Here is a 43,854-nt window from a genome sequence, read left to right as displayed (position 1 = left end):
GGGTGTGTCGAACTGCCCACTCGACGTGGGGGGCGTATGCCGGGTGGGTCAGTCGGCCTTGACGGCGAGCACCGGGCAGGCGGCGTCGAGCAGCAGGCGCTGCGCCGTCGAGCCGAGGAGGAGCTTGCCGACGGCGCTGCGGTGCCGGATCCCGATGACGAGCATGCGCGGGTGCTCCCGGTCGATGACCTCGAGGATCTGGTCGGCCGGGTCGGTGCCGTGCTCGATGCGGCGCACCTCGTGCGCCACCCCGGACTCGGCGAGGTCGGCATCGAGCCGGTCGAGGTCGGAGCTCTCGGCGCGGTGCGCGTCGACGAGCTTGTCGTCGCGCGACATGTTGATGACGAGCACCGAGTCGTCGTGCGCCCCGGCCTCGGCGATCGCCGCGGCCAGCGCGGCCTCGCCCTGCGGGGTGGGGATGTAGCCGACGAGGATCGTCACGCCGTCACCTCCGCCGCGGTCGGGGAGGCCGCCGGGGTGCCCGAACCGGGACCGCCGGCGTCGTCGCCGCCACGCCCGCGCAGCCTCGCGACGAGCGGCCACAGGAGCACGGCCGCGATGATCGCGAAGCAGACCCACGCGACCGGACCGCCGACGAGACCGCTCAGCTCGCCGCCCGAGAGCTGGAGCGACCGGCGGCCCTGCAGCTCGGCCAGCGGCCCGAGGATGACGCCGATGATGAGGGGCAGCACGGGCAGCCCGAACCGGCGCAGCGCAAAGCCGATGAGACCCAGCCCGAGCAGCAGGAAGAGGTCGAACGGCTGGGCGTTGACGGCATACGCCCCCATGGAGGCGAAGAAGAGGATGCCGGCGTAGAGGTAGGGCCGCGGGATCTGGAGCAGCTTGGCCCACGCGGGCGCGAGCGGCAGGTTGAGCAGCAGCAGCATCGTGTTGCCGATGAAGAGGCTCGCGATGAGGGTCCAGACGAGGAGGGGCTGCTTCTCCATGAGGAGCGGTCCCGGCTCGAGGCCCCAGCCCTGCAGGGCGGCAAGCATGATCGCCGCGGTGGCGTTGGTCGGCAGGCCCAGGGCGAGCATCGGCACGAGAGTGCCCGCGGCCGAGGCGTTGTTGGCGGCCTCGGGGCCCGCGACGCCCTCGATGGCGCCCTTGCCGAACTCCTCGGGACGCTTCGAGAGCCGGCGCTCGGTCATGTACGACAGGAAGGTCGGGATCTCGGCGCCACCGGCCGGCAGGGCGCCGAACGGGAAGCCGAAGGCGGTGCCGCGCAGCCACGGCTTCCACGACCGGCCCCAGTCGTCGCGCCCCATCCACGGGCGACCGACGGGGATGACCCCGGCAGCCTTGCGCCGCAGGTGCGCCGCGACCCAGAGCGCCTCGCCGACGGCGAAGATGCCGACCGCGACGACGACGACGTCGATGCCGTCGGCGAGCTGGGCGACGCCGAACGTCATGCGCTGCTGCCCGGTCACCTTGTCGATGCCGATGACGCCGATCGCGAGTCCGATGAGCAGCGCCGCGAAGCCGCGGATGCGGGAGCTGCCGAGCACGGCGCTGGCGCCGACGAAGGCGAGCAGCATGATCGCGAAGTACTCCGGCGCCCCGAGGCTGACCGCGAACTTCACGACCTGAGGCATGAGCAGGGCGAGCAGCAGCGTGCCGATGGTTCCGGCGATGAAGGAGCCGATGGCGGCGGTGGCGAGGGCCTGCGCGGCACGGCCGGCCTTGGCCATCTTGTTGCCCTCGATGGCCGTGACCACCGAGGAGGACTCGCCGGGGGTGTTGAGCAGGATCGAGGTGGTCGACCCGCCGTACATGCCGCCGTAGAAGATCCCGGCGAACATGATGAGTGCCTGGGTCGGCTCGAGGCCGTACGTGACGGGGAGCAGCAGCGCGACCGTCATGGCCGGGCCGATGCCCGGCAGCACGCCGACGGCGGTGCCGATCGTGACGCCGATGAGGGCGAAGAGCAGGTTCATCGGGGTCAGGACGTGGCCGAACCCGTCGATGAGGTTGGCGAAGTTGTCCATCAGAGGATCCCTTGCAGCACGCCGGCGGGCAGGTTGACGTCGAGCCCGATGGCGAAGGCGTAGAAGGTGGAGAGCGCGAGCGCGAGGCCGAAGAGCAGGCCGCGCACGTGGTGGCGGTTGCCGAGGGCGAAGGCCGAGCCGGCGAAGAGGATGGTGCCGCTGATGACCCAGCCGAGCGGCTCGATGAGCACGGCGTTGAGCACGAAGAAGCCGGCGAGCAGGCCGAGCGTCTTCCAGTCGGCGCCGGTCGAGAGGTCGACGTCCTCACCCTCCTCGGCACTGCCGACGCCGCCGCGGAAGACGTCGACGGCATACAGCGCGGCGGTGACGAGCAGGAGGATGCCGAGGATGACCGGCACGGGACGGGGGCCGACGGGGTCGTTGCTGCTCGTCGCGTGCCCGATGCGGGCGGCGTCGGCGAGCAGGAGGGCGCCGAGGACGGCGAGGCCCGCGCACAGGCCGTACTGTGCGCGGTCCCCACCGGTCGTCGACGTGACTCCGTCGCGGGTGGCGTCGGGGGGTGAGTCGGACGTCGTCTGGGACATCGTCAGCTCGCGAGCCCGAGGGTGGTGAGGATCTCGGCGACCGAGGCGTCCTGCGCCTTGAGGAAGGTGCCGAACTCGGCGCCGGTGACGAAGGCGTCGGTCCAGCCGCGCTTCTTCATCTCGTCCTGCCAGCCCTGCGAGGCGTGCATCTTCGTCAGCGCGTCGATCCACGTGGCCTTGTCGGCGTCGGAGATGCCGGGAGGGGCCACGATGCCGCGCCAGTTGGTGAAGACGAGGTCGATGCCGGACTCCTTGAGGGTCGGCACGTCGGGCAGGGCGTCGATGCGCTTGTCGCTCGTCACGGCGAGGACCTTGACCTGGCCGGCCTTGACCTGGTCGAGGAACTCACCGAAACCGCTGGCACCGAAGGAGATCTTGTCGCCGATGAGGGCGGGGAGCAGCTCGCCGCCGCCGTCGAAGCCGATGTAGCTGACGGTCTTGGGGTCGATGCCGACGGCCTTGGCCAGCTGCATGGGCAGGAGGTGGTCGGGGCCGCCGGGGGACGAGCCGCCGCCGACGTTGACCTTCTTGGGGTCGGCCTTCCACGCCGCGACGAGGGCGTTGACGTCCTGGTAGGGCGAGTCCTTCGGCACGACGATCGCGCCGGCCTCCTCGATGAGCTTGGCGATCGGGGTGGTGTCGTTGAGGGTCGCCTTGCTCTTCTGCGTGTAGGCGGCTCCGACGACGCCGAGCCCCATCTGCATGGCGAGCTTGCCGTTGCCCTTCTCGTTGACCGTGCGCTGCAGGCCGACGGTGCCGCCGGCGCCCGGCAGGTTGAAGACCTGGATCGAGCTCGTGATCTTGGCGGTCTCCATCATCTTCGCCGCGGTGCGGGCGGTCGTGTCGTAGCCACCGCCCGGGGCGTTGGGGACCATGATCTGCAGGTTGCTGGCGGGGGAGCCGCCGGCGGCTCCGGTCCCTCCGGCGGCCGAGTCGCCCTTCTTCGCGGTCGCGCCGCAGGCCGAGAGGGCGAGGGCGGCGACGCCGACGGTGACGCCGAGCAGGACGGACCTGCGGGCGGGGGTGCGAGTGCTCATCGTTGAGGTCTCTTTCGCGTTCTGTGGCTGGAACGGCATGATCGTGGCCTGCGTCACGACGCCGTGTCGCCCTTGTGTCAGCAATGAAGGTTGAGTTCGTTTTGGTCACGCAGAGACCGGGCCGCTTCGGTCGCCTCTCCCTCGCCGGGCAGCTGCTCGTCGTGCAGATGGTCATCCTCCTCGGTGTCCTCGTGACGGTCGCGCTCGTCTCGCTGGCGCAGTCGGACGCCACCTTCACGCGCACCGAGGGGCGCCGCGTGTCGGCGATCGCCGAGCAGCTCGCCAGCACCCCGATCGTGCGCTCGGAGATGAGCCCGGGTGGCGTCGTCAACGTGCTCCCGGCCGTCGTCCAGTCGGTCGTGACGCAGTACGGCGTGACCTCCGTGACGATCGCCGACGCGGACGAGGTCGCGCGGGTCTCGTCGGACCCGACGATCGACCGGACCCGCATCCCGCTCGGTGCCCCCGCCGTCGGCGAGGGCGCGAGCTGGACGGGGGTCATGGACGTGCGGGGAGAGCGCATGCTCGTCGCGCAGAGCCCGCTGCTCTACACGCCGACGAGCTCGTCGGAGTCGGCGCCGCTGCCCGTAGGCGCCCAGCTCGGCACCGTCATGGTCGCCGTGCGTATGCCGTCTGCCTGGGACCGCCTGCAGGGCAACAGCTCGTACCTCCCGACCTATCTCGGCATCGCCCTGGTGCTCGGCGGCGTCGGCTCCTGGCTGCTCGCGCGCCGGATCAAGCGGCAGACGCTCGGGCTCGAGCCGGCGGAGATCACCGGGCTCGCCGAGAGCCGCGAGGCGATGCTCTTCGGGCTGGCCGAGGGCGTCGTGGCGCTCGACACGAATGAGCGGATCACGTTGGTCAACAACGTCGCCCAGCGTCTGCTCGACCTCCCCGAGCACGTCGTGGGGATGCGTCTGGACGACCTGCCCATCGGTCCGCGGCTGCGCGACGTGCTGCGCGGCGTCACCGACGACGTCACCGACGAGGGGAGCGGCGATGGGAGCGACGAGGGGACCAGCGAGCGGATCGACGGGGTCCAGCGCGACCAGGTGGTGCTGCGACGCGGGAAGGTGCTCGTCATGAACCGTATGGAGGTCAGCAAGGACGGGCGCCCGCTCGGCTCGGTGACGACCCTGCGCGACCGGACCGAGCTCGCCGACCTCGAGCGGGAGATCGGCTCGTTCCGCAGCACGACCGAGCTGCTGCGGGCCCAGGCGCACGAGTTCGCCAACCAGCTGCACACGATCTCGGGCCTCATCCAGCTCGGGGAGTACGACGAGGTCGTGGGCTATGTCGACTCGGTGAGCGAGCACCGCGCACAGCTCGACCTCACGGTGTCCCGGCGCATCCGCGACACCGCCGTGACGGCGCTCGTCATGGCCAAGGCGGCGCAGGCGACCGAGCGCCGCGTCGAGCTGCGGGTCTCGGACGACACGTCGCTGGGGCGCATCGGACCGCGCGACTCCGCCGACGTGGCAGCGGTCGTCGGCAACCTCGTCGACAACGCCATCGACGCGGCGGCCTCGTCCGACGGGGACGACACGTGGGTGGAGCTGACGATCCGGCAGGACGCGAGCTCGCTCGAGGTGAGCGTCGCCGACTCGGGGCCCGGCATCGCGCCCGAGGTCGTCACCGAGGTCTTCACCCACGGCTACACCACCAAGGCGGCCCGGGCGGGGGAGCGCGGCATCGGGCTGGCGCTGACGCGGCTCATCTGCCAGCGTCGGGGCGGCGAGGTCGAGGTGGAGAGCACCCCGACGGGTGCGAAGTTCGTGGCCCGCCTCACCGTCGAGGCCGCCGAACCCGTTGCGGCAGTGGAGGAGGAGCGATGACCACGGTCCTCGTCGTCGACGACGACTTCATGGTGGCCCGCATCCACCGCGGCTTCGTCGAGCGGGTCGACGGCTTCGAGGTGGTCGGGACCGCCCGCACTGGCGCCGAGGCGCTCGCACTCGTCGGTTCGCTGCGGCCCGACCTCGTGCTGCTCGACCTCTACCTGCCCGACGCGTTCGGGCTCGACGTGGTGACACGGCTGCGAGCCGCCGGCGAGACGTGCGACGTGCTCGTCATCACCGCCGCCAAGGAGGCCGACGCCGTGCGCGGGGCGGTGCGCCAGGGCGTCGTCGGCTACCTCCTCAAGCCGTTCTCCTTCGCCGATCTCGAGCAGCGCCTGCTGACGTATGCCGCCGAGCGGGCGCGCGACCTCGGCGACGACCTGACGCAGGCCGAGATCGACGCCGCCTTCACGTCGGCGCAGCCCGTCGGGCGGGCGCCCGTCGTGGTGCTGCCGAAGGGCCTGAGCGCCGAGACGGCCGAGTCCGTGGAGGGCGCGCTGCGCGACAGCCACGAGACGCTCTCGGCCACGGAATGCGCTGAGGTCGTGGGGATCTCGCGCGTCAGCGCTCGGCGTTACCTCGAGCACTTCGTGTCGGTCGGTCAGGCCGAGGTGACGCTCCGCTACGGCTCCACCGGGCGACCCGAGCGCCGCTACCGCCGCGTCTGAGACCCGGCCACGCGGGACCCGCCCGGCCGGCGTCGGGAGGGGGACACGGCATACGGCAGAGGGTGTGTGGGCAAAGGTGCGGCCCGCCGACCACAGGGGAGGATCGGCGGGCCGCGGCGGTCTGCCGACCCAGGGGAAAGTCGACGAACCGCGTTCGGGGAGGGCTGGTTCAGCCCAGGTGGGCGGCGTCGAGCGCCGACTGGAGGCTCTGCTGGTAGGCGTCGCTCGTGTAGGTGGCACCGCTGACGGTGTCGATCTTGGCCGACTGCGCGGCCAGCGCCTCCTGACGGAGGATCGGCGCGGCGCCGGCGCTGATCGAGACCGACGTGCCGGAGCTGTCGGTCAGCTTGAGGGCGTGGACGTTGGTGATCTTCTTGCCCGTGAAGCTGACCCGCACCTGGACCGACCCGTACTGCGTGCCGACGACGGCGCCGTCGACGGTGCCCGACTGGGGCGCTGCGGGAGCCTTGGACGCCGAGGACGCCGAGCTGGACTTCGAACCGGACGACTTCGAGCTGCTGGAGCTGCCCGAGGGCTTCGGCGGCGCGGCCACGACGGGGGTGCCGGCCTTCGCGCCGGCCAGGACGTGGACGCCGCTGACGGCAGCGTGCTTCGGGGACAGCCCGGTGGCCCAGGACGCGCTGATCGTGACGATGCCGGCCAGGCCGACGAGAACGGTCGTTGCCTTCCTCACCAGGAGAACCTTTCGTCGTGGATGTGGGACTTGGGGATGCCGCCCTCGAGGAGGCTGCGGTGGACGAGGCTCATCCAGCCGCCGGGGCCACAGAGGTAGGCCTCGTGGCGGCGCAGCTCGGGGACGAGCTCGGCGAGCCGCTCGGCGTCGGGGGCGGGCGTGCCACCGGAGTCGTCCGGCGGCAACCACGATCCGTCGACCGGGGGACCGACGAGCAGGAGCAGCTGGTGGCCACCGACGGCGGTCAGGTGCTCTAGCTCGTCGCGGAGCGCGAGCTGCGAGGCGTCGTTGGCGCGGTAGACGACCGTGACGTCGCCGGGCCCGGCGTGGCCGTGGCGCACGAGCTCCTCGAGGATCGAGCGGACCGGCGTGACGCCGATGCCGGCGGCGAGGAGCAGGACGCGGCGGCGGACGCGCTGACGCGAGGTGAAGGCGCCGTAGGGGCCTTCGAAGAGGACCCGGGTGCCGGGACGCAGGTGGGCCAGGCGGCTGGAGTGGTCGCCGAGCTCGCGCACCGTGATGCGCAGGTGGCGGCCGTCCGGGGCGCTGGAGATCGACCACGGGTGGGCCGTCGCGAGCAGGCGCGGGCTCATGAAGCGCCAGTTGAGGTACTGGCCGGCGCGGACCGGGAGACGGTCGAGGTCACGACCCTTCATCCAGACCGACCACACACCGGGGGCCTCCTCGACGACGTCGGTGACGCGCAGCTGGTGACGCAGGCTGCGGGCGACGGGGACGAGCACGCGCCACCACACGACGCTGGCCGCGACGATGACGAAGAGGGTCCACCAGTAGGTCGAGACCCACTGCGAGGCGGTGAAGTCCGAGCCCATCGAGAGCTCGTGGGGCACGGCGAGGACGACGGCGGCATACGCGGTCAGGTGCACGAGGTGCCACCACTCGTAGGAGAGGCGCCGGCGGGCGATGCTGACCGACGTCACGGCGATGACGACGAGCAGGGCCGTCGCGACGAACGCGAAGAGCAGGTCGCTGCCGCCGGTCAGGAGACGGAAGCTCTCGACGACCGGGCCGAACGGGCCGTGCAGGGCGTCGCGGCCGGCGTAGCCGAAGACGATGGCGCCGACGTGCACGAGCACGAGCGGCACGGTGATGCGTCCGAGGATGCGGTGCGCCTTGAGGGCGCGGTCCATGCCGTAGACGCGGTCGATCCACGGCACGCGGGCCGCGAGGAGCAGCTGGATGAGCAGCAGGTCCATGGCGACGAGGCCGGTGAGGCGCCCGACGGCGATGAGCATCGTGCTGCCGGTGCCCGCGACGAGGTCGTGGCTGCCACCGCCGAGGAGGAACTGCGCCACGACGGCGAGCAGGCTCGCGATGGCGAGGGTCTCGAGAAGGTCGCCGGTGCGTGCCTGCCAGCGGCGGAAGTCGCGGCCGGCACGCAGGGCTCGACGGACCCGGTTCGGGGTCCCGCGGTGTGGTGCGATGGTGGTGCTCACATAGACGATGGTGGGCAGCCGATCTCAGAAAGTTATGAGACGCCGCAGAAAGGGTGAAAATTCATGACCGTGCCGGCGCTGCGCCCGCGGCTGCTGCTCGTCGAGGACGATCCGGACCTCTCCCAGATGCTCGCCGAGCTGCTCGACGAGGAGGGGTATGCCGTGACGGCCGTTCGTGACGGGCAGGCCGGGTTGCACCGTGGTCTCGTCGACGACTGGGACGTGCTCGTCGTCGACCGGGGGCTGCCGGGCATCGAGGGCGTCGACCTCGTGACGCGGCTGCGCTCGCGCGGGCTGACGGCACCGGTGCTCTTCCTCACCGCACGAGGGACCGTGGCCGACCGGGTCGAGGGCCTCGACGCCGGGGCGCAGGACTACGTCGTCAAGCCGTTCGACGTCGAGGAGGTGCTGGCGCGCCTGCGAGCCCTGCTGCGGCCGATGGGTGGGGCTGCCGGGGAGCTCACGGTCGGGTCGCGGCGGCTCGTCGTCGGCGAGCAGCGCCTCGTCGGCGGCGACGGGGAGGTCATGCTGTCGGGTCGCGAGGCGCGGCTGCTCGAGACGCTGGCGCGCCGGCCCACGCGGGTCTTCACCCGTGACGAGCTGCTCAGCGCGGCGTTCGACAACGCCGACACGCTCGGGGCCGTCGACACCTACGTCTACTACCTGCGGCGCAAGCTCGGGAAATCGGTCATCGACACGGTGCACGGTGTCGGCTACCGCCTGGGCGCCTCGTGAGGTGGCGACGACGGCGGCGGTCCCCGGCGGGTGACGACCCGCTGCGCAAGGCGTCGCTCTCCGTGGCGCTGCGCGTCGGGGCGACGACGGCGCTCGTCGTGCTGCTCGCCATCATCAGCACCGCGGTGATCTTCGACCGTCAGCAGGTCGCCGAGATCCGCTCGCGCACCGAGACCGCGGCGCGCACGGCTGACGACGTCGTCGACGCCCCGCCCGGCATGTGGCTCGTCAAGCTGACCGACTCGGGCCACGAGGCGACACGCACCATGCCGTCGGACCTCGTCGAGCAGGTCGTCGCCTACGGCCAGGACATGTCGGGCCAGACGAGCTTCATGGCCGACGGACACCCCTGGCCGGCGTGGGTCGACCAGCGCGAGGGTGCCAGCTACGTCGCCGTCTACGACATGCGGCTGCACACCGGCGAGGAGCAGCGGCTGCTCATGTCGACGATCGCCGCCGGCATCGTCGGGGTGCTGCTCGCGGCGCTGACCGGGCTGCTCGCCGGGCGCCGGGCCGTGCGGCCCCTGGGTGAGGCCATGGAGCTGCAGCGCCAGTTCGTCGCCGACGCCTCGCACGAGCTGCGCACCCCGCTCGCTGTCATCAGCACGCGGGCCCAGATGTTGCGCCGCCACGTCGCGGGCGACGCCGCCGGTGGCGGGGACGAGGCGGCGGCGCGCCGCCTCGCCGAGGTGGACCAGCTCGTCCACGACACCCAGGCGATGGCCGACGTCGTCTCGGACCTGCTGCTCTCGGCCCAGCTCGAGCACGTCGACGAGGTCGCCGACCGGGTCGACCTCGCGGCGCTCGCCTCCGAGGTGGTGACCTCGCTGATGCCGTATGCCGCCGAACGCGGGGTCACGCTCGTCGACGAGGGTGCGGCGGGTGCGGCGGGTGCGGTGGGCGCGGTGGGTGGTGGGACCTGCGTCGTGGAGGGGGTGGGCCCCAGCCTCAGACGCTCGGTGCTGGCCCTCGTCGACAACGCGACCGCCCACTCCGACAAGGGTTCTCGGATCGAGGTGCGCTCGTCGGCCTTCGGCGGTCAGGTGCGGGTCGACGTCGTCGACCACGGCGACGGCGTCGAGGTGGCTGACATCCAACGGCTGACCCGGCGCTTCTCCCGAGGCGACGGCGCGTCCGGTGGGCGGCGGGTCGGCCTGGGGCTCGCGCTCGTCACCCAGATCGTCCGGTCGCACGGCGGCCGGCTCGACGTCTCCGAAACCCCCGGCGGGGGAGCGACGTTCACGATCCTGATCCCGGCCGCCGCCGACGACTGAGCCCACACCCTCCTAGAGCTGGGCAAGGACCTGCTCGCCGAGGTGGTGCATGCCACGCAGGACGGCCCAGACCGTGAGGTGGTCGAGGGTGGTTCCGGGGGAGGGCTCCCAGTTGGCGATGGCGGCCCATGTCACCGTCCGACCTTCGCGCGTCACTGCGCCGACGTCGGCCCGGACTCCCGCATCGGTCCCGGTCTTGTTCCAGAAGGTCGTCGGCAGGTCGAGCGACGAGTGGTGGGCGATCGGGTCCAGGCCCCCTTGCTCGACGAGGGCCGAGCCGACCATCGACTGGTCGACGTTCGCCGAGAGCCATTGGCGCACCAGCCGATCCGCATCCGGCCCGGCGGCGGTGTCATCGGCCAACCGGCTCATGAGCTGGCTCAGCTCGGCGGCCGTTCCGGTCGAGAGGGTCGGAGGGTGCTCGACGCCGCGGACGTCGCGCACCCGGTCGTGCAGGGCGGTGGCACGCAGCCCGAGCGCCGTGGCCCGTGCGGCAACCTCGGCGAGTCCCACCCGCTGGAGCAGGACGTTGGTGGCGAGGTTGTCGGAGACCGCGCCCACGAGAGCGGCCACGTCGATGAGCGGGAGCGTCTCGACGGAGAGCGTGTGCCACAGTCCGGAGTCACCGACCCACAGGTCGACGGACCGCGTCAGCGGCTCGTCGGGGGAGAGCTCACCGGCGGCGATGAGCCGGGCCGTCTCGACGAGGAGCAGCACCTTGCCGACCGATGCCGTGCGCAAGGGAACGTCTGCACCCGCCGCGGCGAGCGGCATACCTGATCCGTCCCGGACGCAGACCGACCACGTGACCCCGCCCGCGTCCGGGAGGTCGAGCTCCATGTCAGGCAAGGGATCCGAGCCACTGGAGGAGCGCGGCGTTCACCTGGTCCGGGGCCTCCTCGGTGAGGAAGTGCCCGGCGCCGGGGACCTTGACCTGGCGGTAGTCGCCGGGGACGAAGGCGCCCGAGCCGTGGTTGACGGCAGCGATGACGCAGCCGTCGTCGCTGCCCTGCAGCTGCAGGACGGGAACGCGGATGGCGCGACGGATGCGGCGCATGAAGAGCGGCCCGTCCGGGCGCACCGATGAGCGGCCCAACCAGCGGTAGTGCTCCGCGGCGGAGTGGGCCACGAAGGGGATCATCATGGCGTCGCCGTAGCGAGAGACGTCCTCGGCCGCCGGGAAGGTCCCGAACGGCGAGGCCCACGAGCGGAGGAGCTCCCCGACGTAGTCGTGCGACCTCGCCATCTCCCGCTCCGGGGCGAAGGGCTTCTGCAACCCGGCGATCCAGGCGGACGCCCGGCGCTGCTTGGGGTTGGACCATGTCGAATGCCGCATGATCCGCGGGTGGGGCATCGACAGGGACGCGACCGCACGGGTCACGTCGGGCCGGAAGGTCGGCATGCACCACGCGATCCAGCCGCCGAGGCCCTGCCCCATGACGACGGCGTCCTTCTCACCGAGCGCGCGGATGACGCTCGCGGCATCGAGGGTCGACATGTACGTGTCGTAGCCCCGCGGGGGCTTGTCGCTGCCGCCGTAGCCGCGGAGGTCCATCGCCGCGACGTGGTAGCCGGCCTCGGCCAGGGCGACCATCTGGTGGCGCCACGCGTACCAGAACTGCGGGAAGCCGTGGAGCATGAGGACGAGCGGCCCCTCGCCCATCTCGGCGACGTGGAAGCGGGCGCCGTTGGCCGAGACGTAGCGGTGCTCCCAGGGCCCGTCGATGTTGACGAACGCAGCGTCGACGGACATGGGTGAGGGGTGTCGTCAGGTCAGGCGTCGCGAGACGGGTTCGGCGTGCTCGCGGCCGTGCCGGCGCTCGAGGATGCGGCGACGGTCGACGACGCCGGGAGGTCCTTGCGGTCCCACTCGGGGCGCGGCGCCGGGACGGTCGCGCCCGGGTGCTCGGTCGCGGACTTGAGTGCTGCGACCGTCGTCTGGGCCTCGGTGATCGCCTTCTCTGGCGTGGGCTTGACGGTCTTCATCTTCCGGATGCCGAGCAGGGCGAGGACGCCCGCGACGAGGAGCATGAAGACGGTGACGATGAGGAAACTGAGCCAGCGCGGGAGGCCGAGCGCCTGGATGCCCTCGGCGATCGTCGTGAAGATGAAGTAGACGGAGTAGAAGCCGATGACGGCCGCGCCGGCGAGCAGTCCTCCGCCGACGCCTGCCTTCTTGACCTGCACCGAGACCTCGGCCTTGGCCAGGGCGATCTCGCTGCGAACCAGCGTCGAGAGGTCCTGGGTCGCAGACGCGACCAGCTGGCCCAGTGTCCGCTCCTGCCGGGGATCCGTGCTCATCGGCTCACTTCCTCGGTGCTTGATGGTGACTACGCGGTCGCGCCTACCAGGTGCAACCCTACTGCGCAGTCCCTACCCGAACGTGCAGGGCAGTCACCATCACGCCGGATCGAGTCGCGCGTCGTCTGCGTACACGTCCGGGACGCCGTCCTGGTCCTCGTCCGCTGTCTCACGGGCCTCGACGAGCCGGTAGTGGCGGTTGCGGACCCTGAGCACCACGGTCGCGAGGAGCGCCGCGATGAGACTGCCGCACAGGACGGCGAGCTTGACGTGGTCGTCGCGCTCCGAGCCCGTGCCGAAGGCGAGCTCGCCGACCAGCAGGCTGACCGTGAAGCCCACGCCGGCCAGCACCGAGAGCCCGAGGACATCGGTCCAGGCCAGGTCCTCGTCGAGCTCGGCCCGGGTGAAGCGGGCGACCGCCCACGTGCCGCCGAGGATGCCGACGGCCTTGCCCACGACGAGGCCGACGACGACGCCGATGGCGGCCGGGTCGCGCAGGGCAGCATCGAACCCTCCGCCGACCACGGTGACGCCGGCGGCGAAGAAGGCGAAGACCGGCACGGCGAACCCGGCGGAGAAGGGACGGATCCGGTGCTCGATGCGCTCGGCGAGGGAGTGTCGCTCCGGGTCGTCCTCGACCTCGCGGTTGACGGGCACGAGCAGCCCGAGCAGCACTCCGGCGACCGTGGCGTGGACACCGCTCGAGTGGACGAAGGCCCACGCGAGGAGGGCTGGCACCGCGAGGACGATCGGGTTGGTGATCTTCCGCTTGAGCAGCAGGCGCCACGCCGCGAGGGGGACGACGGCCGCGAGCAGCCACAGCAGGTTGACGGTGTCGGTGTAGAAGACGGCGATGATCGTGATCGCGATGAGGTCGTCGACCACGGCTAGGGTCAGCAGGAACGAGCGCAGGGCGCTCGGCAGGTGGGTGCCGATGACGGCGAGGACCGCCAGGGCGAAGGCGATGTCGGTGGCCGTCGGGATGGCCCAGCCACGGAGTATGCCGGCCACCTCGCTCGCGCTGTCGCCCCGGCTCATCAGCGTGGCCGTGACGACGAACAGGATCGCGGGGAGGGCGACACCGCAGACGGCGGCAGCGATGGGCAGGGCCGCCTTGCGACGGTCGGAGAGGTCACCCGCGACGAACTCGCGCTTGAGCTCGATGCCGGCGACGAGGAAGAAGACCGCGAGGAGGCCGTCGGCCGCCCAGGTCCCGAGCGACAGGTCGAGGTGCAGGGCATGCGGGCCGATGACGGTGTCGCGCAGGGCCGCGTAGCCGTCACGCCACGGCGTGTTGGCCCAGACGAGGGCCGCCACGGCGGCGGCGAGGAGGATGGCGCCGCCCACGGTCTCGGCGCGCAGGAGGTCGGCGACGTAGCGGGCCTCGCGCCAGGTGCCGCGTCCGAGCAGCCTGTTCCCGGCGCCGTCCCTGGCGGAGGTCGGCGGGGTCGTGGCCGGCTGGGGGTCGCTCACGTTCGGGGTCCCTTCGGGGATGGGTCATGGGCCGCCGACCAGACTTCCCGGCACACCATGGCCACTCGCGTCGTCGCCGTGAGCCGGGTCCGAGTCTACCGATCGGTCGGCCCCGGCCTCGACGCGTTCCGGGAGCCGGACGAGTGAGCTGGGCATGCGACATCGCCTCGGCCGCGATGGGGGGTTGGGGATGGGTGGAATCGACTGAGCCATCGTCAAATCGGACTAATTAGACATCGGTGGAATGCGGGAGTTGCCGGACGTAGATTGAGTCTCGGGAGGGGGGCTCCCACAACGGGTGAGTGGATTCGGGGGTCTGACGATGAGCGACAAGCCAGCGGGTTGGTACTACGTCGGCGACGGGACGCTTCGCTACCGCGACGACTACGGGTGGACCGACTACTACATGGACACCAAGGACCCGCGAGCCCGGGACTGGCCGCCTCCGAAGCCCAAGACCCTGCTCCAGCAGCTGCGCGAGGCCGAGGCGGCCCGGTCGCTGGCTGCCGCACACCGGGGCTCCCGCGTGGCGATGCTCTTCGGCAGACGGCGTGCGCGCCACTGATTCCCTTGACGCTCTGTCAGCGCGGTCCATTGGATCGGGCGGCGTTCCGGTAGACATCGGCCGCGGCTCCCTCCGTGCTCGAGGGTGCAGTACTGCCGGATTCCCTCGAGCTCGGAATTCTCGGTGCGCATTGATCGGTCAGGCGAACAGCCACGAGATCGTCGTTCACCCCGAAGGTCGTACGACGCGACGATGGCCGCCCACGATCCGTGCCGCACCGGTCTCAGGGCCGACTCGGTGGGCGCGGCCGCATGGCGGGTCTCGAGGCGGGCCACCGTGGGCGACGAAGAGCCCGTTCCACCCGTTGACTCGTCCCTGTCCAGAGCACGGTCGATGACCGGGCCGGGGGCGTGGTAGCAGGTGGGCTGCGAGAGCAGAGGGCCAGATGCGGCACGGTCACCCAACGCGCGAGGATTCAGCGTCAGCCCGACGCCGGCGAACACGACGATGCTCCAGGGCGAGTGATGCTGAGGCGCCTCAACAGAGGATCAGGCACCACCACAGGCGCAGGACCGGGGAGAGTCTCTGGGAGGAGCCGGCCGCATGCCGAAGTGCCGACGTCAGGCAGGCGACATCTCGGGCCGGATGCGGTGGCGGGCTCTGGAATTGCCCGATGGAGGCATCGGGCAATTCACCCGTTTTGCGGACACAGTGCACTCCACGGGGCATTCTTTTGTGAGGAGGCGGGGCGCAGCCGGTGTCACGCGATAGGGGGCCATGACAGTGACGGCGGACGCTGACTCGGTAGTCGGCCATGGTGCAATATCGCACCAGTGGGCGTTGTCGTGAGCGTGTGGGACGCGGCCGATTCTCCCTTCGAGGAAGGCGGCACCGGCGTGAAACCGGCTGAGTGGAGGCCGACCGTGTCCGTCGTCGTGCCCACGTACAACAGTGCGGCCTTCGTGGACGCGACGGTGTCATCCATCCTCGGGCAGACCTTTCGCGACTTCGAGCTGATCATCAGTGATCACTCGAGCACCGACGGGACGTGGGAGATCCTCCAGCCATACGTCGCCGACCCGCGCGTCACTCTTCTCAGACTCGAGCGCAGCAACAGGCCGGAGGACAACTGGCAGCACGCCACGGACGCCGCCTCGGGGACCTATCTGAAGCTCGTCTGCGGCGACGACATCCTCGCGTTGACCTGTCTGGAGCGTCAGGTGCAGGCGATCCGGGCGAACGCAGGTGCCGTCATGGTGGCGTCACGTCGGGACGTCGTGACCGCGTCGGGGGAGGTGGTCCTGAGTTCTTGGGGGCTACCGAACCTCGTGGGCAGGCTTGACGGCCGCCACGCCATCCGCGAAGCCATCCGTTCCGGGACCAATCCCTTCGGTGAGCCTGCGTGTGTGCTGCTCGACAGGGAGAGCGTGACCAGGGCTGGAGGCTGGGACGGTACCTTCTCCTACGTGCTCGACCAGCACACCTACGCCCGGGTCCTCCTGCAGGGCGACTTCATCGGGTTGTCCGATCCGCTGGCCACGTTCCGGCTGAGCGACACCCAGTGGAGCCACGCGCTGGCACGCAGCCAGTACCGGCAGGTCGTGGACTTCCACGAGTCGTTGGCCCGAGAACACCCCAACCTGCTGAGTGGGAGTGACCTGCGCCGTGGCCGGATACGGGCGAAGCTGCTGGCCTACGCCCGCCGCTTCGCCTACTTCTCGATGGCGCGCCGGCTCAAGACTCCGGTGTCGCCGATCGAGGGCGATGTCGTCCGTTCGATGACTCTCCAGCCGGCGTCGTCGTCCTTGGGCTGACGCGGCCAGCTCGACCGCGTGGCGTCAGGGGACCTGCACGAGCTGCGGGGAGACCGTCATGCAGTAGCGGATGTACCACCACTGCGCCGCGAGGCCGAGCACGCCGACCAGTGCGTAGATGGCAATGCGCTGAGACGGGCTCCGCTCACCGGCGGAGGGCCTGAGCAGCGGCCAGAGGACCGGGAGCGCCAGCAGGTAGTAGCGGACGTTGCTCCAGTTCCAGTCGGTCACAGCAAGCAGGTAGGCGACATACATGCCGCTCCAGATCGCCAGGAGCGGTTCCTTCTGCCCCTTGGTGAGGAACCAGATCAGGAAGGTGGCCCAGACGGCGACGATGACTGCTGCGCCGGCCGTCCCACCCACCACGTCGCTGTTGCGGTCGATGAAGCGGATGACCGGGACCACCGTGAGCTCGGGATTCCAAGCCTTCTGTGTGGCCACGTAGGCATCGGGCCGACCAGTGACGAGTGCGGCGATCCCGACCCAAGCGAAGGTCAGGCAGGCTGCCACGGCGGACAGGCTGAGAAGGCCGATCGCGTCGCGTCTCGCGAGGAGGCCCCGCCTCCAGAGGTAGGCGCCGTAGAGCAAGAAGGTTGGTACAAGGGGCGCAGCAACGCCGCGGGTGAGAGCGAGGAGCAGCAGCAGGGCGGCCGCTACGGCATACCGCTTCGTCAGGGTGGCCAGGAGCGCGCCGAGAAGGAGGGCGAGCGCCAGACCCTCGGCGTAGGCGATCTGGAACACGGGAGAGCAGATGAAGGTGCTCAGTCCGACGACGCCGAGGATGCCGCCGACGTGGCCGTAGCGTCGGTGCGCGATGCGGTAGGCCAGGAGCATGGCGATCGCCCCGCAGGCCAGTGACACCCCGACTGCCGCGATCGGGAAGTCGAGCCGAGTGACGAACATGACCCCGCGGACCAGGTAGGGATAGAGCGGGAAGAAGGCCCACGCGTTCTGCTGGACGTGTCCAGACCCGTCGGTCGGCAGCTCGAACGGATAACCGTGGGCTGCGATCTCCCAGTACCACTGTCCGTCCCAGCTGGTGGCCGTCGTGAGGTAGCCGGGGCGCGCCGTGCCGGCGTCGGTGCCGAAGTGGCGACCGCCCAGGCTGACGAACTTCTCCAGCGTGATGGCCGAGCTGCTGGCGACGACCATCATCACTGCGTCGAGGGCGCGACTGACCAGGTAGATCGCGAGAGGCCAGACCCACCAACGCCTTGCCATCGGCTCACGGGCCTGTTCGTCGTGGGTGTCCCACCGCGTGGGCAGCCGAACACCATCGGCAACCTCAGGTCGAGCCATGAAGGGTTCCCCGTCCCTGATCTGGGTTCGGAGTGTCCTGCAGGCACTCCAGCGGTCACGCTATCGCGACAAATGGGACAGCCCGCGATAACGAGAGAAGTGTGCCCACCTCGTCGACGGACGTCTCGCCCGAGGCACCCCGTCAACGCGCCAGCTCTTCGGAGGCCCTCCGGAACCACGAGCGGTGCCCCGACCCTCAGGGTGGGCCACGCGAGGGGTCCACGGTCGCCCCTACGAGCGGAGACACGGATGTGGCACCGGTGGCGCGGCTGCGCCGGACCCGCCTGACCTGCGCTCGCGGAGGAACCCTCCCGTCGCCCCCCTCAGGCCATGGGGCGCCCGCGCGCACCCGGCGCCGAGCCTGGGTCGAGGGATGTGCCGCACGCTCTGGATCATCCGCCGGTCACCGGGCCCTCCGGTCGAGCCGTTCGTGCGCAGCTAACCCCGACGAAGCAGCACGTAGGAGCCTACCTCCTGCCGCACGGTGAACCCGCGGGCCAGTGCCGCGCGTGCCTGGGGTGAGCCGGGCACTGCCACGACGACGTCTGCTTGGCCGAAGGCGCGTGAACCTCCGGTCGCGTCGCCGGCCATGAAGGCGAGGTATGCCGTCTGGTCGGCGTGATCGAACGCGTCGAGCGGGTTGCTCAGCCACACGGTCGCTCCCGCAGCCGCCATCGACTCGGCCAGCGGTTCCGCCACGAGCACGATGTGCCCACGGGTCGCCTCGACGAGACGCGACGCGTTCGCGTCGACGGACTGAAACGTCGGAGCGCGCAGCGCGAGAAGCGCGACGACGACCCCTGCGCAGGCGGCCGATGTCGCTGCACGCGGGAGACGGGACGTCGGCGCCGGTGCCGCCGGAACGTCGTGCGTGCGCGTCATGGCCAGAGCCGCCGGGACACACACGAACAGCAGCAGCCAGATGCCGTTGCGGGCGGCGAGCATGGTCGCGCCACCCAGGCCGAGCGCGGCGGCATACTCCCACACAGGCTGTCGGCGGCGAAAGGCCATGAAGGCCAGGCAGATTGCGGCTACGAGGAGCAGGAGGTCCAGCGGGTTGGTGAGCGTGAGGTGGCTCCACATCCCGGATTCGTCGCTCGTGGCAGCGCCGCCGAAGACGCCGAGGTAGTAGCGAGGGGCCAGCGCGAGTCCCGGGTTGAGGCACGTTGCCACGAGGGAGGCGATCCCCACCCCGAGGGACGTCCATGGGTCGATGCGAAGGCGGGAGAGCGCCAGGTAGCAGCCGAGGACGGCGACGCCCACCAGCACTGCCCCGTGGAGGTTGCCCCAAACGGCGATGAGTGGGATGACTGCCCAGATCAGCCTCGACGGTCGGTCGTGCTCGCGCCGTAGCAGCACCAGCAGTGCCGCATACGGCACCAGGGACAACAGCTGAGCCCGCGCGATGAACAGCGGGGCGACGCCGCCGGCGAGGATGAGGAGAAGCGCGGACACCAGACCGATGGGCTGTGCGCCGCGCCGGTGCCCTGAAACCATGAGCAGCCACAGCGCCCATGTGACGGCGACGACGTGGGCGGCGACGACGCCCACGCTGCCGCCTAGGTGGAGGGCGGAGAAGACGACCTGTCCGAGTGCCGTCGTGTTGACCCAGTCTCCGGAGGGAGCGGCCGCGAACGGCACCCCGGCAGGGATCCGGCGAGCGGCACTGATCGCGTCGCCGAGGGCGCTCAGCCACAGCGCGTCGGATCCGAGGACCGAGGTCGCGGCCACCACTCCTGCCACGGCGCCCAGAGCGACGATGACGAGTACCGGTACAGCTGCGTAACGGACTGTGCTCGTGGGCCGTTCGACCAGTTCGGTCCTGTTCATGCGCTGCCCTGGGCTCGGGCCGGCCGACGGTCCACCATCGCCTTGGCGACGGACGTCAGGAGAAGGATGGCGGCTACCGAGAGGTAGCAGTAGGCGAGGATGACCTGCGCGGGGCTCAGCGGACCGGACTCCGGCACTGACCACATGGGAGCGAGGTAGAAGACCAGCGCCACGACCGCGGCGGCGACAAGCTGCCGTCGGTGAACGAGTGCGACGAGCATCGGCACGACCCACACCCAGTGATGTGTCCACGAGATCGGCGACAGCAGGAGGGTCGCTCCGGCCAGGCTCAGTGCCACCCAGGCCCACTGACCCCGCCGCGCGCGAAGGAGAGCGGCCGAGAGGGACAGGGCAGCTGTGACGAAGATCGCGACCCACAACAGCCAGTCCGGGCCGTTCGCCGCGACGCGCGCTACGAAGGACCGCATGGACTGGTTCACGGGCGAGAAGGCCAGTTCACCGAAGCGATCGAACTTGTCGAAGCCCCCGAACCAGTACGCACGCGAAGGGTCGGGCGCGGCGAGCCAACCGATGCCGATCGTGGCTGTCCCGGTGACTGCCGCGATCGCGGCGGCACGCCAGTCGCGGCGCAGGACGAAGTAGAGGGCGAAGGCTGCTGGCGTCAGCTTGATACCGGCCGCGAGACCGATCAGGACCCCACGGAAGCGAGCCGGAACGAGGAAGAGGTCCGCGAGGACGAGGCCCATGAGGATGATGCCGATCTGACCGAGGACCAAGGTGCGAACCACAGGCTCGAGTGACAAGCCGGCGGTGCCCAGCAGGACGACGATCGACCAACGCGCGTCGAGTGCCCTTCTGATGGCGACGAGGCTCACCAGGTAGGCGCTGATCGTCGTCGCCGTGAAGACCACCTTGGACGCTGACAGGCCGATGATGCCGAGAGGGGCGAAGGTGACGGCTGCGAAGGGTGGGTAGTTGAAGGCCAGGACCCCGGGTCGTGGCGCGTAGATGTCGACACGGTCGAGGACGGACAACCCACCGTGATAGAAGTCTGTCAGATCGACGAAATTCCATGGGGGAGAAACGATCCAGCGCAGACAGAGGGCGGCGATCGCGACCATCCAGCCGGTCGTGATCCCGATGCCGGGACGTGTCCTCCGGTCCTGTACTGCTGCAGTCAGCGCGCCATGAGCCGCCACCGGTGCTCCGATCCTGGTCGTGTCCTGGTCCGTCTCGAGAGTGTCGTGAACGGTGTCTCGAGGGTCCGATACGCCGACGCGCGGACCGTTCCTACCGTGCCATCTTGGGGTGTCCGAAAGGCGAAGAATGGGAAGGTGGTGCGAAGTTCAAGGATTTTCGAGACACGGCGTGGCGCGCCACCTAATCTTCCATCCAGCGGGGGGCACATCGGGTGGCCCTGCATCACTGGGAGGAACCCATCACCATGACCAAGATTGCTGCCAAGGTCCAGACGCTGCTCAACAAGGAGCGCGGCGCGACCGCCGTCGAGTACGGCCTCATGGTCGCCCTGATCGCTGTCGTGATCATCGCTGCCGTCTCCCTGCTCGGCAACAACCTTTCGACGACGTTCAACAACGTCGCCGCCAAGGTCTGAGCACTCGACCGTGGGCGCGATGCTGAGGAAACGGTGTCGCGCCCACGTCCCGCTCGTGGTGGGGGCCCCACGAGCTCGTACGGAGTAACTGAGTTCTCGGGCCCGTCATCAGGGAGGGAAAGAAGATGACCAAGCTTGCTGCCATGGTCCGGTCGATGCTCGATGAGGAGGGCGGCGCGACTGCCGTCGAGTACGGCCTGATGGTTGCCCTGATCGCTGTCGTGATCATCGGCGCTGTCTCACTGCTCGGCAACAACCTGTCGACGACGTTCAACAACATCGCCGCTCAGGTCTGACATCCAGCTCGACGTCCGGACCGGGGGGCACCGGACGGTGCGACACAACTTTGGGGAGGACGATCTGGCATGGCCAGGAGTGAGCGCGGCGCATCCGCCGTTGAGTTCGCGATTCTCCTCGACGACTGTGTCGAGGGGACCCAGTCATCGAGGAGAATCGCGAACAACGTCGGTCCCGCCTGTCGCAAGGCGAACGGTCAGTACTACCCCGGTGGGTTCGGGTGGCTCACCGAGACCAACTGCGTGACCAACATCGCCGCGGACGCGACCGCCGTCGGAGACACCGATGCCTCCGTTCCCAACGGCTGCAAGACCCCCGCGAACCTCGACCAGTACCTGGGCAGCGAGGTCTTCATCCCGGTCAGCGAGTCCGTCACGGGCAACGGCAGTTCGGGCACGTACACGATGTCCGGTGTCGCCTCGTTCTTCTTGGCTGGGTACTCGTCGCTGCCGGCGGCTGGCTCCAACGCTGTCTACAACGACGAGCTCAACGTGTGCAGCTCCAAGTGCATCTGGGGCTGGTTCACCAGTGGCCTCCTACCGTCCGGGTCATCCATCGGCTCCGGTCCGTCCAAGGGCGGCAAGGTTATCGGCCCGGCAGGCTGACACCAGGCGAATCACCATGAACATCATCTCTGGGGGGACCTCCGCATGAACCGTCGTATCCTTGCCATCGTCGTGGCGTTGGCCCTCGCCATCGGGGGCGGCTTGCTGGTGGTCACCTACGCACACAACGCCGACGCGCGAGCCATCGCAGCCGAGTCGCCCGCGCCCGTCTGGGTGGCCCAGCAGCCGATCCCGGCAGGCACAACGCTGAAGGACGCTCAGCGCACCGGATTGATCGTGCAGACATCGGTCTCGGCCAAGGCCGTCCCGGCCGGCGCGCTCCAAGAGATCAACGCCGACAACAACGAGTTGCTCGCCACGTCCGACATCCAGGCCGGGGAGTACCTCTTGGCCGCACGGTTCGGCAACACACCAGCGGGCACGAAGGCGATCGAGGTCCCCAGCGGAATGCTGGCCGTTTCCGTCTCCCTGTCGGACCCTGCCCGTGTCGGCAAGTTCGTCACGCCCGGCTCCCACATCGCGCTCTACCAGTCCTACAAGATCAAGGACCTCCGCAACACGCCCGAGGCCAAGATCTTGAACGACAACGACATCCATGGCACGAGCCTGCTGTTGCCAGACGTCCTCGTCATCGGCATGGGCGACGCGCCCCTGTCCGGGCAGGCTCCACAGCCGACCGGCGACGCGCAACCCGCCACGGCTGCCGGTGCCAGCGGCAACTACCTCGTCACGGTGGCCGTCAAGCCGGCCGATGCTCCGGTGCTGATCCATGGCATCAACAACAGGGTGCTGTACGGGGCACTGCGAGGTTCCGACGTCAAGATGGACACCGGCCTGGAGGTCACCGACCTCCAGCTCCGTAGTGGGGTGACCGGTCAATGACCATCCTCTGGGACTTCGACCCCGCAGCCATCGAGACGTACCGGTTCGCTCTCGGCGGCGACGCCCTGCAGCTCAACTCCGCGCCGCGCGTCAGCCGAGCTCTCGAGGAGGACCGCGACCAGTCGCTCGTCGTCATCGGACCGGACATCGATCTGGACTCGGCGTGCGATCTCGCGGAACGCGAGCGCATCGACCGCCCCGAGCTCGGTGTCATCCTGCTTCGTCACCGACTGGACGTGACAGCGCTGGCCCAGGCCCTGCGCAGCGGTGTCCGGGAGGTCGTCCAGGCTGACGACCAGACGGCGCTCGCGGACGCGGTCCGGCGTTCGGTCGCTCTGACGCAGCAGCTCAGCGGCCACGGCACAACGGTTGGTGGCCGTGATGGAAAGATCATCACGGTCTTCAGCGCCAAGGGTGGTGTCGGCAAGACCACGATGTCGACCAACGTCGCCGTCTACCTGGCCTCGATCGGCGCCAAGACGCTCCTCGTCGACCTCGATCTCATGTTCGGAGACGTCGCGATCAGCCTGCAGCTCATGCCGCACAGCTCGGTACGCGACGTCGTCGCCATGAGCGGACACCTCGACGACCAGGGCGTGCAGTCCGTCGTCACGCGACACGAGGAGAGCGGCCTCGACGTGATCGCCGCGCCCGCGGACCCCGCTGACGCCGACCGGGTGCCGTCCCACGTCATCATCGAGCTGCTCCGCGTGGCCCGGGGCCAGTACGACTACGTCATCGTCGACACGCCCCCGTCGTTCACGGAGCACGTCCTGGCGGCCTTCGATGTCAGTGACCTCACCGTCCTGATCGCGACGCTCGACATCCCCGCGGTAAAGAACCTGCGTATCGCCATCAACACGCTGGACACGCTCGGAGCCTCCAAGGAGTCGCGGACCATCGTGCTCAACCGTGCGGACGCCAAGGTGGGGCTCAAGCCGGACGATGTCGAGGCAGCGCTCAAGGCGCCCATCTCGGCGAACGTCCCCAACAGCCTCACGGTGCCCGCATCTGTCAACCGTGGGGTCGCAATCGTCCTCGACGACCCGCGCAACCCGGTGTCCCTGGCCATCCGCGAGCTGGCTGACCACGAGATCCGTCGCCGGTTCGGCGAGGACCTCCAGAACGGCGCCAAGCGCAGCTTCAGCCTGTTCGGAGGCAAGAAATGAGCAACCTCGCCGAACGCCTCGAGCGGGCACGTCAGTCGAGCCAGATCAACGAGCCATCGGCGGGCAAGGGTGGCCAGGTCCGTATCACCAACGGAGCAGCACCGGTGCGTCGCCGGGGCGCAGACCCGTTCGCAGGAGTGAAGGAGCGCGTGCACCAGGCGCTCGTCGCCTCCTTGGGTCCTCGCCTCTACGACCCCAACCTCAGCGAGAGCGAGCTCGCGTCGCAGGTTCGGACGACCCTGCAGGAGGTCATCGACTCCGAGCAGACGCCACTCTCGCACGCGGACCGCACGCGCATCGCCCAAGACGTCTCCGACGACATCCTCGGACACGGGCCGCTCGAGCCCTATCTGCGCGACGCAGAGGTTTCCGAGATCATGGTCAACGGCGCCGAGGACATCTACATCGAGCGCGCGGGCAAGATCTTCCCCGTCGATGCACGATTCTCCGACGAGACCCACCTGCGCCGGACCATCGACAAGATCGTGGGTCGCGTGGGACGGCGCGTCGACGAGTCGAGCCCGATGGTGGACGCTCGCCTGCCCGACGGCTCACGTGTCAACGCCGTCGTGCCACCGATCGCTCTCGACGGCTCGATGCTCACGATCCGAAAGTTCTCGGCTGACCCGTTCACCGACCGGGACCTCATCTCGTTCGGCACGATGACCGAGAACGTGCGCGACTTCCTCGACGCCTGCGTCAAGGGGCGCCGCAACATCATCATCAGCGGCGGTACCGGCTCGGGGAAGACGACGACACTCAACGTCATCAGCTCGTTCCTTCCCCACGACGAGCGCATCGTCACCATCGAGGACGCCGCCGAGCTCCAGCTGCAGCAGCAGCACGTGCTCCGTCTCGAGGCCCGCCCGGCCAACATCGAGGGCCGCGGGCTCGTCTCCATCCGTGAGCTCGTGAAGAACTGCCTGCGCATGCGCCCCGACCGCATCATCGTCGGTGAGATCCGTGACGGCGCAGCGCTCGACATGCTCCAGGCCATGAACACCGGTCACGACGGCTCCATCACGACGGTCCACGCCAACACGCCTCGCGACAGCCTCGCGCGTCTCGAGACGATGGTCCTCATGGCCGGTGTCGACCTCCCGGTCCGCGCCATCCGCGAGCAGGTGGCCGGCGCCGTCGACCTCATCGTGCAGCAGTCACGACTCAAGGACGGCACGCGCCGCATCGTCGCCATCTCCGAGGTCGTCGGCATGGAGTCCGACGTCATCACGCTCCAGGACATCTTCACCTTCAACTACGGCGCCGGCCGGGACGAGAACGGTCGCTTCCTCGGCGGCCTCGTGCCGACCGGCATCCGTCCGAAGTTCACCTCCGACCTCGCGGACGTCGGAGTGGAGCTGCCCGTCACGCTCTTCTCCCGGTCGGTGCTGTGAACGTCGTGACGCGTCGTCTGCTGGTGGGGGTGGCTGCCGCTGCGACCTGTCTGGTGCTCCTGCCCGCAGGTGCCGCACAGGCGGACGACGTGTCCGTCGGCCTCAGCAACGTCAAGGCGACATCCTCGGGCACTGGATCGACCGTCACGGGAGTCATCACGCTGCGCAGCAAGGTGGACGTGCAGCTCAGCCCCCAGTCCCTCAAGCTCCTCGTCGACAACGAGCCGTTCCCGGCCACCGTCAAGCAGGCCGCCAAGCTCGACCGCCGAGCCATGCTCGTCATCGACACGAGCGGCTCGATGGGCGCGCAGGGGATGGCAACCGTCCGCAAGGCGTCAGCGACCTACCTCGGCACCGTGTCCACGGACGTCAAGGTCGGCGTCGCCTCATTCGCGAACACCGCCGGCGTCGACCTCGCGCCCACGCTGGACCGTGCGGCCGCGCAGCGCGTCATCAACGGTCTCGAGTCACGGGGTGACACCAGCCTGTATGCCGCCATGCAGAGCGCCGCGGCCGTGTTGGGCGGGTCGGGCGACCGCAGCATCGTCCTGCTGAGCGACGGTGCCGACACCACGGCAGACAACAAGGCCCTGGCTCTCAAGAGCGCCGTCGCCAAGCTCAAGGCCGGCGGCATCCGAGTGGACGTGGTGCGCTTTAACACCAACGACCCAGAGGCGACGAAGGCCCTGCAGGCCTTTGCCGACGCCAACGGCGGGACCGTCGTGGCGGCGGACAACGGCGCGGCCGTGTCGGCCGCCTTCGCCGCCTCGGCGCAGGCCCTCAACCGGCAGGTCCAGTTCTCGTCCGCGATCCCCAAGCCGCTCACCGGCCCGCACAGCTACGAGATCTCGGGCGTCGCAGGCAACACTCCGTTCGGCTTCAGCCGCGAGGTCACCTTCACCGCAGCGTCTGCGGCGGCACCTCGTCCTTCCGGGTCTCCGTCGCCGGCTCCGGCCGTTGCGGCGCCCGCTTCCGCGGCGGCCAGCCTCGGACCGGTCCCGATCACCGACCGGACCCCTTACATCGCCGGCGGCCTCCTCGCCCTCGGTCTCTTCGTGATGCTGGGGACGTCGCTCATGCCGACGCTCGAGACCAAGCGCGAGCGGCGCGTCGCCTCGATCGACTCCTACGTCGTCGGCGACGTCGTCGCCCTGTCGCGGCAGGAGATGAAGGCCGCGCAGAGCACGATCACGGCTCAGCTGCTCGACATGGGCGACCGGGTCATGAAGGACCGGAAGTCCACCAGCAGGACCATGGCCCTCATCGAGCGTGCCGACCTGCCCTTCCGGGCGGGGGAGTGGCTCGTCCTGCGCGTCGTCGCCGTCATCGTCGGTGCGGCAGTCGGGATGGTGCTCGCGGGAGAGGGTAAGGCTCTCGGGCTCCTCCTCGGCGGCGTCCTCGGTCTGCTGGTCATGCCCGGGGGACTGCGCTTCGTCGCATCTCGACGTGCCCGGAAGTTCGAGGCCCAGCTACCCCAGATCCTGCTGCTCATCTCGACGAGCCTCCGCAGCGGTTTCGGCCTGCCGCAGGCGCTCGACGCCGTGGCACGCGATGCCGCCGAGCCGGCCGGCAAGGAGTTCAGTCGTGCCCTTGCCGAGACCCGGATCGGAACCGACATCTCGGATGCCCTCGAACGGGTGGCTGTTCGCATGGAGAGCAAGTCGATGCACTGGACCGTCATGGCCATCCGCATCCAGCGCGAGGTCGGCGGCAACCTTGCCGACACACTGCGGACGACCGCCGGCACACTTCGCGAGCGGGAGTCCCTGCACCGGCAGGTCGCCACGCTGTCAGCTGAAGGACGCCTGTCCGCCTACATCCTCGTGGCGCTCCCGATCTTCATCTTCATCTACATGACTCGCGTCAACTATGAGTACGTCAGCCTGCTGTGGACGACGACGGTCGGTCTCTTCATGAGCGTGGGCGGCGTCGTCTCGCTCGGAGTCGGCATCATCTGGATGCGCCAAGTCGTGAAGATCGAGGTGTGATCGTGAACCTGAACCCGGTCTACCTGGCCGCGGGGCTCCTCGCCGTGGGCGTTCTCATCGCCGTCCTCAGCGTGGGCTCCAGCGGTGGAGAGCCCCGAGGGGTCGCCAAGTCCCTCCTGCTCATCGACCAGTCGGTCGATCGGCGCGAGGTGGTGACGACCGAGCTGGCCGCGAAGGACCGTCTCGTGGCCCCCATCCTGGAGCGCACCAAGGGACTAGCCCGTGCCCTGTCGCCGGGGGGCGCCGACGACCGGTACACGAAGCTGCTGGACCAGGCGGGCAATCCTGCTGGTTGGACGGTCGAGCGCATCCTCGGCCTCAAGGGAGCGGCGCTGATCCTCGGCATCGTGATCGGGGCGTTCTACGCCAAGTTCCAGCTTCCCAACGCGCTTCTCTACGGCGTGATCGGCGGATCAGTTCTCTTCTTCCTGCCGGACCTCCTCCTGAAGAACGTCGCCCTGCGTCGTCAGGAGGAGACGAGCAAGAGCCTCGCCGACGCACTGGACATGCTCAGCGTCTGCGTCGAGGCCGGCCAAGGGTTCGACGCAGCCCTCCTCCAGGTGGCGCGCAACGTCGACGGTCCGATCTCCGGTGAGTTCGCGCGTGTGCTGTCCGAGATCCAGATCGGCAAGTCACGCGGCGAGGCGTTCAGCTCGATGGGGGATCGGGTCACACTGCCCGAGGTCAAGAACTTCATCACGGCGCTCGTCCAGGCCGATCGTCTCGGACTCCCGATCGCCGGTGTGCTTCGTGAGCAGACGGTGAACATGCGTCTGGTCCGACGGCAGAAGGCGGAGGAGAAGGCGCAGAAGGTCACCATCAAGATCCTCTTCCCGCTGATGTTCTGCATCCTTCCGGCCCTCTTCATCGTCATCATCGGCCCGGGTGGCATCCGCATGATGCAGGCCTTCGGGGGCTGACCCCCGCCGTGCCGGTCGCCACCGACGCGGAAGCCCGGGTCGTGCCACATCCTGGCGGTGGCTCACCACTCGCTCGGATCGGCTGGCTGCTGCCACCGCTCGTGCTTACGCTCGTCGCGCTCAAGCCGCTCGGGCCGGTGAAGGACCCAGATGCCTTCTGGCACGTGGTTGCGGGCGGGCACCTCGTGAGCACAGGGCAGTTCGTCCTGGACGACCCGTTCGGTGCTGCCACCGAGAAGACGTGGATCCTCAACCAGTGGCTGCCCGAGGTGCTCATGCACCGGGCGTACGCGGCATACGGTCTCGCTGGTGTGGCGTGGCTCCTCTGCCTGGGCTCGCTGATCATCGGCATGTCCGTTCTGGCTGCCTGTCGCCGCCGGGCTTCGCCGTTGGCGAGCGCGCTGGTCCTCGCCGTGACTTTCGTCGCCCTGAGCGGGAGCCTGTCACCGCGGCCGCAGCTCGTGACCTTCGCGCTGACCGCCGTCACGACCAGCGCGTGGCTTCTCACCCGGGATGACGGGCGGGTGCGATGGTGGCTCGTGCCGGTCACGTGGCTCTGGGCGTGCAGCCACGGCATGTGGTTCGTCGGTCCGGTCGTGGGTGTCGTCGTCATCGTGGGGATGGTGGCCGAGCGCCGGGCACCGATCCGAGAGGGTGTGCGGCTGGGCCTCGTCCCAGTCCTGTCGGTGGCCGCCGCAGCAGTGACGCCCGTCGGTCCACGACTGTTCACGTCACCCTTCCAGGTCGAGGGAGTGACGGCCTTCATCACCGAGTGGCAGCGCCCGAGCCTCACGGACCCGCCAGTGCTGGCAGCCCTGGCCCTCATGGTTCCGGTTGCCGTCCAGCTGATCCGGCATCGGCGGCGTGGGTGGACCACGGTCCTGCTCGGGCTGCTCGCGCTTGGGCTGGTCAGCACTTGGTCGCGGACCGTGGGACTGGGGGCGGTGATCCTGGCTCCGCTGGCTGCCACGGCTATTCAGGACCTGGTGCACGAACCCGTCGTGGGTCCGGGAAGGCTCGAGCGGGCCGGGCTGACACTCTCGGCCATCGGAAGTCTGGTCGTCGCCGCGTTGCTGTCGCCGACCGTCGCGGCCGTTCCGGCCATCGGGCCGAACGGCCTCGACGAGGCGCTCGACCGGCTGCCGGCCGGGACGGTCGTCTGCAACGACCAGGCCGATGGTGGCTGGCTCATGCTGCAGCACCCCGGGCTCCGGCCCACGATGGACACTCGCGTCGAGCTCTACTCCGTCGAGCACATCTTGGCCTACCTCGGCTTCATCGCTGCGGACGACGGGTGGCAGTCCTACCCCGCCCGCGTCGGTTGTTCGTATGCCGTGCTACCCGTCGATGTCGCAGTCGTCCACGTCATGCGGCCACCCGGCAGCTGGATCGACGTCGGCCATTCCGGTGGTTACGTGTTGCTGCGCTCATCACGGTGAGGGCGTCCCGCTCATGGCTTTTGACCGATTTGTCACATTATGTCTGGATATGAATTCTTTTTATCGATAGTACTTTTCCCGTTAGTCCGAGCAGTTACCTGATGTGCGGCACCCTGTTCCCATGTTTGTCAGGGGGACAACGGGTTCGGCGCCGCGCACGGTCGACCCGCCGGGGAATGCGGTCTCTTCAGGTCGAAAGAGAATCGTCGTCGACATCGCGATGATGGGCGTGGGTGCAACAGCGCTTGCCTTGCCCTCCTTCGCATGGCCACTCACGTCGTTGGATGAGTCGATCCTGCTCGTCTACGCGGACCAGGTCAGGGCCGGTCTCGTGCCCCATCGCGACTTCTACACCGTGTACGGTCCAGCGCCGTTCTACGCCTTGGCAGGGCTGTTCGGTGCCTTCGGGGGCTCCTTGGTGGTCGAGCGCGCGTTCGGCCTGTTCATCCACCTCACCGTCGCCTTGGGCTGCTACATGCTCGGTCGCTCGCGCAGCCGGATGACGGGCCTTCTGTCGGGAGGGGCCTGTCTGATCCTCCTGGCGCCTCTGGGCTCCGTCGCCTATGCGTGGCTGGGAGCAATCGCCTGCCTCATCGCGGCCTTGGCGCTCGCCGAGCGGCGTGGTGGCCCGACGCACTTCGGGGCCGGGCTGATGGTCGGTCTCGCTGCCGCGTTTCGTCCAGAACTGGCGATCGTCGGCCTCCCGGTACTTGTTCCTTTCCTGTGGCGGTCCTCGACGTGGCGTTGGTTGGTGGCGGGCTTCGCTGCGGGTCTCGCCCCGACCGCCTGGCTCTTCGTCGTCGCCGGGTCGCGGATGTGGCGGAACATCGGCCCCGGACGCGCGGGGATCAACGGGTCCTTGCGCCTGATGGACGACCCCCTTCGGTCAGTGACCCTCGTCGTGGCCGTCGTGGGTGTCACATCGGCCTTGGTCTGGTTGGCGTTGAAGCACCGCACGCGTTCCTCTGCCGCGCACGCTCTGCTGGCGCTGGCGATCCTGCCCCAGAGCCTGCAGCGGGTGGACCCGGAGCATGCGCTCTACACGCTCTGCGTCACAGTGCCCCTGGTCGCCGTCGCCGTCGTCGGTTCCGAGTCCCCGGATGCTCTCCGACGCCGCAAGATGGTCCTCGTGGCCATGGCTGTCGCGGCGGTCGGGAGTGTGATGGCGGCGGTCCTGCGCCCGTCGCCGGCGACCGTCGCGTTGCAGTTCGGCGACAGGTCAGCGGTCATCCCCCTCGCGGAGTACGCGGGCCTGATGGAGACCCGGTCTGCGCTGCTGGCTCACGCTGCACCCGGTGGTTCGCTGTTCGTGGGCTCTACCGACCTGAGCCGAGACTCCATCACTCGGGTCGCGGCCTACCACCTGATCCCGGAGCTGCGGCCCAGTTCCTATTTCCTTGATCTGACCGGTGGGGCGGCGTCGCGTGCTGGCTCCGGGCTCGCAGAGGACCTGCGTCGGTCGGATGTGCTCCTTCTGACGCCGATGCCCGAGGGCCTCATGGAGAAGGTTTCGCCCTATGCCGTTCGTGGCTCCGACGAGGCAAACTCCGTGGTCCGGACGGAGTTCTGTCGCGTCGCAGAGACTGGGTGGGGAGTGATCTACGCGCACCACCCTTGTAAGTGAGGTCGGCCAGCGCCTCGTCAAACCATGGTGTGCTGCGCAGCAGCGAGACGGGTCAGAACTTCTTGGGCGCGACACGTGCTGTCCGAGCGGCCTCAGGGCCGGAGTCAATCCACCCAAAACGCCCTCGGGTGAGTCAGTGAGCAGGGATGATCCTCCAGTGACGAGCGACACGAGGGTTGCCAGGTCGGCTGCGGGGCCCAGCCAAGGGCCTCGCTCCGAGGCCGCTGGCACGCAGCAGGCCCCGTCCGCCGGCCGTCGTGGTCCCCTGCCGCTGGCGGTGCGCCAGGCGTTGCCCGGCCTCGTCATCTTCGTCGCGGTCATCCAGATCGCTCGTCCGGTCGGGGACTCGGACACGTTCTGGCACCTCGCCGCCGGCGACCGTCTCCGTCAGACCTGGACCTTCAACGGGCCTGACCCGTGGAGCACGATGTCGACCCAGCCCTGGCGGTTGCACGAGTGGCTCCCGGAGCTCGTCATGAGCCTCGCGCAGCAGTTCCTGGGGCTGCCCGGTGTCGCGTGGCTGCTGCCCCTGGGCGGCGCGATCATCGGGCTCACTCTCTGGCGCGCCACCCGTGCGCGGGCTTCGCTGCTCGCCTCGGGCGCTGCCACCTCCGTCGCGTTCGTGGCCATGAGCCAGAGCCTGTCGCTCCGCCCGCACCTGCTCTCCTTCGCCTTCGCCGTGGCCTTCACGGCAGCGTGGCTCCGTTCGGCAGCGGACGGCCGGCCGCGGTGGTGGCTGGTGCCGGTCACGTGGGTGTGGGCGTGCACGCACGGGATGTGGTTCTTCGGCGTCGTCATCGGCGTGGTGGCGCTGGCGGGGATGGCGCTGGACCGGGCGGTCTCGCGCCGGCAGTGGAAGCGTCTGGCCCTCGTGCCACTCGGCTCGCTCGCGGCCGCCGCCCTGACGCCGACCGGGCCTTCTCTGCTGCTCTCACCCTTCGCCGTCAACGAGACGACGCAGTACATCCAGGAATGGATGCCGCCGTCGATCCGGCAGCCCGGCTTCCTCGCCTTCGTCGTGCTCGCGGGCACCGTCCTGCTCGTCTGGGCGCGTGCGCGACAGCCGACACGGTGGACCGACATCCTCCTCGTCGCCCTCGCGATCGGTCTCGCTCTGCTCTACAGCCGCACCGTGGCCGTCGGCGCCGCGATCATCGCGCCCGTCGCAGCCGCGACGGTCCAGGGCCTGCTCCCTCCCGACCGGGAGCCCGAGGCCCGTCGCGAGGTCGCGATGACCATCGGCCTCACGACGCTCGCCCTGCTCATCGCAGCGCTGATCCTGCCCACGAGAGCCGCGGTTCCCGCGTGGGGTGCGAACGACCTCGACGCGCAGCTCGCGGCCCTGCCGAACGACACGGTGGTGTGCAACAACTACGGCATCGGCGGATGGCTCATCTGGAGCCACCCCAACATTCGTCCGACCATCGACGGCCGGGTCGAGATCTACGCAGCCGGCCACGTCAAGGAGCACCTCGACTTCGAGGCCGCAGCCCCCGGCTGGCAGGACTACGTGCGCAGGACGAAGTGCTCCTACGCCCTGCTCGGCAACGGAGAGCCGGTCGTCGAGGCGCTCGTCGCGCAGGCCCGGTGGACTGTCGTCGACCGGGGGAGCGAGTACGTCCTCCTCCGGGCCCCGCGTTGACGACACCCGCCCGTGCCCGCGGTGACCCAGGGCGCCTGGCGTGGTTCCTGGCGTGGACGGCCGTCGTGCCTCTCGTCGTGCTGCGTGCCGGCACGCTGGCCGAGACCGACACCTTCTGGCAGGTGCGCACAGGGCTCCTGACCATGGAGCATCGGTCCCTGCCGCGCGTCGACCCCTTCTCGTGGACCGCCCACGGCGAGCCGTGGACGCTGAACTCCTGGGGCTACAACGTCGTCGTCGGAGCCGCGTACCAGCTCGCAGGTCTGCCGGGCGTCGCGCTGGTGTGCGGCGGGATCGTCCTGGCCACGGCGGCGGTCGTCCTCGTGTCGGCGAGACGGTTGGGCAGCTCGCCGCTGATGGCCGCGGCGGTGCTCCTGCTCACGTCGCCGGTCCTCGTCCCGTGGCTCTCGGCGAGGCCGCAGCTGGTCGACTACGTCGCGGTCATGGTGCTGTTGCTTCTCCTGGTTAACGTCGTGGACGGGCGGCGCCCCTGGGTCGCGGTGCTCGCCGTCGGCCTCGTCATGGCTCTCTGGGTCAACCTGCACGCCGCGGCTCTGCTCGGGGTGGCCATCGCCGGGTTGACGGCTCTGCTGCTGCTCACGCGGCGCACGACACGAGGCGCGGGCCGGCGCTGCCTCGCCGCAACGGCTGCGGCGGCGGGCGGGGCCCTGGCGAACCCCTACGGCATCGGACTCTTCACCCAGACCGCCTCGGTCAAGGACGCCTCGTCCGACGTCGTCGTGGAGTGGCAGCACCTCGACCCCACGAGCCCGGCCCAGCTGGTCATGCTCCTGATCGGCATCGCAGGCCTCGTCGTGGCGGTGCGGCGTCGGGACGCGGTCTTCACCTCGGCGCTCATGGTCACAACGCTCGGTTCGCTCCTGGCCATCAGGATCCTGCCGGTCCTCGTGCTGGCCGCCGTCCCCGTCGTCGCGGCTGCCCTGACCGGCCTCACCTCCGACGGGCGGTCCCGACGGGTGTACCGGGTCGTCGTCGCGGTCTCGGCCGCCGTCCTCGTCAGCCTGGTGGCCCTCTCGGTCCCGAGCCTCGGGCACGTCGGCCGGCCCGACACCGAGCTCTACCCCGCTGCGGTGGTCACGCAGATCCCCGACCGGTGCCACGTCTTCAACTCCTACCTGGTCGGGGGCTTCGTGCTCCTCGAGCGGCCGGACGTCCTCGTGTCGATCGACTCCCGCAACGACTTCTACGGCACTCAGCGGGTGCTGGCCGCCGAGCGCCTCATCCGCGGGGAGGGCGACGTCACCGCCGGGCTCGCGGGAGCAGGGTGTGTCCTGGTGCCTCCGAGCAGTGGGCTGGCCCAGCGGCTGACCGCGGACCCGACGTGGCGACTGCGTGCATCGGAGCCCGGCGGTGCGCTCTTCGTCCGGGCGTAGGGCCGCCCGCCCTCGACCCGCCGGCCGTCAGTAGCGCAGATGGCGCAGGTACCGCTCGGGAGCCTCGAGGAAGCGGCGGTGGTGCTCGACGACGTCGAGGTCCTCCCAGGTGCGCTCATGGATGCCGTCCTCGTCGAACTCGAGGATCGTCGCGCCGGGCAGGCTCGCCACCACGGGCGAGTGGGTGGCGATGAGCACCTGCACCCCGGGCTGCGACACGAGCTGGATCAGGGCGTCCACGAGAGCGAGCTGCGCGCCGAACGACAGCCCCGCCTCGGGCTCGTCCATGACGAAGAAGCCGTCGCCGCTGAACCGGTTGCTGTTGAGCATCGCGAGGAACGACTCCCCGTGGCTCAGCTCGTGGAAGCGGGTCTCGCCACGCGCAGAGGCGTTGTCCTCGAGGTAGGTGAAGAGCCCGTGCATCGTCTCGGCCCGCAGGAAGTAGCCCCAGCGCGAGGCGCCCGCCCCGCGCACGAGCGAGATCGACTGCGACAGCGATGATTCCGTGACCCGGGTCGAGTGCATCGCCCCCGTCGAACCTCCCTCGGGGGAGAGGCCGTATGCCGTCGCCACCGCCTCGACGAACGTCGACTTCCCGGCCCCGTTCTCTCCGACGACGACGGTGGCCTGGGCGAGCTCGAGACCTCGGTCGAGCACCTGCGCCACCGGGGCCAGCGTCGCCGGCCACTGGCCGTCCGACAGCGTCGCGTCGTCCGACCGTCGGATCCGGCGCACCGGCAGTGGCGTGGTCCACTCGTCCCCCATGACCCGACCCTAGGAGAAGGCGGCGGTCCACGGGCCGAAGGGGACGGCATACGTCCTCGGTGGGGTGGCTGTGCGGGGTGCGGGCGGGTCAGCCCTTGTCCTGGATGGAGGCCCACCACGTGGCGGCAGCGGCGCGCCCGCTCCGTCCCGACTGCTCGTAGACCGAGCTGGGGTGCTTGCGCACGGTTCGCTCGGTGATGCCGAGGCGCCGGGCGATGCGTGCGTTCGTCCAGCCCGCCGAGGCCAGCGACAGCACCTCGGACTCGCGGCGCGTGGGCCGGTACTCGGAGCAGAGGGCGGCCACCGGGTCGAGCGCCTCCGGGTGCGGTTCAGAGGGGTCGTCGCCGCGCAGGAGAGCTGTCGTGGCGTCGAGCGCGGCGCGGAAGGTCAGAGCGGCAGCGAGCGGGCGCTGGATGGTCTCGAGCGCCTCCACGTCGTCGGGCCTGAAGTCCGACCGCGAGCGGTGCGCGCCGAGGAAGAGGATCTCCTCCGGTGAGGCGTGCAGCAGGATCGCCATCGGGAAGCGCCCTCCGACGTGGCCGTGCATGCGCTCGTAGACCTCGGTGTGCCAGAAGTCGGGGAGGACGACGAGGTCGCTGACGAGGGTCGCATGGTCGGTCGAGAGGGTCAGGATGGCCGGGTGCTGGTCGGCGACGTCGGCGGCGAGGCGTCCGACCTCCGCCGCGACGGGCGCGGACCCGGCGGTCTCGACCGACACCTCGACGGACCCGCCGACGTGTCGGATCCGGGTGATGCCGACGCCGGCGTCAGCCCGGATGGCGTCGACGACGGCCGGCAGCAGCGGGGCCAGGGACTCGCCCCGGGCCGCAGCGACGGCCAGGTCGCGGGCGGTGGTCGCCGTGAGCCTTCGCTGGTCCGACACCTCTCCTCCTCCCGCAGGGCAGGTGCGGCGCTCCCGGGCGCACGAACCCCTGTCGTGGTGGCGGTCGCGGCTGGCGTCAAGGTGTCCGATGAGGCACTAATGTCGTGATCGCGTTGCTCATCACAATGGCACGACGGGGGACCGTCAGGGGAGGTTGCGACGCATGGCTCGTTCTCGGAGGTCCGCCTCCGGCGCTGTGGGGCGCCGCCGGGTGTGGACCTCCGAGACGCCAGGCGCGTCGTGACGGCGGTCGGAGAGTTGCTCGGGGGTTGGGAGGTCTTGCAGCCCCGGTGAGCGCAACCGGTCGCCATGGAGGCGCCGACGCGCCGCCGGGGCTGCCGGAACGCCGCATCTCGAGAGCGCGAGGAACCGGGGGGTGTGAGGTGGCGTGAGGTGGCGTGAGGTGGCCGCCCGCGCCCGTCAGTCGCGGGGTCGCTGGGTGCGCGGCCCCTTCGCGTCGTCGCGGCGCGCCGCACCGCGGTCCTCGGACAGCTCGATGAGCTGACCGGAGATGCGCGTCGAGCGCAGCTTGTCCCACGTGCCCGGCGGCAGGGTCGCCGGCAGCTCCACGAGCGAGTGATCGGTGCGGATGTCGATGTGCCCGAAGTCGCTTCGACCCAGGCCACCTTCGTTGGCCAGGGCCCCGACGATCTGGCGGGGCTCGACCTTGTGGCGACGTCCGACGGCGATCCGGTAGGTCGCCATCGGGCCGGAGGCACCGCGACGCGGGCCACGGTCGCCCCGGTCGCCTCGGTCCCCGCGCTCGCTGCGGCCACGCGAACCACGGTCGTCGCGTCGGTCGTCGCGGCGGTCGTCACGTCGGTCGCGGGGGCCGCGGTCGTCGAACGTCCTTGCGGGACGGACCTGCTCGGGGTCGAGCAGCATCGGCTCGTCGCCCTGGAGCACCACGGCCAGTGCCGCGGCGACGTCGGCCTCGGGCACGTTGTGCTCGTTGACGTAGTGGGCGATGACGTCCCGGAAGAAGTCGACCCGATCGGTCGAGAGCGCCTCGGTGATGGCGTCGTCGAAGCGCGTCAGGCGCGTGGCGTTGATGTCCTCGACGCTCGGCATGCTCATCGGCACGAGGGACTGGCGCGTCGCCCGCTCGATCGCCTTGAGCAGGTGGCGCTCTCGCGGCGTCACGAACGAGATCGCGTCGCCACTGCGGCCGGCGCGGCCGGTGCGCCCGATGCGGTGCACGTAGGACTCGGTGTCGGTCGGGATGTCGTAGTTGACGACGTGGCTGATCCGCTCGACGTCGAGCCCGCGCGCCGCCACGTCGGTGGCGACGAGGATGTCGAGCTTGCCCGACTTCAGCTGGTCGACGGTGCGCTCGCGCTGGTTCTGCGCGATGTCGCCGTTGATCGCCATGGCCGAGAAGCCGCGGGCGCGGAGCTTCTCCGCCAGCGTCTCGGTCTCGTTCTTCGTGCGGACGAAGACGATCATGCCCTCGAAGTTCTCGACCTCGAGGATGCGCGTCAGGGCGTCGACCTTCTGCGGGTAGCTGACCGTGAGGTAGCGCTGGGTGATGTTCGGCGCCGTCGAGGTCGTCGTCTTGACGGTGATCTCGACCGGGTCCTGGAGGTACTTCTTCGAGATCCGGCGGATCTGCGCGGGCATCGTCGCCGAGAAGAGCGCGACGTGCTTGTCGTCCGGGGTGTCGGCGAGGATCGTCTCGACGTCGTCGGCGAAGCCCATCTTCAGCATCTCGTCGGCCTCGTCGAGCACGAGGAAGCGCAGCTCGCTGAGGTCGAGCGTGCCCTTCTCGAGGTGGTCCATGATGCGCCCCGGGGTGCCGACGACGATGTGCACGCCGCGCCGCAGCGCGCTCAGCTGCACGCCGTAGGCCTGGCCACCGTAGACGGGCAGCACGTGCACGCCCTTGAGGTGGGCGGCATACCGCTCGAACGCCTCGCACACCTGGAGGGCGAGCTCGCGCGTCGGGGCGAGGATCAGCGCCTGGGGCGACTTCTGCCTGAGGTCGAGCCGGCTGAGGATCGGCAGCGCGAAGGCCGCCGTCTTGCCCGTGCCGGTCTGGGCCAGTCCGACGACGTGGCGCCCCTCGAGCAGGGCGGGGATCGTCGCCTCCTGGATGGGGGAGGGGTACTCGTAGCCGACGTCGCGCAGTGCCTTGAGCACCTTGTCGTCGAGGCCGAGGTCGGCGAACGACACGCGCTCGTCGTCCGGCGTAGCTCCCGCTTCGATCTCGGGCGCGTCGGACTCGGGGGACTCGGACTGGTTGCTCTGCTCACTCACCCCCCTGACGGTAGTGCGTCCGGCAGGGGCGGGCGACATGCCGTCGGCGCGGGCGGTGGGCTCAGGTGGCAGGCAGCGGGAAGACGTCGCCGATGCGGCAGGTGCCCCCACCTCCCGTGATGGGAGGTGTCGAGCGGTTGCCGCTGCAGATCGTGACCGGTCGGGAGCCCCCGACCGTCGGCAAGCAGTCGCACCGGTAGCGGACGTAGGTCGCGCAGATCTCGGTGTTGGCGCTCACTGGTGGTTCGTCTGCGCCCTTCCGCAGGACGAGCACGCGGCAGGCCCACCCTCGACGAGAGTGAAGTGCGGCTGGTGACGTCGAGGATCGTACGATGGACGCTGCCGCGGGGACCGGTCCGGCGATGAGCGCCGCAGGCACGGCACAAGCGCTGCTCTTGACGACCGTGCGTGGGCTCGGGTGGTTCGAGGCGTGCACGTCGGCGTTCGTGCATCCCCCGAGGGTGCTCGCGCGAACGGCCGGGAGCGTCGCGCAATGCAGGAACGGCGGCAGAACGGTCCGTTTCGTATCACCGTGCGCCTTTGTCGGTGTGCAAAACGGACACAGTGGCGGGGTGGAGCGCCAAGGGCCACCCGGCATACGCCATCGGAGGACGTGAAGCGCCGACAGGCGAGGCGGCAGGCGAGCCGGCAGGTGCGGAGGACGACGACGGGGGCCGCCCGGAATGGGCGGCCCCCGTCGGGGAGAGCGTGCGGTCAGGCGGTGGCGCCGACGGGCTCGTCGACCTTGGCCGCGAGCGCGTCGAGGAGCGCGCCCAGCTCGGCCCGGCGCTCGTCGGTGACATCGAGGTCGCCCGCGGGGGAGACGTCCTGGGTGAAGACGAGGCCGGTTGCGCCGACGACGTCGGCCTTGACGTGCTCGAGGACCTTCGTGAGGTCGGCGGTGGCGTCGCTCGCGCCGCTCCAGCCGTAGCCGACGAGCGCGATCGGCTTGGCGTCCCACTCGGCGAAGAGGTAGTCGATGGCGTTCTTGATGGGGGCCGGGAAGCTGCGGTTGTACTGCGGCGTCACGACGACGATGGCGTCGGACTCAAAGACCTTGGAGGCCCAGTCCTTGGTGTGCGGCTTGGCGTAGTTGCCGTTGCGAGGCATGTCCTCCTCGTCGAAGAACGGCAGCGACGACAGGTCGAGCAGTTCGACCTCCCACTCGCTCGTGGGCGCCTGTGAGGCGACCCACTCCGCGACCTTGGGGCCGATGCGGCCGGGGCGGGTGCTGGACACGACGATACGAAGTTGCTTCACGCTTCAACCAACTATCACGGGCTGTCGGGCATTCCGGACCACCCCGTGCGTCCGTTGTGAGCCATGCCACACGCAACCGCGTCGGGCCGCAGGCCCCTTCGGCGAGCCGCCCGAGAGCCCTCCAAGTCCCTGGGACGTTCGGCGGGACGGGAAATGTCGACCGGATAAAAACGACATGTCAAACAATATCGCGAAAAGCGTTTGTGATTAATTGGTCGACAATTCCCAAAGCGATCTCACGAATTCATCATCGCTGCATTCTCTTCCTATGAGAAACCTACGAATTGCGAGCCTCTCGCTCTTCGCGGCGCTGGCCCTGGTGGCACCTGCCGTGTCCGCTTCAGCGGTGGTGCCCACGCCACCGGCGACGGTCACGGACCTGCCGACCGTCTACGTGACGCTGACCGACCTGCCCGCGAAGGACACCCTGAGCTTCATCCAAGCCAACAAGGACATCCCCGTCGCGAGCCAGGTCGACATCGCCGACGGCACGACCACCCAGACCCTCAAGTGCACGACCCTGCCGACCGATGCCGCGCCCGACGGGGTCGCCTGCCCGAACATCAAGGGACACGGCAACTTCACCTGGACGCTCGACAAGAAGTCGTACCAGCTGAAGTTCGACAAGAAGACCGCGGTGCTCGGCATGCTGCCGGGCAAGACGTGGATCCTCATCGCCAACCGCGCCGACCCGTCACTCCTGCGCAACAGGACGACCCTCGAGCTCGCCCGGCAGTTCGGGATGTACGGCACCCCGGAGTCGCGGTTCGTCGACCTCGTCGTCAACGGCCAGGACCTCGGCAGCTACCTGCTGACCGACAAGGTGACCGTCACGAAGTTCGACGCGACCAAGCCCGACAGCCACGTCGCGCTGACCAACACCCAGGGCGTCCTCGTCGAGATGGACAGCCACTACGGCGCCGCCGACCCGTTCCACTTCACGACGGCCAAGAGCAAGTCGATCTTCACTCTCAAGGACTCCTACGTCGGGTTCAAGAACGACCCGGGAGTGGTGCTCGACGCCGACACCCAGGCCGGCTGGAACGACGCCCAGAGCACGATCAACACCCTCGAGGGACTGCTCTACGCGCCGAATCCGGACTGGACCAAGATCAGTGCCCTCATCGACGTCGACTCTTTCATCAAGTACTACTTCGTCTCCGAGTTCGTCGAGAACCCTGACGTCGCCTCGTCGAGCGTCTACTTCTACAAGGACGGCCCGACCGACAAGCTGCACGCCGGACCGGTCTGGGACTACGACATCTCCCTCGGCAATTACGCCAACGCCAACCGCGGCGGCAACCCCACCGAGGACTACGTCAAGAACGAGCTCCTGACGGTCAAGGGCAACGGCCCCTTCGACTGGTGGACGCAGCTCTTCCGCAACCAGTCGTTCGCCGCGCAGGCCAACGCGACGTACGAGACGCTGAAGTCGTCCGTCAGCGACGTGCCGACCAAGATCGACAGCTACCAGGCCCATCTGCTGCAGTCGGCCGCGCACAACTTCGTCGTCTGGCCCAACATCCTCGGCCAGGCCTCGGTGATCGCCTTCAACGGCGGGCACTCGCCGATCACGTCGACGTGGGCCGCCGAGGTGGCGCTGCTCCGCACGTGGGCCTCGCAGCGCGCGTCGTACCTGGCGCACGCCTACGGCGCGAACGTCCCGGTCCTGCGCTACTCGGCGCAGGTGCAGAACATCGGCTGGCAGCCGACGGTCTCGACCGGCCAGATGGTCGGCACGACGGGGCGGTCCCTGCGCGCCGAGGCCATCAAGATCACCGACACCAACACGACGACGACCGGCGCGATCGTGGGCAACGCCCACGTGCAGAACCTCGGCTGGATGGGCTACCAGGCTCCGGGTGCCGTCATCGGAACGATTGGACGGTCGCTCCGCATGGAGGCGATCCAGCTGAAGCTCACCGGCGCCCTCGCGACGAGCTACAACATCAGCTACCGGGTGTTCGTGCAGAACCGGGGTTGGATGAGCTGGGTCTCCAACGGTGCGACGGCCGGCACGACGGGCCTGTCGCTGCGCATCGAGGCCCTGCAGATCCGCATCGCCAAGAAGTGAGGGTCGCTCCGGCGTCCCCGTGACCGACCGGCGCCGTCCACCTCCCGAGGTGGGCGGCGCCGGCCTGTCGGGGTCCGGCCCGCGTCGGGTCGCACGATGACGTATGCCGTGTGCCCCCTCGGGCAGGTCGGCTCAGTGCCCGCCCGCGCACCTCTCGAGCGCCTCGACGCGCGTCACGAGGTCGGCGGCGAGCAGGGCCTCGAGACGGGCTCGGAGCTGTGCCTCGAACGTGGAGTCCTCTGCGGGACGGGTGGCAGGGGCGGGTGAGGCGGCAGGCGCGGAGGGCTCGGAGGGTGCGGAGGGCGAGGGCGGCGAGGGGGTGGTGGTTGCCGTGGCGGCCAGGGCCTGCCGCACGAAGGTGCGCGCGAGGGTGGACGGGCCGACGCCGATCTCGGTGGCCCGTGTCGACAGTGCCTCGAGCTCCTCCTCGGTGAGGCGGACGGACAGGACCTTCGTGCGGTCGGCGCCGCGGCGGGTGTCGGGCATCGGTCTCCTTCGCGTGCGGGCGGTGATGGTGGGGGTATGACGACGTAGTGCATTGTCAGTGGTCGACCCTATCGTGGTCATCATGCAGACAGCAGCCCCCGTCGCGCCGGCCACGAGCCTCGTCGACGTGCTGCGCTCGATGGCCCAGACCCTGCGCGACCTGACCCGGGACTTCCCCACGTGGTCGTTGCCCGAGGGGGAGGTCGGCGAGGTCATCGGCCAGGCGCAGGCCGTCCGGGAGCTGAGCCACTCGCTGACGGCCGTGCTCGCGCGCGAGGCGGACTCACGTGGACTCGGCGCGGACGACGGGTTGTCCCGCACCGACTGGCTGCGCCAGCAGGCCGGGGCCGGGCTCGCGGGTCATGGCAGCGGTGGCGGGCTCGACGGGCCCGCGGCAGCGGCGGTGACGCGGGTGGCTGCGGCGATGAACGAGCACCGATGGGCGCGGCTCGCCGAGCGGGTGGCTGCTGCCGAGGTGCCGGTGGGCCATGCCGCTGCGATCGTCCGGTTCCACGACGACGTCGCCCGGATCGCCGACCCTGACCACCTCGCCGGCATCGTCGACTCGATGGTCGAGGCGTGCGACGCGCTGACCGCTCGCGAGCTGGGCCGACTCATCGCGCACGCTCGAGCGACGCTCAAGCCCCCGGCCGAGCGTGAGTCCGAGGAGGCCGGGCTCCGGTTGGGGAGGTCGTTCCGCAGGGTCCGCTCGTGTGCCGGGTTCACCGTCTTCGAGCTGCGCGTCGACCCCGAGGGGGCGGCCATCATCGAGGCGGCCATCGACCGGCTGTCCCGGCCCCGGCCCGACCTCGCCGCGGACCTCGCGCCCGCCCCGGCCGAGGAGGCTGCGGCAGGGGCAGGGGCAGGGGCAGGGGCAGGGGCAGGAGGGGCAGGAGCAGGAGGGGCAGGAGGGGCAGGAGCAGGAGGGGCAGGTGCACGGGCAGGTGCGACGGCAAGCGGCGGTCGACCGGACGCCACCGGGGCCGGACCGTACGCGGCGAGTCAGCCGTCCGAGGGTCCACGAGCGCGTCAGGGATCCGCGGCCGGCGACGTCGATCCGCGCACCGCGGCCGCGCGCCGGGCCGACGCCCTTCTCGAGATCATCGGGCGCGGCGTCGCCTCCCCTGAGGGGGTCACCCGTTCGCCGCGCACCACGCTCGTGGTCACCATGACGCTCGAGGCGCTGATGGATGCGCTCCGCGGCGTCGGCATGCTCGACACCGATGCGGCGCTCTCGCCCTCGGCGGTCCGCCGCCTCGCCTGCGAGGCAGGCATCGTGCCCATGGTCCTCGGGGCGCCGTCGGAGGTGCTCGACCTCGGGTACACGCGCCGTCTCTTCTCGCCGGCGCAGCGCCGGGCGCTCGCCGTCCGCGACCAGGGGTGCAGCTATCCGGGGTGCACCGTGTCTCCGATGTGGTGCGAGGCGCATCACGTGACCCACTGGCTCCACGGTGGACCCACCGACCTGGCCAACGGCGCCCTGCTCTGCGGCCGACACCACACGGTCGTCCATCGACGCGGCCTCACCGCCACCGTGACGGCAGCCGGCGTCACCTGGCACGTCTAGCTGCCTCGCCCCGCACCTCGCCCGACCATGGCGGGGTCGGTGGCATGCCGCGGCGGTCCGCACTGCGGTCCCGGGTGCGATCCGCTCCCGGGTCCCGCGTGCGGCCCGGCCCCCACTGGATCGGCCTTCGACCTGTCGGCCTTCGACCTGTCGGCCTTCGACCTGTCGGCCTTCGACCTGTCGGCCTTCGACCTGTCGGCCTTCGACCTGTCGG

At 69.9% G+C, this 43,854-nt stretch carries 39 protein-coding genes; 20 read left to right on the top strand and 19 right to left on the bottom strand.

Translation table 11 applies throughout. From position 1 onward, the window contains the following. Window positions 1-48: 48 nt before the first annotated feature. The 4 genes from TAE01_RS18390 to TAE01_RS18375 are packed head-to-tail and all read right to left on the bottom strand — an operon-like array spanning window position 49 to window position 3,570. Entirely contained in the window at window positions 49-441 is a 393-nt protein-coding gene (locus TAE01_RS18390) for a universal stress protein (protein WP_147068267.1), read from the bottom strand. Continuing rightward, window positions 438-1,988 carry a tripartite tricarboxylate transporter permease gene (locus TAE01_RS18385; RefSeq protein WP_147068266.1) on the bottom strand — a complete coding sequence of 517 codons (1,551 nt, stop codon included), beginning with the start codon at window positions 1,986-1,988 and terminating at the stop codon, window positions 438-440. Before TAE01_RS18385 ends, TAE01_RS18390 begins: the two co-directional genes overlap by 4 nt. Continuing rightward, window positions 1,988-2,533 carry a tripartite tricarboxylate transporter TctB family protein gene (locus TAE01_RS18380; RefSeq protein ID WP_222594180.1) on the bottom strand — a complete coding sequence of 182 codons (546 nt, stop codon included), beginning with the start codon at window positions 2,531-2,533 and terminating at the stop codon, window positions 1,988-1,990. The genes TAE01_RS18385 and TAE01_RS18380 overlap by 1 nt, the downstream gene beginning before the upstream one ends. Before the next feature lie 2 nt (window positions 2,534-2,535). Continuing rightward, window positions 2,536-3,570, bottom strand: coding sequence for a Bug family tripartite tricarboxylate transporter substrate binding protein (locus TAE01_RS18375; protein ID WP_147068265.1), 1,035 nt, complete (start codon window positions 3,568-3,570; stop codon window positions 2,536-2,538). A 101-nt stretch (window positions 3,571-3,671) separates the two neighbouring features. On the opposite strand from TAE01_RS18375, the gene TAE01_RS18370 reads away from it, so the two are divergent. Together TAE01_RS18370 and TAE01_RS18365 are read left to right on the top strand one after the other, a co-directional pair. After that, window positions 3,672-5,405 carry a sensor histidine kinase gene (locus tag TAE01_RS18370; protein ID WP_246111450.1) on the top strand — a complete coding sequence of 578 codons (1,734 nt, stop codon included), beginning with the start codon at window positions 3,672-3,674 and terminating at the stop codon, window positions 5,403-5,405. Then, a complete protein-coding gene (locus tag TAE01_RS18365) occupies window positions 5,402-6,076 on the top strand; it encodes a response regulator (RefSeq protein WP_147068263.1) in 675 nt (224 codons plus the stop codon). The genes TAE01_RS18370 and TAE01_RS18365 overlap by 4 nt, the downstream gene beginning before the upstream one ends. Window positions 6,077-6,245: 169 nt before the next feature. On the opposite strand, the gene TAE01_RS18360 is transcribed toward TAE01_RS18365, so the two are convergent. Continuing rightward, entirely contained in the window at window positions 6,246-6,770 is a 525-nt protein-coding gene (locus TAE01_RS18360) for an FMN-binding protein (RefSeq protein WP_147068262.1), read from the bottom strand. Next, on the bottom strand, window positions 6,767-8,227 hold the full coding sequence (locus TAE01_RS18355; protein WP_147068261.1) for a ferredoxin reductase family protein: 1,461 nt from the start codon (window positions 8,225-8,227) through the stop codon (window positions 6,767-6,769). Before TAE01_RS18355 ends, TAE01_RS18360 begins: the two co-directional genes overlap by 4 nt. Window positions 8,228-8,290: 63 nt before the next feature. Here TAE01_RS18355 and TAE01_RS18350 point away from each other — a divergent pair, with 63 nt between their 5' ends. Further along, window positions 8,291-8,962: a response regulator transcription factor gene (locus TAE01_RS18350; RefSeq protein ID WP_147068260.1), complete on the top strand. Its 672-nt coding sequence runs from the start codon at window positions 8,291-8,293 to the stop codon at window positions 8,960-8,962. Further along, window positions 8,959-10,236, top strand: a complete 1,278-nt coding sequence (locus tag TAE01_RS18345) for a sensor histidine kinase (RefSeq protein ID WP_147068259.1) — start codon at window positions 8,959-8,961, stop codon at window positions 10,234-10,236. The genes TAE01_RS18350 and TAE01_RS18345 overlap by 4 nt, the downstream gene beginning before the upstream one ends. Before the next feature lie 12 nt (window positions 10,237-10,248). Here TAE01_RS18345 and TAE01_RS18340 read toward each other — a convergent pair whose 3' ends face one another. The 4 genes from TAE01_RS18340 to nhaA form a co-directional block, all read right to left on the bottom strand. Then, entirely contained in the window at window positions 10,249-11,076 is an 828-nt protein-coding gene (locus TAE01_RS18340; protein WP_147068258.1) for a serine hydrolase, read from the bottom strand. Between the two features lies 1 nt (window position 11,077). Further along, a complete protein-coding gene (locus TAE01_RS18335; protein WP_147068257.1) occupies window positions 11,078-11,989 on the bottom strand; it encodes an alpha/beta fold hydrolase in 912 nt (303 codons plus the stop codon). A 20-nt stretch (window positions 11,990-12,009) separates the two neighbouring features. Further along, on the bottom strand, window positions 12,010-12,537 hold the full coding sequence (locus TAE01_RS18330; protein WP_147068256.1) for a phage holin family protein: 528 nt from the start codon (window positions 12,535-12,537) through the stop codon (window positions 12,010-12,012). Between the two features lie 99 nt (window positions 12,538-12,636). After that, on the bottom strand, window positions 12,637-14,010 hold the full coding sequence (gene nhaA / locus TAE01_RS18325; protein WP_147068255.1) for a Na+/H+ antiporter NhaA: 1,374 nt from the start codon (window positions 14,008-14,010) through the stop codon (window positions 12,637-12,639). Between the two features lie 322 nt (window positions 14,011-14,332). Between nhaA and TAE01_RS18320 the strand changes: the two genes are divergently transcribed. Continuing rightward, window positions 14,333-14,575 (top strand): hypothetical protein, encoded by a 243-nt coding sequence (locus TAE01_RS18320; protein WP_147068254.1) that lies wholly within the window; start codon window positions 14,333-14,335, stop codon window positions 14,573-14,575. A 773-nt stretch (window positions 14,576-15,348) separates the two neighbouring features. Further along, window positions 15,349-16,329: a glycosyltransferase family 2 protein gene (locus tag TAE01_RS18315; RefSeq protein ID WP_246111449.1), complete on the top strand. Its 981-nt coding sequence runs from the start codon at window positions 15,349-15,351 to the stop codon at window positions 16,327-16,329. A 24-nt stretch (window positions 16,330-16,353) separates the two neighbouring features. Here the strand turns inward: TAE01_RS18315 and TAE01_RS18310 are convergent, their stop codons facing one another. The 3 genes from TAE01_RS18310 to TAE01_RS18300 all read right to left on the bottom strand — a co-directional run bounded on the left by TAE01_RS18310 (window position 16,354) and on the right by TAE01_RS18300 (window position 20,540). Further along, the gene (locus TAE01_RS18310) at window positions 16,354-17,550 is read right to left on the bottom strand and encodes a putative hexosyltransferase (protein ID WP_147068253.1); all 1,197 of its coding nucleotides are present in this window, start codon (window positions 17,548-17,550) and stop codon (window positions 16,354-16,356) included. 516 nt (window positions 17,551-18,066) lie between these two features. Then, window positions 18,067-19,458 carry a hypothetical protein gene (locus TAE01_RS18305; RefSeq protein WP_147068252.1) on the bottom strand — a complete coding sequence of 464 codons (1,392 nt, stop codon included), beginning with the start codon at window positions 19,456-19,458 and terminating at the stop codon, window positions 18,067-18,069. Then, window positions 19,455-20,540, bottom strand: a complete 1,086-nt coding sequence (locus tag TAE01_RS18300) for a glycosyltransferase 87 family protein (protein WP_147068251.1) — start codon at window positions 20,538-20,540, stop codon at window positions 19,455-19,457. The genes TAE01_RS18305 and TAE01_RS18300 overlap by 4 nt, the downstream gene beginning before the upstream one ends. A 323-nt stretch (window positions 20,541-20,863) precedes the next feature. On the opposite strand from TAE01_RS18300, the gene TAE01_RS18295 reads away from it, so the two are divergent. The 12 genes from TAE01_RS18295 (at window position 20,864) to TAE01_RS18240 (ending at window position 34,349) form a co-directional block, all read left to right on the top strand. Next, window positions 20,864-21,034, top strand: coding sequence for a Flp family type IVb pilin (locus tag TAE01_RS18295; RefSeq protein WP_020145236.1), 171 nt, complete (start codon window positions 20,864-20,866; stop codon window positions 21,032-21,034). A gap of 125 nt (window positions 21,035-21,159) precedes the next feature. After that, window positions 21,160-21,330: a Flp family type IVb pilin gene (locus TAE01_RS18290; RefSeq protein ID WP_147068250.1), complete on the top strand. Its 171-nt coding sequence runs from the start codon at window positions 21,160-21,162 to the stop codon at window positions 21,328-21,330. Window positions 21,331-21,399: 69 nt separating this feature from the next. Continuing rightward, window positions 21,400-21,936 carry a hypothetical protein gene (locus TAE01_RS18285; RefSeq protein ID WP_147068249.1) on the top strand — a complete coding sequence of 179 codons (537 nt, stop codon included), beginning with the start codon at window positions 21,400-21,402 and terminating at the stop codon, window positions 21,934-21,936. A 45-nt stretch (window positions 21,937-21,981) separates the two neighbouring features. Further along, a complete protein-coding gene (cpaB, locus tag TAE01_RS18280; RefSeq protein WP_147068248.1) occupies window positions 21,982-22,779 on the top strand; it encodes a Flp pilus assembly protein CpaB in 798 nt (265 codons plus the stop codon). After that, window positions 22,776-23,948 (top strand): CpaE/TadZ family protein, encoded by a 1,173-nt coding sequence (locus TAE01_RS18275; protein ID WP_147068247.1) that lies wholly within the window; start codon window positions 22,776-22,778, stop codon window positions 23,946-23,948. Before cpaB ends, TAE01_RS18275 begins: the two co-directional genes overlap by 4 nt. Continuing rightward, window positions 23,945-25,342 (top strand): TadA family conjugal transfer-associated ATPase, encoded by a 1,398-nt coding sequence (locus TAE01_RS18270; protein ID WP_147068246.1) that lies wholly within the window; start codon window positions 23,945-23,947, stop codon window positions 25,340-25,342. Before TAE01_RS18275 ends, TAE01_RS18270 begins: the two co-directional genes overlap by 4 nt. 29 nt (window positions 25,343-25,371) lie before the next feature. Beyond that, window positions 25,372-27,330 carry a type II secretion system F family protein gene (locus TAE01_RS18265; protein ID WP_246111448.1) on the top strand — a complete coding sequence of 653 codons (1,959 nt, stop codon included), beginning with the start codon at window positions 25,372-25,374 and terminating at the stop codon, window positions 27,328-27,330. Further along, window positions 27,327-28,250, top strand: a complete 924-nt coding sequence (locus TAE01_RS18260; protein WP_246111447.1) for a type II secretion system F family protein — start codon at window positions 27,327-27,329, stop codon at window positions 28,248-28,250. The genes TAE01_RS18265 and TAE01_RS18260 overlap by 4 nt, the downstream gene beginning before the upstream one ends. A 185-nt stretch (window positions 28,251-28,435) precedes the next feature. Further along, a complete protein-coding gene (locus TAE01_RS18255; protein ID WP_147068243.1) occupies window positions 28,436-29,689 on the top strand; it encodes a hypothetical protein in 1,254 nt (417 codons plus the stop codon). 121 nt (window positions 29,690-29,810) lie between these two features. Then, window positions 29,811-31,313 (top strand): hypothetical protein, encoded by a 1,503-nt coding sequence (locus tag TAE01_RS18250; protein ID WP_147068242.1) that lies wholly within the window; start codon window positions 29,811-29,813, stop codon window positions 31,311-31,313. 157 nt (window positions 31,314-31,470) lie between these two features. Beyond that, window positions 31,471-32,955: a YfhO family protein gene (locus tag TAE01_RS18245; RefSeq protein WP_147068241.1), complete on the top strand. Its 1,485-nt coding sequence runs from the start codon at window positions 31,471-31,473 to the stop codon at window positions 32,953-32,955. 65 nt (window positions 32,956-33,020) lie between these two features. Continuing rightward, entirely contained in the window at window positions 33,021-34,349 is a 1,329-nt protein-coding gene (locus TAE01_RS18240) for a hypothetical protein (protein WP_147068240.1), read from the top strand. A gap of 27 nt (window positions 34,350-34,376) precedes the next feature. Here TAE01_RS18240 and TAE01_RS18235 read toward each other — a convergent pair whose 3' ends face one another. The 5 genes from TAE01_RS18235 to TAE01_RS18220 all read right to left on the bottom strand — a co-directional run bounded on the left by TAE01_RS18235 (window position 34,377) and on the right by TAE01_RS18220 (window position 39,513). Further along, a complete protein-coding gene (locus TAE01_RS18235) occupies window positions 34,377-35,114 on the bottom strand; it encodes an AAA family ATPase (RefSeq protein WP_186815279.1) in 738 nt (245 codons plus the stop codon). A gap of 88 nt (window positions 35,115-35,202) precedes the next feature. Further along, window positions 35,203-35,997, bottom strand: a complete 795-nt coding sequence (locus TAE01_RS18230) for a helix-turn-helix domain-containing protein (protein ID WP_147068239.1) — start codon at window positions 35,995-35,997, stop codon at window positions 35,203-35,205. Window positions 35,998-36,417: 420 nt separating this feature from the next. Continuing rightward, on the bottom strand, window positions 36,418-38,292 hold the full coding sequence (locus TAE01_RS18225; RefSeq protein ID WP_371860862.1) for a DEAD/DEAH box helicase: 1,875 nt from the start codon (window positions 38,290-38,292) through the stop codon (window positions 36,418-36,420). Between the two features lie 22 nt (window positions 38,293-38,314). Next, complete coding sequence (locus TAE01_RS20610) at window positions 38,315-38,491, bottom strand: hypothetical protein (RefSeq protein ID WP_186815278.1); 177 nt, start codon at window positions 38,489-38,491, stop codon at window positions 38,315-38,317. Between the two features lie 476 nt (window positions 38,492-38,967). After that, entirely contained in the window at window positions 38,968-39,513 is a 546-nt protein-coding gene (locus tag TAE01_RS18220; protein WP_246111446.1) for an NADPH-dependent FMN reductase, read from the bottom strand. A 268-nt stretch (window positions 39,514-39,781) separates the two neighbouring features. Between TAE01_RS18220 and TAE01_RS18215 the strand changes: the two genes are divergently transcribed. Further along, window positions 39,782-41,587 carry a CotH kinase family protein gene (locus tag TAE01_RS18215; RefSeq protein WP_147068238.1) on the top strand — a complete coding sequence of 602 codons (1,806 nt, stop codon included), beginning with the start codon at window positions 39,782-39,784 and terminating at the stop codon, window positions 41,585-41,587. A 132-nt stretch (window positions 41,588-41,719) separates the two neighbouring features. On the opposite strand, the gene TAE01_RS18210 is transcribed toward TAE01_RS18215, so the two are convergent. Next, window positions 41,720-42,073 (bottom strand): hypothetical protein, encoded by a 354-nt coding sequence (locus tag TAE01_RS18210; RefSeq protein ID WP_147068237.1) that lies wholly within the window; start codon window positions 42,071-42,073, stop codon window positions 41,720-41,722. 82 nt (window positions 42,074-42,155) lie between these two features. On the opposite strand from TAE01_RS18210, the gene TAE01_RS18205 reads away from it, so the two are divergent. Then, complete coding sequence (locus TAE01_RS18205) at window positions 42,156-43,640, top strand: HNH endonuclease signature motif containing protein (protein WP_147068236.1); 1,485 nt, start codon at window positions 42,156-42,158, stop codon at window positions 43,638-43,640. Window positions 43,641-43,854 lie beyond the last annotated feature (214 nt).

The sequence above is a fragment of the Terrabacter aerolatus genome (assembly GCF_007991735.1).
GTDB lineage: Bacteria > Actinomycetota > Actinomycetes > Actinomycetales > Dermatophilaceae > Terrabacter > Terrabacter aerolatus.
This window is presented reverse-complemented; position numbering and strand designations above follow the sequence as displayed.

Bases quoted from the DNA above. Each gene is read 5' to 3' on its own strand.
- TAE01_RS18205 (WP_147068236.1), top strand. From the start codon at position 42,156: ATGCAGACAGCAGCCCCCGTCGCGCCGGCCACGAGCCTCGTCGACGTG.
- TAE01_RS18295 (WP_020145236.1), top strand. From the start codon at position 20,864: ATGACCAAGATTGCTGCCAAGGTCCAGACGCTGCTCAACAAGGAGCGC.
- TAE01_RS18340 (WP_147068258.1), bottom strand. From the start codon at position 11,076: ATGGAGCTCGACCTCCCGGACGCGGGCGGGGTCACGTGGTCGGTCTGC.
- TAE01_RS18215 (WP_147068238.1), top strand. From the start codon at position 39,782: ATGAGAAACCTACGAATTGCGAGCCTCTCGCTCTTCGCGGCGCTGGCC.
- TAE01_RS18320 (WP_147068254.1), top strand. From the start codon at position 14,333: ATGAGCGACAAGCCAGCGGGTTGGTACTACGTCGGCGACGGGACGCTT.
- TAE01_RS18275 (WP_147068247.1), top strand. From the start codon at position 22,776: ATGACCATCCTCTGGGACTTCGACCCCGCAGCCATCGAGACGTACCGG.
- TAE01_RS18335 (WP_147068257.1), bottom strand. From the start codon at position 11,989: ATGTCCGTCGACGCTGCGTTCGTCAACATCGACGGGCCCTGGGAGCAC.
- TAE01_RS18270 (WP_147068246.1), top strand. From the start codon at position 23,945: ATGAGCAACCTCGCCGAACGCCTCGAGCGGGCACGTCAGTCGAGCCAG.
- TAE01_RS18235 (WP_186815279.1), bottom strand. From the start codon at position 35,114: ATGGGGGACGAGTGGACCACGCCACTGCCGGTGCGCCGGATCCGACGG.
- TAE01_RS18385 (WP_147068266.1), bottom strand. From the start codon at position 1,988: ATGGACAACTTCGCCAACCTCATCGACGGGTTCGGCCACGTCCTGACC.
- TAE01_RS18350 (WP_147068260.1), top strand. From the start codon at position 8,291: ATGACCGTGCCGGCGCTGCGCCCGCGGCTGCTGCTCGTCGAGGACGAT.
- TAE01_RS18290 (WP_147068250.1), top strand. From the start codon at position 21,160: ATGACCAAGCTTGCTGCCATGGTCCGGTCGATGCTCGATGAGGAGGGC.
- TAE01_RS18310 (WP_147068253.1), bottom strand. From the start codon at position 17,550: ATGGCAAGGCGTTGGTGGGTCTGGCCTCTCGCGATCTACCTGGTCAGT.
- TAE01_RS18365 (WP_147068263.1), top strand. From the start codon at position 5,402: ATGACCACGGTCCTCGTCGTCGACGACGACTTCATGGTGGCCCGCATC.
- TAE01_RS18330 (WP_147068256.1), bottom strand. From the start codon at position 12,537: ATGAGCACGGATCCCCGGCAGGAGCGGACACTGGGCCAGCTGGTCGCG.
- cpaB (WP_147068248.1), top strand. From the start codon at position 21,982: ATGAACCGTCGTATCCTTGCCATCGTCGTGGCGTTGGCCCTCGCCATC.
- TAE01_RS18380 (WP_222594180.1), bottom strand. From the start codon at position 2,533: ATGTCCCAGACGACGTCCGACTCACCCCCCGACGCCACCCGCGACGGA.
- TAE01_RS18225 (WP_371860862.1), bottom strand. From the start codon at position 38,292: ATGTCGCCCGCCCCTGCCGGACGCACTACCGTCAGGGGGGTGAGTGAG.
- TAE01_RS18305 (WP_147068252.1), bottom strand. From the start codon at position 19,458: ATGAACAGGACCGAACTGGTCGAACGGCCCACGAGCACAGTCCGTTAC.
- TAE01_RS18285 (WP_147068249.1), top strand. From the start codon at position 21,400: ATGGCCAGGAGTGAGCGCGGCGCATCCGCCGTTGAGTTCGCGATTCTC.
- TAE01_RS18300 (WP_147068251.1), bottom strand. From the start codon at position 20,540: ATGGTCGCGATCGCCGCCCTCTGTCTGCGCTGGATCGTTTCTCCCCCA.
- TAE01_RS18210 (WP_147068237.1), bottom strand. From the start codon at position 42,073: ATGCCCGACACCCGCCGCGGCGCCGACCGCACGAAGGTCCTGTCCGTC.
- TAE01_RS18250 (WP_147068242.1), top strand. From the start codon at position 29,811: ATGTTTGTCAGGGGGACAACGGGTTCGGCGCCGCGCACGGTCGACCCG.
- TAE01_RS18375 (WP_147068265.1), bottom strand. From the start codon at position 3,570: ATGAGCACTCGCACCCCCGCCCGCAGGTCCGTCCTGCTCGGCGTCACC.